The 46,292-nt window shown below is 70.0% G+C and carries 43 protein-coding genes and 1 tRNA gene (1 of these 44 cut by a window edge); 27 read left to right on the top strand and 17 right to left on the bottom strand.

The features are described from left to right. Window positions 1-534: 534 nt before the first annotated feature. The 12 genes from SGCZBJ_RS01360 to SGCZBJ_RS01305 all read right to left on the bottom strand — a co-directional run bounded on the left by SGCZBJ_RS01360 (window position 535) and on the right by SGCZBJ_RS01305 (window position 12,886). A complete protein-coding gene (locus SGCZBJ_RS01360; protein ID WP_101716239.1) occupies window positions 535-1,038 on the bottom strand; it encodes a flavin reductase family protein in 504 nt (167 codons plus the stop codon). A 4-nt stretch (window positions 1,039-1,042) separates the two neighbouring features. Beyond that, window positions 1,043-2,137, bottom strand: a complete 1,095-nt coding sequence (locus tag SGCZBJ_RS01355) for an LLM class flavin-dependent oxidoreductase (protein WP_101716238.1) — start codon at window positions 2,135-2,137, stop codon at window positions 1,043-1,045. Between the two features lie 31 nt (window positions 2,138-2,168). Beyond that, window positions 2,169-2,816 (bottom strand): glutathione S-transferase family protein, encoded by a 648-nt coding sequence (locus SGCZBJ_RS01350; protein WP_101716237.1) that lies wholly within the window; start codon window positions 2,814-2,816, stop codon window positions 2,169-2,171. Window positions 2,817-2,825: 9 nt separating this feature from the next. Next, window positions 2,826-4,406: a rhodanese-like domain-containing protein gene (locus SGCZBJ_RS01345; RefSeq protein WP_101716236.1), complete on the bottom strand. Its 1,581-nt coding sequence runs from the start codon at window positions 4,404-4,406 to the stop codon at window positions 2,826-2,828. Next, window positions 4,403-5,017, bottom strand: coding sequence for a cysteine dioxygenase family protein (locus SGCZBJ_RS01340; RefSeq protein ID WP_101716235.1), 615 nt, complete (start codon window positions 5,015-5,017; stop codon window positions 4,403-4,405). Before SGCZBJ_RS01340 ends, SGCZBJ_RS01345 begins: the two co-directional genes overlap by 4 nt. Window positions 5,018-5,021: 4 nt before the next feature. Continuing rightward, the gene (locus SGCZBJ_RS01335) at window positions 5,022-7,205 is read right to left on the bottom strand and encodes a TonB-dependent receptor (RefSeq protein ID WP_101716234.1); all 2,184 of its coding nucleotides are present in this window, start codon (window positions 7,203-7,205) and stop codon (window positions 5,022-5,024) included. Window positions 7,206-7,337: 132 nt separating this feature from the next. Next, the gene (locus SGCZBJ_RS01330; protein ID WP_101716233.1) at window positions 7,338-8,351 is read right to left on the bottom strand and encodes an ABC transporter substrate-binding protein; all 1,014 of its coding nucleotides are present in this window, start codon (window positions 8,349-8,351) and stop codon (window positions 7,338-7,340) included. Then, complete coding sequence (locus tag SGCZBJ_RS01325) at window positions 8,351-9,193, bottom strand: class II aldolase/adducin family protein (RefSeq protein WP_101716232.1); 843 nt, start codon at window positions 9,191-9,193, stop codon at window positions 8,351-8,353. Before SGCZBJ_RS01325 ends, SGCZBJ_RS01330 begins: the two co-directional genes overlap by 1 nt. 18 nt (window positions 9,194-9,211) lie before the next feature. After that, window positions 9,212-10,162, bottom strand: coding sequence for a D-isomer specific 2-hydroxyacid dehydrogenase family protein (locus SGCZBJ_RS01320; RefSeq protein ID WP_101716231.1), 951 nt, complete (start codon window positions 10,160-10,162; stop codon window positions 9,212-9,214). Continuing rightward, complete coding sequence (locus SGCZBJ_RS01315) at window positions 10,159-11,334, bottom strand: acyl-CoA dehydrogenase family protein (RefSeq protein ID WP_101716230.1); 1,176 nt, start codon at window positions 11,332-11,334, stop codon at window positions 10,159-10,161. The genes SGCZBJ_RS01320 and SGCZBJ_RS01315 overlap by 4 nt, the downstream gene beginning before the upstream one ends. Beyond that, window positions 11,331-12,164: an ABC transporter ATP-binding protein gene (locus SGCZBJ_RS01310; RefSeq protein WP_420808139.1), complete on the bottom strand. Its 834-nt coding sequence runs from the start codon at window positions 12,162-12,164 to the stop codon at window positions 11,331-11,333. The genes SGCZBJ_RS01315 and SGCZBJ_RS01310 overlap by 4 nt, the downstream gene beginning before the upstream one ends. Then, window positions 12,161-12,886: an ABC transporter permease gene (locus SGCZBJ_RS01305; protein ID WP_240621376.1), complete on the bottom strand. Its 726-nt coding sequence runs from the start codon at window positions 12,884-12,886 to the stop codon at window positions 12,161-12,163. The genes SGCZBJ_RS01310 and SGCZBJ_RS01305 overlap by 4 nt, the downstream gene beginning before the upstream one ends. Before the next feature lie 223 nt (window positions 12,887-13,109). Between SGCZBJ_RS01305 and SGCZBJ_RS01300 the strand changes: the two genes are divergently transcribed. Beyond that, window positions 13,110-13,946: a LysR substrate-binding domain-containing protein gene (locus tag SGCZBJ_RS01300; RefSeq protein ID WP_101716227.1), complete on the top strand. Its 837-nt coding sequence runs from the start codon at window positions 13,110-13,112 to the stop codon at window positions 13,944-13,946. Here SGCZBJ_RS01300 and SGCZBJ_RS01295 read toward each other — a convergent pair. Next, window positions 13,943-15,304 (bottom strand): FAD/NAD(P)-binding protein, encoded by a 1,362-nt coding sequence (locus SGCZBJ_RS01295; protein ID WP_101716226.1) that lies wholly within the window; start codon window positions 15,302-15,304, stop codon window positions 13,943-13,945. The genes SGCZBJ_RS01300 and SGCZBJ_RS01295 overlap by 4 nt on opposite strands. A gap of 251 nt (window positions 15,305-15,555) precedes the next feature. On the opposite strand from SGCZBJ_RS01295, the gene SGCZBJ_RS01290 reads away from it, so the two are divergent. The 8 genes from SGCZBJ_RS01290 to SGCZBJ_RS01255 all read left to right on the top strand — a co-directional run bounded on the left by SGCZBJ_RS01290 (window position 15,556) and on the right by SGCZBJ_RS01255 (window position 25,304). Then, the gene (locus SGCZBJ_RS01290; protein WP_101716225.1) at window positions 15,556-16,425 is read left to right on the top strand and encodes a TauD/TfdA dioxygenase family protein; all 870 of its coding nucleotides are present in this window, start codon (window positions 15,556-15,558) and stop codon (window positions 16,423-16,425) included. 102 nt (window positions 16,426-16,527) lie between these two features. Next, the gene (locus SGCZBJ_RS01285; RefSeq protein WP_101716224.1) at window positions 16,528-19,143 is read left to right on the top strand and encodes a TonB-dependent receptor plug domain-containing protein; all 2,616 of its coding nucleotides are present in this window, start codon (window positions 16,528-16,530) and stop codon (window positions 19,141-19,143) included. A gap of 12 nt (window positions 19,144-19,155) precedes the next feature. Then, window positions 19,156-20,094, top strand: coding sequence for an ABC transporter substrate-binding protein (locus SGCZBJ_RS01280; protein WP_101716223.1), 939 nt, complete (start codon window positions 19,156-19,158; stop codon window positions 20,092-20,094). Then, a complete protein-coding gene (locus SGCZBJ_RS01275; protein WP_101716222.1) occupies window positions 20,094-21,686 on the top strand; it encodes an FAD-dependent oxidoreductase in 1,593 nt (530 codons plus the stop codon). The genes SGCZBJ_RS01280 and SGCZBJ_RS01275 overlap by 1 nt, the downstream gene beginning before the upstream one ends. Next, window positions 21,683-22,069, top strand: coding sequence for a 4Fe-4S dicluster domain-containing protein (locus SGCZBJ_RS01270; RefSeq protein ID WP_101716221.1), 387 nt, complete (start codon window positions 21,683-21,685; stop codon window positions 22,067-22,069). Before SGCZBJ_RS01275 ends, SGCZBJ_RS01270 begins: the two co-directional genes overlap by 4 nt. After that, complete coding sequence (locus SGCZBJ_RS01265) at window positions 22,066-22,743, top strand: peroxiredoxin-like family protein (protein ID WP_101716220.1); 678 nt, start codon at window positions 22,066-22,068, stop codon at window positions 22,741-22,743. Before SGCZBJ_RS01270 ends, SGCZBJ_RS01265 begins: the two co-directional genes overlap by 4 nt. 243 nt (window positions 22,744-22,986) lie before the next feature. Continuing rightward, entirely contained in the window at window positions 22,987-23,883 is an 897-nt protein-coding gene (locus SGCZBJ_RS01260; protein ID WP_101716219.1) for a TauD/TfdA dioxygenase family protein, read from the top strand. 86 nt (window positions 23,884-23,969) lie between these two features. Beyond that, on the top strand, window positions 23,970-25,304 hold the full coding sequence (locus SGCZBJ_RS01255; RefSeq protein ID WP_101716218.1) for an LLM class flavin-dependent oxidoreductase: 1,335 nt from the start codon (window positions 23,970-23,972) through the stop codon (window positions 25,302-25,304). Window positions 25,305-25,307: 3 nt separating this feature from the next. Here SGCZBJ_RS01255 and SGCZBJ_RS01250 read toward each other — a convergent pair whose 3' ends face one another. After that, window positions 25,308-25,904, bottom strand: a complete 597-nt coding sequence (locus SGCZBJ_RS01250) for a hypothetical protein (RefSeq protein WP_101716217.1) — start codon at window positions 25,902-25,904, stop codon at window positions 25,308-25,310. A 312-nt stretch (window positions 25,905-26,216) separates the two neighbouring features. Between SGCZBJ_RS01250 and SGCZBJ_RS01245 the strand changes: the two genes are divergently transcribed. From SGCZBJ_RS01245 to gspN, 14 genes are all read left to right on the top strand, one after another. Then, window positions 26,217-27,653, top strand: coding sequence for a hypothetical protein (locus SGCZBJ_RS01245; RefSeq protein WP_240621375.1), 1,437 nt, complete (start codon window positions 26,217-26,219; stop codon window positions 27,651-27,653). After that, a complete protein-coding gene (locus SGCZBJ_RS01240) occupies window positions 27,608-30,382 on the top strand; it encodes a TonB-dependent receptor domain-containing protein (RefSeq protein WP_240621374.1) in 2,775 nt (924 codons plus the stop codon). Before SGCZBJ_RS01245 ends, SGCZBJ_RS01240 begins: the two co-directional genes overlap by 46 nt. A 159-nt stretch (window positions 30,383-30,541) precedes the next feature. After that, window positions 30,542-30,925 carry a type II secretion system protein N gene (locus tag SGCZBJ_RS01235; RefSeq protein WP_240621373.1) on the top strand — a complete coding sequence of 128 codons (384 nt, stop codon included), beginning with the start codon at window positions 30,542-30,544 and terminating at the stop codon, window positions 30,923-30,925. Continuing rightward, complete coding sequence (gene gspD, locus SGCZBJ_RS01230; protein WP_101716214.1) at window positions 30,922-32,946, top strand: type II secretion system secretin GspD; 2,025 nt, start codon at window positions 30,922-30,924, stop codon at window positions 32,944-32,946. Before SGCZBJ_RS01235 ends, gspD begins: the two co-directional genes overlap by 4 nt. Further along, a complete protein-coding gene (gene gspE, locus SGCZBJ_RS01225) occupies window positions 32,943-34,403 on the top strand; it encodes a type II secretion system ATPase GspE (RefSeq protein WP_101716213.1) in 1,461 nt (486 codons plus the stop codon). Before gspD ends, gspE begins: the two co-directional genes overlap by 4 nt. Then, window positions 34,390-35,601, top strand: coding sequence for a type II secretion system inner membrane protein GspF (gspF, locus tag SGCZBJ_RS01220; RefSeq protein ID WP_101716212.1), 1,212 nt, complete (start codon window positions 34,390-34,392; stop codon window positions 35,599-35,601). The genes gspE and gspF overlap by 14 nt, the downstream gene beginning before the upstream one ends. A 12-nt stretch (window positions 35,602-35,613) precedes the next feature. Beyond that, entirely contained in the window at window positions 35,614-36,063 is a 450-nt protein-coding gene (gene gspG, locus SGCZBJ_RS01215; RefSeq protein WP_101716211.1) for a type II secretion system major pseudopilin GspG, read from the top strand. Next, entirely contained in the window at window positions 36,047-36,523 is a 477-nt protein-coding gene (locus tag SGCZBJ_RS01210) for a GspH/FimT family pseudopilin (protein WP_240621372.1), read from the top strand. The genes gspG and SGCZBJ_RS01210 overlap by 17 nt, the downstream gene beginning before the upstream one ends. After that, window positions 36,504-36,875, top strand: a complete 372-nt coding sequence (gspI, locus tag SGCZBJ_RS01205; RefSeq protein WP_101716209.1) for a type II secretion system minor pseudopilin GspI — start codon at window positions 36,504-36,506, stop codon at window positions 36,873-36,875. Before SGCZBJ_RS01210 ends, gspI begins: the two co-directional genes overlap by 20 nt. Next, the gene (gspJ, locus tag SGCZBJ_RS01200) at window positions 36,872-37,462 is read left to right on the top strand and encodes a type II secretion system minor pseudopilin GspJ (RefSeq protein ID WP_101716208.1); all 591 of its coding nucleotides are present in this window, start codon (window positions 36,872-36,874) and stop codon (window positions 37,460-37,462) included. Before gspI ends, gspJ begins: the two co-directional genes overlap by 4 nt. Then, window positions 37,459-38,433 (top strand): type II secretion system minor pseudopilin GspK, encoded by a 975-nt coding sequence (gene gspK / locus SGCZBJ_RS01195; protein ID WP_101716207.1) that lies wholly within the window; start codon window positions 37,459-37,461, stop codon window positions 38,431-38,433. Before gspJ ends, gspK begins: the two co-directional genes overlap by 4 nt. Then, the gene (gene gspL / locus SGCZBJ_RS01190; protein WP_240621371.1) at window positions 38,430-39,506 is read left to right on the top strand and encodes a type II secretion system protein GspL; all 1,077 of its coding nucleotides are present in this window, start codon (window positions 38,430-38,432) and stop codon (window positions 39,504-39,506) included. Before gspK ends, gspL begins: the two co-directional genes overlap by 4 nt. Continuing rightward, entirely contained in the window at window positions 39,503-39,979 is a 477-nt protein-coding gene (locus tag SGCZBJ_RS01185; RefSeq protein WP_101716206.1) for a type II secretion system protein M, read from the top strand. The genes gspL and SGCZBJ_RS01185 overlap by 4 nt, the downstream gene beginning before the upstream one ends. After that, the gene (gspN, locus tag SGCZBJ_RS01180) at window positions 39,976-40,686 is read left to right on the top strand and encodes a type II secretion system protein N (protein WP_101716205.1); all 711 of its coding nucleotides are present in this window, start codon (window positions 39,976-39,978) and stop codon (window positions 40,684-40,686) included. The genes SGCZBJ_RS01185 and gspN overlap by 4 nt, the downstream gene beginning before the upstream one ends. Here gspN and SGCZBJ_RS01175 read toward each other — a convergent pair. The 3 genes from SGCZBJ_RS01175 to gph all read right to left on the bottom strand — a co-directional run bounded on the left by SGCZBJ_RS01175 (window position 40,657) and on the right by gph (window position 42,315). Further along, window positions 40,657-41,421, bottom strand: coding sequence for a prepilin peptidase (locus SGCZBJ_RS01175; protein ID WP_101716204.1), 765 nt, complete (start codon window positions 41,419-41,421; stop codon window positions 40,657-40,659). The two genes, gspN and SGCZBJ_RS01175, sit on opposite strands and share 30 nt — an antisense overlap. Window positions 41,422-41,464: 43 nt before the next feature. Beyond that, window positions 41,465-41,539, bottom strand: a tRNA-Val gene (locus tag SGCZBJ_RS01170). 50 nt (window positions 41,540-41,589) lie between these two features. Then, window positions 41,590-42,315, bottom strand: coding sequence for a phosphoglycolate phosphatase (gph, locus tag SGCZBJ_RS01165; protein WP_101716203.1), 726 nt, complete (start codon window positions 42,313-42,315; stop codon window positions 41,590-41,592). A 65-nt stretch (window positions 42,316-42,380) separates the two neighbouring features. On the opposite strand from gph, the gene glmU reads away from it, so the two are divergent. The 4 genes in view from glmU to SGCZBJ_RS01145 are tightly spaced (at most 51 nt apart) and all read left to right on the top strand, a layout consistent with a single transcriptional unit that may run on beyond the window. Next, window positions 42,381-43,763, top strand: a complete 1,383-nt coding sequence (gene glmU, locus SGCZBJ_RS01160; protein WP_101716246.1) for a bifunctional UDP-N-acetylglucosamine diphosphorylase/glucosamine-1-phosphate N-acetyltransferase GlmU — start codon at window positions 42,381-42,383, stop codon at window positions 43,761-43,763. Continuing rightward, window positions 43,760-44,440: a ribose-5-phosphate isomerase RpiA gene (gene rpiA / locus SGCZBJ_RS01155; protein WP_101716202.1), complete on the top strand. Its 681-nt coding sequence runs from the start codon at window positions 43,760-43,762 to the stop codon at window positions 44,438-44,440. The genes glmU and rpiA overlap by 4 nt, the downstream gene beginning before the upstream one ends. A gap of 51 nt (window positions 44,441-44,491) precedes the next feature. Further along, window positions 44,492-45,889, top strand: a complete 1,398-nt coding sequence (gene gor, locus SGCZBJ_RS01150; protein ID WP_101716201.1) for a glutathione-disulfide reductase — start codon at window positions 44,492-44,494, stop codon at window positions 45,887-45,889. Continuing rightward, window positions 45,886-46,292, top strand: partial view of an O-antigen ligase family protein gene (locus SGCZBJ_RS01145; protein ID WP_101716200.1) — the 5' end (the start) only. 841 nt of this gene lie beyond the right edge of the window; only the first 407 of its 1,248 coding nucleotides appear in the window; its start codon is at window positions 45,886-45,888; its stop codon lies off the right edge, out of view. The genes gor and SGCZBJ_RS01145 overlap by 4 nt, the downstream gene beginning before the upstream one ends.

The raw sequence follows: 46,292 nt of genomic DNA, 5'->3' as shown, positions 1-46,292 counted from the left end.
ACCATGCGGCGGCGGGATGCAGTCGAGCGGGAAAGAGTCCGGTCGGGAAAACCGGACGCTCGGGGACCTGGCGCTGGCCAGGCCCGCCCGCCGTCGGCTTCGTCGGGGACAGACGGGAGAGACGCTCCTACCCAGGACATCCCCGCCCCGCGGCGCGCCTTTCGGGAAACCGGCGGGCGCGCTCCGGCAAGGCGTCAACAGCGCCGCCGGCCGGAGGCTGACGGAAAACGGCGGCGCGGAGCGCTCGGCTTCGTCGAAACGGTAACTTGCTGAAAACAGCTTCCGGGCGTCGCCCGGGCGCCCCGCACCCCTTCGATCAACTCGCAGCGAAAGCGCGAGGCCGCAAAGCCGCGCCCCAAGATCCTCCCCCTCTGGGGGAGGTGTCCGCGAAGCGGACGGAGGGGGGGCGTTCTCAGCTCTCAAGGCGTCGGAAACTCATCACCAGCTCCCCCCACCGATCGCTACGCGATCGCCTCCCCCACAGGGGGAGGTTCGCAGACCCAGCCCCCCCTTCAGGGGGAGCATCTCGAAGCCTCACCCCACCGCCGTCAGCCCCCGGTTCCATGCCACCAGCGCCGGCCCCGGCGAGAACCCGACTCGTTCGGCCTCGACGATGAAGATCGAGTGGCTGCCGGCGTCGACCACGGCGTCCACGCGGCACACGGCTCGCGCCACGCCGCCGGCGAACACCGGCGGGGCCTGGCGATGCAGCCGCCAGCGGCTGGGATCGAACCGCTCGTGGGCCCGCGACCCCGAGGCGAAGCGAAGGGCTTCCTCCTCGTCGGCAGCGCCCAGCAGCGCCACCGACAGGTCGGGGCGCGCGAGCAGCGCGTCGTGGCACCCCGCCTCCTTGCGCACGCAGAACAGGAAGCGGGGCGGGGCGACCGAAAGGCCGGTGATCGAGCTGACCAGCAGGCCCCGCGGGGCGTCGCCGTCCCAGCAGGCGACGATGGCGACGCCGCTCGCCAGGTGGGCCAGCACGTCGCGAAAGTCCGTCTCCGGCTGCGCGACCGGAGCGCCGGCGTCGTACGGCGCCATGGCGTCAGCTCGCCGCCGCTACGGCTTGCGCCTCGCGCTCGGCCACCAGTTTTCGCACCAGCGGGATCAGGTCGCGGCCATAGGCGACGGCGTCCTCGACGGGGTCAAAGCCCCGGATCAGGAAGGTCGTCACGCCCAGGTCGTAATAGTCGAGCAGGGCCTCGGCCACCTGCTGCGGCGTGCCCACCAGACCCGTCGAGTTGCCCGCCGCGCCCGTGACGGCGGCGACGCCGGTCCAGAGGCGCTTGTCCAGGCGCGAGCCTTGAGCCGCCGCGTCCAGCAGGCGTTGCGAGCCGGCGTTGGGCGGACGGTGGCCGCTGGTCGGCAGGCCGGCGGCCTCGCGCAGGGCCTTGGCCTTGGCGACGATCTCGTCGGCGCGGGCCCAGGCGGCCTCTTCGGTGTCGGCGATGATCGGGCGCAGCGACAGCGAGAACTTCACCTGGCGTCCGTGCTTGGCGGCGGCTTGGCGCACCCGGGCGATGGTCTCGGCGACCTGGGCCTGGGTCTCGCCCCACAGGGCGAAGATGTCGGCGTGTTTGCCGGCCACGGGGATCGCCGCATCGGACGAGCCGCCGAAATAGACCGGGATCTGAGGCGTGCGCAGCGGCTTGACCGCCCCGAAGCCCTGATCGACCTGATAGTATTGCCCCTTGTAGTCGAACGGCTTTTCGCTGGTCCATTCGGCGCGGACGATGTCGAGATACTCGCTGGTGCGGGCGTAGCGCTCGTCCTTGGTCAGGTGGTCGCCGTCCTTGGCCAGTTCCTCGTCCGAGCCGCCGGTGATGATGTGCACCGCCACCCGGCCGCCGGTGAAGTGGTCCAGCGTCGCCAGTTGCCGCGCGGCCAGGGTCGGCTGGGTGAAGCCCGGCCGGTGGGCGATCATGAACTTCAGGTTTTTGGTCACCGAAGCCGCGTGCGCCACCACCAGCTGGCTTTCCGGACCGGTCGAGTGGAAGGCCACCAGGGCGCGGTCGAACCCGCCCTCGTCATGGGCGCGGGCGATCGTCTCGACATAGTCGACGTCGATCACCGGGCCGGCCGGCGGATGGATCTCGGAGACGTTCTGGGTGTGGATGATACCGATGAATTCGACGCTCATGGGATGTTCCTCGATGTGCGGATGAAAGGGATCAGTGGGCGTGGGTCGGCGCCTGGGCCGTCTCCTTGCGCAGGGCGCGCACGACGGAGGGGCGGGCGAAGGCGCGGGTGGCCTTGGCGCTCCAGGCGGGATAGGCGGCAAGGTCGATCTGGCGGCGCTCGGCCCAGCGCCAGATCACCAGGGCGTAGGCGTCGACGGCGCTGAAATGCTCGCCCAGCAGCCAGGGACCCGGCGCCTGGGCCAAGCGCTCGATGTCGGCCAGGGTGCGGGCGAAGCGGGCCTCGCCGGGCGTGGCCAGGGCGGCCTTCACCGCCTCGTCGTCGGCATAGCGCTCGGGTCTGGCGATCTGGGCGAAGGCCACGTGCACGGTGCTGGCGAACCAGCTCATCACCTCGTAGGCGTGCGCCAGCTTAAGCGGCTCCAGCAGCGGCAGGAGCTCGCTGTGCGGGTAGCGGTGGGCGAGGTAGGTCAGGATCGCCAGCACCTCGGTGACCGGCTCTGCGCCGACCAGCAGGGTCGGGATCCGGCCCTTGGGATTGACCCGCAGGTATTCGGGCTTGCGCTGGTCGCCGGCCGCCAGGTCGAGCCGGCGTACGTCATAAGCGACGCCGATCTCTTCCAGGGCCACCAGCGGGGCCAGCGACGAACTGCCGGGCGCGATGTAGAGGGTCAGGGTCATGGCGAGGCCTCAGATCACGTAGAAGCCGTGCGACCCGTCACGGGCCAGCTGGTCGACCAGGCCGAATTCCCAGTCGAGATAGGCCTGCATGGCCTCGGCGGCGTTGTCGGTCCCCTCGTAGGGGCGCTTGTAGATGTCGGTCGGATCGCTGGCGGCGCGGGCAAGGCCCGTCTCCAGCGCCCGGCCGGCGGCGACCCAGGCGGCCGTGCCGCCGTCGAGCACCCGCACGGGCTGGTCGGCGATCTCCTCCAGCTCCGGCGCGGCCAGCCGAGCCAGAACCCCGTCGGGCGAGGTCAGGACGATCGGCTTGCCCTCGGGGATGCGCTCCAGCGCCTCGGCCAGCTGGGCCCGGATCGCGAACCAAGCGCCGGGGATGTGGCCCTTGCGGTGGGCGGGGCTGGGCGCGAGGTCCAGCACCACCACGGCCTCGTCGGCCAGGGCCTCGGAGAGGGCGCGCGGCAGGATGGCCTCGACCACCGGCAGGTGTGGCGGCTCGGACGGCTTCCAGGCGCCCGTCGCCAGCTCGCTCTCGAAGCCGCCTTCCAGCACGTAGACCTCCCAGCCCAGCTGGGCCAGCCATGAGGCGGTCATGTCGGCGCGGGGGCCCAGGTCGTCGGCCAGCACGATGCGGCCGCCGCGCACGGGGGCGAAGACGTCGGTCTCCTGCACCAGCTGGCCGCCCGGCGCGCTGCGGAAGCCGGGCAGGTGGCCTCCCGCGTATTCGTCGGGCGTGCGCACGTCGAAGCGGTAGAGGGTCCGCTTGCGGTCGGTCGCCAGATCGGCCAGCCCCTCGGCGTCGATGCGGCGGACGCCAGCGCGGTAGGCCACGTCGCGGGCCTTGGCGCGGGCCTCATTCAGGGTCTGGATCGAGACGTCGGGGAACTTGCGGCTCTGGCCGTGCTCCAGGCTCTGCTGGGCCAGGGTCCAGCCGATGGTGCCGTTGCGCAGGGCGAAGACGGGGTTGGGCACGCCGGCGTTCACCAGCGACTGGGCGCCGATCAGGCTGCGGGTGCGGCCCGCGCAGTTGACGATGATGGTGGTCGAGGGATCGGGCGCCAGCTCCCGCGCCCGCAGCACCAGCTCGGCGCCCGGGGTGCTCACCCCGCCGGGGATGCTCATGGTCGCGTATTCCTCGAACCGGCGGGCGTCGAGGATCACCTGGTTGGCCTTGGCGTCGATGCGGGCCTGCACCTCCTGGGCTGGCAGGGACGGGGTGTGCCGCCGCGCCTCGACCAGTTCGCCGAACGCCTTGCTGTAGGAGTTCACGTCCTGGAACAGCTCGTAACCGGCGTCCGTCCAGCCCTGAAGGCCGCCGGCCAGCGCCCGGACATTGGTGTAGCCCAGGGCCGCCAGCCGTTTGCCGGCCGGCGAGACCAGGCCCTCGCCGTTGTCGTACAGCACGATCCGCGTCTCCTTGCGGGGCACGCGATCGAGGATCTCGACCTCCAGCCGGGAGAGCGGCAGCTGCGAGGCGAACAAGGGGTGGGCCTTGGCGAAGGGATCCTCCTCGCGCAGGTCCAGAAGGGCGATCTCGCGGCGGGCGATCAGGTCCTGGCGGACCTCGCGGGGCGTGACGACGGGCAGGGTCATGGCGCGGCCTCGGCGGGGACCGGCTTGGAGCGGTCCCACAGGTTGGGAAGGGTGTCGTTGGAGTAGCCGGAGACGAAGGGCTTGCTACGTCCCTCGGCGTCGTAGGTGGCGCGGCGCACCGCGCCGATATTGGCCCCGTAGACGTGGATGCTGATCGACGGGCGATCGTCGAAGGCGTTGGTCACCCGGTGCACGTCGCCGACGGTGGGCGAGACGGCCTCGACCTCACCGCGTTCCAGCCGGTGGACCGGACCATCGGGAACCAGCGCCTCGCCATCGCGGCGATAGGCTTGCGACAGCTCGGCCCCGCGCAGCACGCCCACCAGGCCCCAGACCGTGTGGTCGTGAACGGGCGTCGCCTGGCCCGGCCCCCAGACGAAGCTGACCACGCTGAACCGCTCGCGGCTGTCGCAGTGCAGCAGGTACTGCTGGTAGCGGGCCGGGCTGGGCTGGGCGTAGGCCTGCGGCAGCCAGTCGTCCGTTGCGATCAGGCCGGCCAGCAGGGCCTCGCCCTCGCGCAGGATCTCTGCCTCCTCGCCCGTGCGGTCGAGCAGGGCGCCGAGGTCTCCGACGAACTGGGCCAGGCGGGGAAGGTTGGGCGTGCTGCTCATGACGTCACAGCGCGTACTTCAGCGTGACCAGCCAGGTCCGCGGATCAGGGAAGTTCAGGTAATAGACCCCGGTCGACGGCGTGTAGGTCGAGGTCACCGGCTTGTCGCTGTCGAGGATGTTGCGCGCAGACAGCTGCACGGCCCAGTGCGGATCCGGCGCGGTCCAGGTGATCGTGCCGTTCAGGAAGCCTTGCGAGGGGATGTCGTTCTGGCCGCCCGCGGCCGGGGTGGCGCTGCTGACCACGCCGCTCTGCCATTGGGCGTCGAGGCCGGCGCGCACCGATCCGGGAACAGAGACCGGCACGTCCCAGGTGACGCCGCCCGACAGGTTCCAGCGCGGCGAGTTCAAGAGGCGGTTGCCGTCGGCGTTGACGCCCGCGCCGCCGGCGCCCTTGTAGTCGTCATAGACCGCGTACAGCCAGCCGACGTTGAAGTTCAGGCCCACCCGCTCGGTCGGCCGCGCCTCGGTCTCCAGCTCGACGCCGTAGGTGTGCGCCTGGCCGGCGTTGCCGCGGCGGCTGCCCACATAGGCCGGGTCGTAGAACGACACCTGCAGGTCCTGGTAGTCGTTGTAGAACGCCGCCAGGTTGGCCCGCAGCCGGCGGTCGAAACCTTGAGTCTTCAGCCCGGCCTCGAAGGTGGTCACGTCCTCGGGCGCGAAGGGCAGGGTGGCCAGGTCCAGGCGCGTGGCCCGGTTGTCGAAGCCGCCCGACTTGAAGCCCTTGGAATAGCTGACGTACTGCGAGACGTCCGGCGTCCACTGGTACTGGACGGTGAACTTGGGCGTGATCGCCGACCAGGTCTTGTCGGCCGTGCCCGCGATCGACTGGCCGACGACCTGGCCGGCCAGGTTCAGCACCTTGTTGTCGAAGGTGAATTCCTTCTCCTCGTTGGTCCAGCGCAGCCCGCCGGTGAGGCTGAAGCGATCGGTCACCGCGTAGGTCGCCTCGCCGAACAGGGCGTAGGCGTCGGTGTTGGTGACGTTGTGGGCGCGGGCGAAGTTGTAGTTGCCGGGCGTCACCGTCGGGTCGGTGGCTTGCGCGTTGCGGCGGCTGTAGCCGTCGCGTTCCACGAAGAAGCGTTCGTGCAGGTAGAACAGTCCGCTGGTGAAGGTCAGGCGGCCGTAGTCGCCGTTCAGCTGGACTTCCTGGGTGACGTACTGATCGTTGTAGTGGATCAGGTTCTTCTGGATCAGCGCCGCCTCGCCGTCGTTGTCGTAGTTGACGGGATTGAGGTTGAAGCCGCCGTAGGCGGTGATCGACTTGATCTTCAGGTTGTCGTTCAGCGCGTACTGCACGCGGATCGAGCCGCTGATCTGGTCCAGGTCCTGGGTCGGTTCGACTTCGGAATACGATCGGCGCTTGTCGAACTCGCCGCCCGGCTGCCTGACCGGGATGTAGCTGCGGGTGTCGCTGCGGTCGCGCAGGGCGTTCAGCGTGAAGAGGACGTCCAGCTTTTCGGTCGGGGTCCAGCGCAGCTTGGCGCGGTAGGCGTCCAGGTCGATGCGGTTGACGTCGTGGTTCAGCGTCGGGTCGAAGGTCACCCCGTCACGCTTGTGGTGGATGTAGGACAGGCTGCCGGCCAGCTTGTCGTCGACGATCGGCCCTTCGATCAGGGCGCGCACGTCGACGGCGCCGTAGCTGCCCAGGCCCACCTCGGCCTTGGCGCGGAAGTCCTGGCCCGGATCGCGGGTGATGATGCGCAGGGCGCCGGCGCTGGAGTTGCGGCCGTAGAGCGTGCCCTGCGGCCCGCGCAGCACCTCGATGCGCTCCAGGTCGTTGAACTCGATCATCGAGCCGATCTGGCGGGGCACGTAGACGTCGTCGACATAGACGGCCAGCACCGGCTCCTGGATTGGATCGGCCTCGCCGACGCCGCGCAGGGCGTAGGTCTGGGTAGTGTGGCTGATGGTGACGCGGCTGATCGACAGGTTCGGGATCTGGCCGGCCAGGTCGCGGATGTTGTCGACCTTGCGATCGGCCAGCACCTGCGGGCCGAAGGCCGAGATGGCGATGGCGGTCTTCTGCAGGTCGGTGGCGCGGCGCTCGGCGGTGACGATCACCTGCTCGACGGCGGCCGATCCGCTGTCGTCGGTATTGGCGGCCGGCGCCGGTTCGGCCGCCAAGGCCCCGCCGGCGACGGCGAGGCCCGAAGTGAAGGCGAGAAGTTGAAGCTTGAAGGTCTGCACGTCTTTATCCCCGACTTGTTCGATGGGGATTTGTCGTCGTGAGGGCGCTTATCTCAACGAATATAAAATGATCGAGCGGATAGCTCTGCTCATATCGTCCGAAGTCATCGGATATATTTGCAGCGCTCGACATTATTTCAGGAATGATGAGAGGCGATCATCCCACAGCGGCCGTACATCGACGCGCGTCGGGATGATCTTGGCGGCGGCGAAGGTGTCGGCCACGGCCTGTTCCGAGGCGATCGCCGCCTCGCTGATCGGGCCCAGGATGCTGGGCGACGACTTCTCGCGGAATTCCTGGGCGTAGTATTCGGCCTTCACGCCCGTGGCTTTCTCGCGGGCTCGCGCCCAGCGGTCGCCGTCGGCGTTGATCCAGTCGAACACCCGCTTGTAGCGGCTGACATAGTCGCCCAGGGCCTGGAAGCGGACGGGATCGTCCAGCGCCTCCTTGGCCGCGGTGATCAGATAGTTTCCCGACAGTATGCCCAGCGCCGTGCGCAGCACCCGCGCCCCGGCCTCGCGCGCCTGGTAGACGATGACGCCGTAGATCACCCAGGCGTCCAGCGCACCGCTCTGGAAGGCCGCCAGTCCGTCCTGCGGGCTCAGCGCCACGGGCTGGATGTCGCTCCAGGCCAGGCCCGCCTCCTGCAACAGGCGCAGCAGGATGTAGTGCGAGGTCGTGGCCTTCACATAGCCGACGCGCTTGCCTTTCAGGTCCTTGAAGGCCTTAGCCGGCGAGCCCTTGGGCACGAGCACGACCTGGTTGTTCACGTCGCCTTGCAGCACCCCGACGATGCGCACCTGGTTGCCGGGCTGGGCGGCGACGAAGATCGGCGGGATCTCGCTCATGCCGCCGAAGTCCAGGGCGCGAGCATTGATCGCCTCGGCGATCAGGTTGCCGCCGGCGAACTGGGTGCGGGCCAGCTTGTAGGGCGGGGCCTGGATCCCGGCCTCGCCGAAGAAGCTCTCGGGATTGCCGCGATAGGTGGCGACCCGCAGCGTCAGGTCGTCCAGCGAGCCGGCCTTGTCGTCGCCATTTGGGGAGCAGGCGGCCAGGTTGACGGTAGTCAGGCCGGCCAGCGACAGGCCCGCGATCGAAAGGCCGCCCGACATCAGGTCGCGGCGGGAAAGGGAAAGGCCGGTCATCAGTCGAACAGGTCCGGCTCTTCTTCGGTGACGATGTCCCAGTAGGGCTGGAACGCGTAGATCCCGCCCAGCTCCGTGCCGACTTGGCCGGCGGTGTGCCTGGCCACTTCGGGCGGCATTGGCTTGGTCGGACCGGCGGCCTCGGCCAGCAGTTGGGCCTGGCAGGCGTTCTCGAGCGCCAGATAGCGCCAGACGGCCGCCTCCACCGACTGGCCGACGGTCAGGATGCCGTGGTTCTGCAGGATCACCGCCTTCTTCGGGCCCAGCGCCTTGGCGATCTTCTGGCCCTCGCTGGTGTCGAGCACGACGCCGGAGAATTCCTCGAACAGGGCGTGATCGTCGTAGAAGGCCGCCGAGTCCTGGGTCAGCGGATCCAGCAGCCGGCCCAGCGCCGACCAGGCCTTGCCGTACAGCGAGTGCGAGTGGGCCGAGGCCACCACGTCGGGCCGCGCCTCGTGCAGCTGCGAGTGGATGGCGAAGGCGGCGCGGTTCAGGCGGGCCGGCGCTCTCTCGGGCGGCTGCACGATCTCGCCCGCGTGGCTGACCAGCATCAGGTCCGAAACCTTGATGCGCGAGAAGTGCACGCCCAGCGGATTGACCCAGAAGTGGTCGGTCAGTTCGGGATCGCGCGCGGTGATGTGACCCGCGCCGCCCATGTCGAAGCCATGGCGGCCGAACAGCCGATAGCCGGCGGCCAGGCGCTGCTTGCGATAGAGCCGTTCCAGCTCGAGCGTCGGCTGTTGCGGGATCTCGCGCGCGCCGAACGGCGGCAGCACCGTCTCGATCTTGGCGGGGTGAGGGCCGGAAGCCGCGAAACTGCGGGCGGCGGGGATCGCGGTCATCGCGAAGGGTCCTTGTTGTCAGTAGCCGCGCGACAGGTCGACGACGTCGGCCAGGGGCGCGCCGGCGCGGAAGCGGGCGAGGTTCTCGGCGAACTGGGTCGCCAGGTTGATGCGGGTGTCGGGCGTGTGCACCGAGGTGTGGGGCGACAGGCGCACCTTCGGATGGCCGTAGAACGGGTGCCCATCGGTCAGCGGCTCGGGGAAGGTTACGTCCAGGCTGGCGCGGCCGACCCGGCCGTCGTCCAGCGCCGCCAAGAGGGCGTCGTCGTCGATCAGGGCGCCGCGGGCGATGTTGATCAGGTGCAGGCCGGGCTTGGCGTGGGCCAGCACCTCGCGGCCGATCAGGCGCTCGGTCTGCGGCGTGGCCGGCGCGGCCAGCACCACGTGGTCGCTGCGGGCAAACAGGGTCTTCAGGTCGGCCACCCGCTCGACGCCGGCCACTGGGATCGGCTTGTCTGAGCGGCGGGTGGCGATGACGTTCAGCCCCAGGGCCTGGGCGCGCGGGGCCAGGGCCTCGCCGATGGCGCCGAAGCCCACCAGGCCCAGCGTCGTGCCGGCGATCAGCTTCAGCGGTTGCGGCGCCCAGCGTTCGGACTTGTCGATCCAGATCTCCGGCAGGCGCTTGGCCTCGGCCAGGATCGCGGCCAGGGCGAACTCGGCCAGGGCGACCGCCGAAGAGCCGCGCGCCGAGGTCACCACCGGGCCGTCGAACAGCCAGTCCGGATAGAAGTCGATGCCGACCGAGACCAACTGCACCCAGCGCACGTCGAACGGCCAGCCGGGCGGCGGGGTCTTGGGCAGCACGCCGCCGGCCTTGCGGAACGGCGCAGCCACCAGGACCTTGGCCGAGGGCGGCAGGGGCGTGGTCAGGCCCGGCGGCACGGCGATGATCTCGGCGCCTTCCGCATGCTGGGCGAAGACGCTGTTGAACACCTCGGGCAACTGGCTGGCGACGACGAGGCGGCTCATGCCTGGGTCTCCCGCGAAGCGAAGGCGAGCTTGCCGGCGCCGGTCAGCACCACATCGGCCTGGGGCGTGTGCACCCGGCCGCAAAGCACGTCGCGGTGATGCCGCTCCAGTGGATTGGCGCGGGTCAGGCCCGGATTGCCGGTCAGCTTCAGGGCCTTCTCGACCACGGTGATGGCGTTCTCGGTGACCAGGTGCTTGACCAGGCCGCTCTCGCCGGCGCCCGTATCGCCCTTCGCCGCGCTGTCCAGCAGCACGCGGTTGGACAGCAGCAGGCCGTCGATCTCGCCCAGCGCCTCCTGGAAGCGGGGCAGGGTCGAGAGGCTGGCGCCCAGGTTGGCCGGCCTGCGGCTGATCAGGAAGTCGGCCAGCCAGTCGCGGGCCGAACGGGCGACCGCGTCATAGATCGCCGCCGTCAACACCGACGACCAGGTTCCGAACACCGCCGAGTAGGGCGGCGGAGCGCCCGGGGGCTGCGGGTCCAGGGCGTGGTCCAGCGGAACCAGCACGTCCTCGAACACCACGTCGTGGCTGGCGCTGGCGCGCAGGCCCAGGTGATCCCAGGTCTCCTCGATGACCACGCCGGGACTGTCGGCGCGGACCAGCCAGCCGCCGACCAGGGGGGCCGCATCGTCGCTGCGGGCCCAGACCACGAACCAGGTCAGGGCGCTGGAGCCGGTGGAGTAGATCTTGCGGCCGCTGATCCGCCAGCCTTCGGGCGTGCGCCGGGCGATAGTGGCGGGCAGGCCGCCGCGGGCCGGCGTGCCGAGGTCGGGCTCCACCCGCAGGGCGTTGATCAAGGCCCCGTGGTCAATGGCGTCGCCGATGACCCGCTGCTTGAGGTGCTCGGGCCAGCCTGAACGCCCCTCGACCGAGGCGTGGAACAGGTACTGCATGACCAGCACCAGGGCCGTGGCCGGCTCGCCCCGGGCGACGGCCGAAACCACCTTCAGGGCGGTGGGCAGGTCGCTTTCCAGGCCGCCGAGGCGCTTGGGCGCGGTCAGGGCCAGCAGGCCCGCCTCGTGCAGGGCCTGGAAGTTGGCGAAGGGAAAACTGGCCTCGCGGTCGTGACGGCCGGCGGTGGCGGCGAAGGCCTGCGTCAGGCCCGGCAGCACCGCGTCGAGGTCGGGCAGGCGAGGGGAAGGCTCCAGGCGGCGGGCGGCGGCGGTGCTCACTGCACGGCCTCGCCGGTCGGGAAGGCGATCAGGGCGCCTTCGTGAGAGGCGGGCGCCTCGACGCCCAGGTGGCCGAGCAGGCGACGGCGGATGGCCTGGAAGCGCGCGTCCGGCGCACGCGGGCGCTCCAGCGTGATCTTCTCCTCGGCGGCGATCCTGCCCTTGTTCAGCACCAGCACGCGGTCGGCCAGCGCGATGGCCTCGTCGACGTCATGGGTGACCAGCAGGACGGCCGGCCTGTGCTCGTGCCAGAGGTTCAGGACCAGATCGTGCATCTTCAGCCGGGTCAGGGCGTCGAGGGCCGCGAACGGCTCGTCGAGCAGCAGCAGGCCCGGCTCGCGGACGAGGGCGCGGGCCAGTGCCGTGCGCTGGGCCTCGCCGCCGGAGAGGGTGGAGGGCCAGGCGTCGAGGCGGTGGCCGAGACCGACCTCCTTCAGCGCCGCCTCGGCCCTGGCCCGGACAGCCCCTTTCCTGAAGCCTGGATCCTTCAGGCCCAGCGCGACGTTGCGCCAGACCTTCTTCCACGGCAGCAGACGGGCGTCCTGGAACACCACGGCGCGCGTGCTCGGCGTCGTCACGTCCTGGTCGCCGACCGGATCGAGCCCGGCCAGGGTACGCAGCAGGGTGGTCTTGCCCGAGCCGCTGGCCCCCAGCAGGGCGACGAACTCGCCCGGCGCAATCGACAGGTCCAGGCCGTCGATGACCCGGTTCTGACCGAACTGGCGGACGAAGCCGGTCAGCTTCACGGCCGGGGTGACCGGCGCGGCGGCCGGAGCGGGCGATACGGTGTCGAAGGCGCGGCGGCGGATGCGCGGCTGGACCATGGTCATTGCTCCACGAGGCTGGGGCGCCAGGCCAGAGCGCGGCGCTCCAGCGTGCGGACGAGGGCGTCGGCGCCGAGGCCGAGCAGGGCGTAGACGAGCAGGCAGACGACGATGATGTCGGTCCGCATGAAATCGCGGGCGTTGTTGATCAGGTGGCCGAGACCCGCCTGGGCGTTGATCTGTTCGGCCACCACCAGGACCAACACCGACACGCCCAGGGCGTAGCGCAGGCCGACGAAGAACGAGGGCAGGGCGCCGGGCAGGATCACCTCGCGCACCAGGCTCCAGCCCGACAGGCCGAAGCTTCGAGCGGCCTCGACCAGACGCACGTCGATCCCGCGCACTCCGGCGAAGAGGTTCAGGTAGATCGGAAAGGTGGTCGCCACCGCGATCAGCACGATCTTCGGCGTCTCGCCGATGCCGAACCAGACGATGAACAGCGGGGTCAGGGCCAGCGATGGGATGGTCCGCTTGATCTGCATCAGCGGGTCGATCGCGGTTTCGCCCAGGCGCGACAGGCCGGCGACCAGTCCGAGGGTCACCGCCACGACCAGCGCGATCGACAGGCCGGCGGCGGCCCGCGCCAGCGACACCAGCAGGTTGGCGGGCAGCTCGCCCGAGATGGTCAGCGCCCAGAAGGTTTCGGCCACCGTCGACGGCGCGGCCAGCACCCGCTCGGGGATCACGCCAAGCCGCGATCCCAACTCCCACAAGGCCAGAAGCAGCACCGGAGACAGCCAGCGGGCCCGCGAGAGGCGAGGCCATCGAAATGGCCTGGCTGAAGAAATTCTATCGGCGATCGCCAAAGACATCGGGTCGCTTCCATCGCTGTGACCGTTGCGGCGGGGGCGCCGTTGCTTCACAGAGATGGACGCTGAATTCCTACTCGATCAATAGACTTATCCTCAGGGGTCTTATTAGAGTTCCTCAATGGGGTAGACGGGGCGCCAGATGCCGACCAACCTTCCGACCGAACTTCTCCGCAGCTTCGTGGCCATCGTCGACAGCGGTTCGATGCTGCGCGCCACCGAGCGCGTCTTCGTCACCCAGTCGGCGCTGAGCTTGCAGATGAAGCGGCTGGAGGAGACCGTTCTGACGCCGCTGTTTCACCGGGAGGGGCGGCGTCTTTCGCTGACCCCCGCCGGCCAGACCCTTCTGGGTCACGCCCGGGACATCCTGGCGCTGAACGACCGGGCGGTAGTGGCGCTGACCGGCGACGCCCTGGCCGGGCCGGCGAGAGTGGGGCTGGTGCAGGACTTCGCCGAGACCCTGCTGTCGGGCGTGCTGGCCCGTTTCGCCCAGCTCAATCCCGACACCCAGTTGCAGGTGAGGGTGGCCGGCTCGCCCGAACTGCTGGAACTGCTGCGCAGCGACCGCCTGGACGTGATCCTGTGCATGGGGGCCTATGACGACCCGGCGGCCGCCCGCACCGTGCCGATGGTCTGGCACGGCGATGCGGACCTGGCCAAGCTGGACGTCCTGCCGCTGGCGATCCTGGAGGCGCCGTGCCGCTTTCGCGACGCGGCGTTGGCGGCGCTGGAGCGGGAGGGACGACCCTACCGCGTGGCGCTGGAGACCCCCAGCCTGTCGGCCCTGCGCGCGGCGGTGCAGTCGGGCCTGGCGGTCACCTGCCGCACCAGCCTGTTCCGGCCGGACGCCCAGCCGATCCCCGACGCGGCCCTGCCCAGCCTGCCCAAGGTGGCCTATGTGCGCCGCACGGGTCCGGCCCCGCACCCGTCGATCGGCAAGCTGTCGGAACTGATCCACACGGCGGCGCTGGAACTCTAGCCGCGTCGCGCCGCCGCCAGGGCCAAGGCGGCCACCTGCGCGGCCTGGCCGCGAATGTCGGGCACGGCGTTGATCTCCCACCAGGCGCCGCGCGTGACGGGGCCGACCGCGAACAGCGTGGGGCTCGCGTAGCCCGACGTGTCGAGCAGGCGGTTGTCGGCGTCGACGTCGAGACCCAGGCGCAGGGGATCGGGACGCGCCAGCCCCCGGCGGATCAGGTCCAGCAGCAGCGGATCGGTCGACCTCGTCACGTCGCCGGTCGGGCCTGTGGCGTTGATCACCGCCGATACTGAGAACGGCTGCGAGGCGGTTTCGCCGCGCGGCCGCCACGCCCCCTCGACCCGGCCGTCCTCGGCTTCGGCCAGGCGCACGATCTTGCCGGCGGCGATCTGCAACCGGCCAGAGCGACGCAGGCCGGCGACCCGCGAGGCGACCTCGGACGACAGGCGGTGGCGATGCACGTCCCAGAAGGGGCGAGCGTGGCGCAGGAAGGCCTGCTTGTGAGCCACGCTCCAGCCCCGCCAGAGATCCTGGGTGGCAGGCCGTAGGGCGTCGACGGCCGTGCGCCAGCCATGCTCGGCGGCCGTGCGGCGCAGCCAGGCGAGGGCGGCCAGGGGCGGAATGTCGGACGCCGGCGGCGAGGGTGGCCTGGCCGGCGGCTCGCCCTCGTGCTCCCGGGGGATGAGGCCACGCCGCGACAGGGCGATGATCGAGCGACCGGGCGCGGCGTCTTCCAGGCTCAGGGCCAGGTCCACCATCGTCAGGCCCGTTCCCAGCAGCAGGACAGGGCCGGGCGGCAGGCGGGCCGGGTCCCAGCGCCAGGGATCGGCGACATAGGCCGGCGAGGCGGCCAGGGCGTCGGTTACGCCGTGCGGACGACAGGGCGGGGGATTGCCGAGCGCCAGCACCACGGCGTCGGCCAGGATCGGGCGGCCCATGGCGGTGGTCAGCCGCCAGCCGTCGCCGCCGGGCTCCAGCCCGACCACGGCGTCGGGTGCGATCACCAGTCGGCCGGCGCCTTCCGGGCCTTCGACGATGTCGGTGAGCAGGCCTTGCAGGTAGCGGCCGTAGTCGCCGCGCGTGGCGAAATCGCCGGGTCCGACATCCAGCCCCAGGCCTCGCAGCCAGTCCACGAAGTCGCCCGGCCGGTCGGGCCAGGCGCTCATGTTGCCGGCGCGGACGTTCAGCCGGTGGCTGGGATTGTGGGTGGCGTAGGCCGCGCCCAGCCCGACCGGCGTGTTGCGCTCCAAGAGGATGACCCGCGCCGCCGCGCCGTCCCGCAGCAGGTGCAGGGCGGTCATCACGCCGCTGAAGCCGGCGCCGATCACGGCGATCACGGGCGTTGATGGCGAGGCCATGTTCAGAAAACTCTACAAAATCGATAGGAGTTTCTTCGGCGATCGTCGCGCGGCGTGCAAGCCGTCTGTCGAGGATGGCTGATCCTGGCTATTCGCGCCTCTGAAATATGTGCGCGGCCAATGCCGTTTATTGCGGTTCGCGATATATAAATCTCTGAATTCTTTCTGAGAAATACTCGTTCGCACCGTTTGGGCGTGCTCGCCATCTTCGCCTCCGCCGACCGTATCGCGTCGGCTGCAAGGAGGTTCCCATGAGCGCCGTCCTCGACGAGGTCCGCCAGACCCTTGGCCAGACCCTTGGCCAGTCCCTTGGCCTGACCGTCACGCCCGTCAGCTCGACCATCGGCGCCGAAGTCGCCGGGATCGACCTGCGCCAGACGCTTTCCCGCGAGCAGCGCGACGCCCTGAAGGCGCTGCTGCTCGACCGCAAGGTGCTGTTCTTCCGCGACCAGGACATCACCCGCGACCAGCAGCTGGCCTTCGCCGCCAACTTCGGCGAGGTCTACGCCCATCCGACCGGCGGCGTGGAGACCCACCGCGCCGTGCAGCCGATCTCGGCCGAGGCCTTCAAGAAATACGACATCCGCGAGAACCACTGGCACACCGACACCAGCTGGCGTGTGAACCCGTCGTTCGGCGCGGTGCTGAAGGCTGTGCACATCCCCGAGGTCGGCGGCGACACCATCTGGGCCGACGGCCACGCCATCTGGAAGGGCCTGCCCGACGACCTGAAGGCCGCCGTCGACGAGCTCTATGTCATCCACGACTACCAGGACGCCCTGAACCGCTCGGGCGAGCGCTATCCGCTGACCGCCCATCCGGCGATCCGCACCCATCCGGAGACCGGCCAGGAGATCTTCTGGATCAACTTCGGCCTCAAGCCCCGCTTCGTCGACCTGGCCCCGGACGAGAGCAAGGCGCTGCTGGCCCGCCTCTATGAGGAGGTCAAGAAGCCCGAACACCACGCCCGCTTCCGCTGGCGGCCCAATTCCGTGGCTCTGTGGGACAACCGCGCGGGCCTGCACTACGCGGTGCGTGACTATGGCGACTTTCCGCGGGTGATGGAGCGGGTGCTGATCGGCTCCGACGACGTGCCTTACCGAGAGCGCAAGCAAGCCTGACGCCCGCCGGCGCGAGCCCGCCGAAGCCGCGCCGCCGACCTTCCGATTTCTGAAGACCAAGAACGACGCGGGGCCGATGCGCCCCGCGCGGGGGATAGACTTTTGACCTTTGTTTCCTCGTCCAAGACCCTGAAACGCTCGGCCTTCGCGGGCCTGCTGCTGGCCTGCGCCTCGAGCGCGGCCCTGGCCGCCGAGCCGATCCCCGGCGTGGAAGCGCCAGACGCGGCCGCCGACGCCCTGGACGGCGTGGTCGTCACAGGGGTGCGCGGCGTGCGCCGCACCGTGGCCGACAGCCCCGCGCCGATTGACGTCATCTCGTCCGAGCAACTGACCGCCACGGGCAAGGTCGGGCTGAAAGAGGTGCTCAACACCCTGATCCCGTCCTTCAACCTGCCGGGCGTCAACGGCGGCGGCACCTCGTGGACGGTGCGGGCGATCACGCTGCGCGGCCTCAACGGCGACCAGGCCCTGTTCCTGGTCAACGGCAAGCGCCGTCACACCACCTCGCTGATCAACAACCTGGCCCGGGTGGGGCGCGGCGGCGTGCCGGTCGACCTCGACCTGATCCCGGCCTCGGCCATCGAGCGCATCGAGGTGCTGCGCGACGGCGCCTCGGCCCAGTACGGCTCGGACGCCATCGCCGGCGTCGTCAACATCATCCTGAAGAAGGACACGCAAGGCGGAGCCTTCTCCTATACCGGCGGCCAGAACTACCTCGGTGACGGCGACACCCGCGCCGCCAGCCTGAACTTCGGTCGCGCCCTGGGCGACGACGGCGGCTTCCTGCAACTGGCCATCAACTGGAAGAACAACGAGGCCGCCTCGCGCGCCGTGCCTTCCCGCGCCCAGTACCTCTATCAGCCGACCGTCACGACCGTCGGCGGCGTGACCACGGTGACGCCCGACCCGCGCGACGCCACGGCCGACCGCTACTTCTGGGGCGCCAGCTACGGTCCGGGCGAAGAGGACATCATCGCCACGGCCTACAACGCCGAACTGCCCTGGCGCGACCTGACCCTCTATTCCAGCGGCACGGTCAGCCACCGCTCGTCCAAGAAGGTCACCGGCAGCTTCCTGCCCAACCTGGCGCCGGTCACCGGCGTGATGGCCGGCCGGCCGCTGAACCGCAACTCACTGCCCGAGGTCTATCCAAACGGCTTCAACGCCCTGCGCCGGATCTTCGAGCTGGACTGGCAGACCAGCCTGGGCGCGCGAGGCGAGAAGGCCGGCTGGGCCTGGGACGCCTCGACCACCTTCGCCCAGGACCACGCCCAACTCGACGGCCAGAACACCCTGAACGCCACGCTGGGTCCCGACAGCCCGACCTATTTCCACCTGTCGACCCACCAGTTCCAGCAGTGGACCAACAACCTTGATCTCACCCGCTCGTTCGAGGGCGTGCTGCCCCGGCCGCTGCAGGTGTCGTGGGGGCTGGAGCACCGCTACGAGCGCTTCCTGATCGAGGCCGGCGACGAGGCGTCCTACATCGTCGGCGACTATGTGATCCCGGCCGGCCAGCCCTTCGCCGGCCTGCGTCCCAACCCCGGCCTGTCGTCCTATGCCGGGACTGCGCCGGAGGACGCCGGCTCGGCCACGCGCCATTCCTATGCCGCCTATCTCGACGTCGGGGCCGACCTGACCGAAAACTGGTACGTCGGTGCGGCCGTCCGCCACGAGCGCTACACCGGCGACGTGGGCGAGACGACCAGCGGCAAGCTGACCACCCGCTGGGAGTTCCTGCCCGGCTACGCCCTGCGCGCCACGGTCAGCAACGGCTTCCGCGCCCCGTCGCTGGGCCAGACGGTGTTCGCCACCTCGACCATCTCCGGCAGCCTGTGCCCGGCCGCGCCCAACAACACCTTCCGCGGCGCGCCCTGCACGCCGGGCGAATACCTGACCTTCCCGACCAAGGTGCTGCGCACCGACACCGCCGAGGCCAAGGCCCTGGGCGCGAGCCCGCTCAAGCCCGAGACCTCGACCAACTACAGTTTCGGGATCACCGCCGAGCCCCTGCCGCGCCTGCGCCTGACGCTCGACGCCTACCAGATCGACATCGACGACCGCATCGTCGACACCAGCAACCTCGACCTGTCGGTGACCCAGCTGCAATCGCAGCCGGCGCTTGTCGGCCTGCTGGCGCGCTTCCCCCAGGGGCTGACGGCGACCTACTACACCAACGCCGTCTCGACCCGGACGACGGGGATCGACTTCGTGGCCGAGTACGGCTTCGACCTCGGTTCTGCCGGCCGCCTCAACCTCAACGCCGCGTACGCGTTCAACAAGACCAAGGTCCGCGACGTCGCCGAGACTCCGGCCATCCTCAAGGCGGTCAATCCGAACCTCGTCTTGTTCGACCGCCAGAAGATCTCCGACCTGACCGTCGGCACCCCGCGCGAGAAGGTGGTGCTGGGCGCGGTCTGGAGCCGCCAGGCGCTTTCGGCCAGCCTGCGCACCACGCGCTACGGCGAATACACCGAGGCCGGCACGTCGGTGAGCCTGGATCGGACCTATAGCCCCAAGTGGGTGGTCGATCTCGATATCGCCTGGGACGTGCGCCCAAACACCAACATCGCGATCGGGGCCAACAACCTCTTCGACCAGTATCCCGACAAGATCGGCATCGTGAACGCCGACCAGGGGACACTGCAATACGGCCTGTTCTCGCCCTTCGGCATCACCGGCGGCTATTACTACGCCCGCCTGACCCAACGCTTCTAAGGGGAGGGCGGCATGGATCGACGCCAGCTCATCATCGGTTTTGGCGCGCTCGCCGGGCTCTCTGCCTGCGGCAAGGGCGACGCCCAGGCCCCGCTCAAGGTCGGCAGCCAGCGCGGCGGCACCAAGGCGGTGCTGATCGCCTCGGGCGTGCTGGAGGGCGTTCCCTACAGGATCGAATGGAGCGAGTTTCCCGCCGCCCAGCCGCTGCTCGAGGCGCTGGGCGCAGGCGCGGTCGACCTGGGCGAGGCCGGGGACGCGCCGTTCCTGTTCGCCTATGCCGGCGGGGCGAAGATCAAGGCCGTGCAGGCCGGTCGCAGCGGCGGCCGTTCGACCGCCATCCTGGTTCCTAAGGACTCGCCGATCCGCGACGCCCGCGGCCTGAAGGGCAAGAAGGTCGCCACGGGGCGCGGCTCGATCGGCCATTACCTGCTGCTGCGGGTGATCGAGCAGGCGGGGCTGTCGCCCGGCGATGTCGAGGTGGTTTTCCTCAGCCCCGGCGACGCCAAGGCGGCCTTCACGGCCGGCTCCATCGACGCGTGGGTGACCTGGGGCTCGTACGTGGCGCTGGCCCGGCTGCACGACAGCGCACGCGTGCTGGCCGACGGCGACGGCTATCTCAGCGGCAACGGCTACGAGGCCGCCAGCGTCAAGGCGATCCTCACCAAGCGGCCCCAGATCGAGGACTTCCTGCGCCGCCTGGCCAAGGCCCGCCGCTGGGCCGCCCAGAACCCCGACGCCTTCGCCGCCGTGCTGTCCAAGGAGACGGGCCTGTCGCTCGACATCGCCCGCTGGACGGTCAGCAACTACAAGGCCGTGCCCGTGCCGATCGACGAGACCTCGGTGGCCGAGGCGCGCTCGGTGCTCGACCATTTCCGCGCGGCAGGGGCGATCAAGTCGGAGCTGGATCCGGCCGGCGCCTTCGACGCCTCGTTCAACGCGGCGATCGCCTGATGGCCGACGACTTCGAGGCGCCTCACTGGGAGACCGATGTGCTGGTCATCGGCGGCGGCCTGGCCGGGACCTGGGCCACCATCGCCGCCGCTCGCGAGGGCGCGCGGGTGATCCTGGCCGACAAGGGATACTGCGGAACCAGCGGCGTCACAGCCACGGCCGGTCCCGGCCACTGGTGGGTTCCGCCCGAGCATCGCGAGGCGGCGGTCGCCGATCGCCTGAAGCGTTCGCTTGGCCTGGGCGATCCCGACTGGATGGCGCGGATCCTCGATCTCACCTGGACCAGCCTGCCGCAGCTCTCCCGCCACTACGCCTTCTCGACCGACGAGCAGGGACGCGTGCAGTATCGCGGCCTGCGCGGTCCCGAATACATGCGGGCCATGCGCGCCTTCGCGCTCGAGGCCGGGGCGACCATCCTCGACCATCATCCGGTCCTGGAACTGCTGACGAACGCCGACGGCGTCGTCACCGGCGCTGCGGGCGTCGCTCTGCGGGGCGAGCGGCCGTGGACGATCCGGGCAGGGGCGGTGGTGCTGGCCACCGGCGGCTGCGCTTTCGCCTCGCGCCTGCTGGGGTCTGCGACCAACACGGGCGACGGCCTGCTGATGGGCGTCGAGGCAGGGGCGGATCTCTCGGGCATGGAGTTCAGCAACTACTACACGCCCATGCAGGCGGGCACGAACATGGCCCGCTCGATGAGCTTCGCCTTCGCCCGCTGGTTCGACGAGGCCGACCACGAGCTCGACATTCCGGCCGGGCCCGACGTCAGTCCGCACCTGGCCCGCGCCCTGCTGAAGGGGCGCCTCTATTGCCGGCTCGACCGCATCCCGCAGGACATCCGCGAGGTGATGCCGCAGGTGCAGCCCAACTTCGTGCGGCCGTTCGCCCGCATGGGGATCGACGCCTATGCCGAGCGGTTCGAGGTCTCGCTCGTCTCGGAAGGCACGGTGCGCGGCGTCGGCGGGCTGCGCATCGACGGCCAGCTTTGCCAGACCGCCGCCCCGGGCCTGTTCGCGGCCGGCGACGCGGCCAGCCGCGAGCTGGTCACCGGCGCGATCTCGGGCGGCGGGGCGGTGAACTCGTCCTGGGCGCTGTCTTCCGGTCAGTGGGCGGGGCAGGGCGCGGCCGCTTTCGCCCGCGGCCGTCGCCGCGCAGGCGAGCGCCTGCATCATCTCGGCCAGGCCGGTCTGCGACCCACCGGCCGCCTGGCCGGGGTCGATCTGCCCGCGGCCGTCCAGCTCGTCCGCGAGGAGATGGGCGCCTATGACCGCAACATCTTCCGCACCGGCGAGGCCCTGGCCGCCTCGGGTGAGAAGCTCGACGAGGCCTGGCGCGAGATAGCCGCCCATGCCGGCGGCTGGGGCAGGGGGCTGCTTCGAGCCAGGGAGACCGCCGCCATGGTCGCCGCCGCCCGCTGGAGCAAGGCCAGCGCCGTGCAGCGTCGCGAGAGCCGCGGCATGCACCGCCGCGAGGACGCGCCGGGGCTCGACCCGCGCCTGGCCTCGCGCCAGCGCGCGCAGGGCCTGGACCGGGTGGTCACCCGCTTCGAGGCGGCCAGCCCTGAAAACACCAGCCTGGAGGCCGTGGCATGATCGAGGTCGTGATCGACGACCGCTGCGGCGGTTGCGGCGACTGCGTCGACGTCTGCCCCAGCGACGTGCTGGCGCGCGGACCGGGCGGCAAGGCGGTGATCGCCCGCCAGGCCGACTGCCAGACCTGCTATCTGTGCGAACTCTACTGCCCTGAGGACGCGCTGTTCGTCTGGCCGCAGACTGACAGTGTCGCCGACGTCACCGCGCAGCAGGCCCTGGCCACCGGCGACGTCGGCGGCTTCCGGCGCGACAGCGGCTGGGACGAGCATGCCGCGACCCACACCAACCAGCATTGGCGCATGGGGGCGATATTCGAGCGCGCCCGCCTGATGGCGATCGACGCCGCCAAGACTGCTCGAACCGAGGACGGGAGGACCAAATGAGCCAAGACACCCTGCGCGAGCGCCTGGCCGCTCTGCATGCCGAACGCGTCCGCACCTGGGACCCCGCGGCGCTGAAGATCAACATCGACCAGCGCGCTCGCCTGGTCGAGGCGGCGGACCCGGACGCCTGGGTCAAGGTCGGCGACAAGGTCGCGCCCTTCGTGCTCAAGGACGTCGAGGGCGGCGACCTGACCCTGGCAAGCCTGACCGCCAAGGGGCCGGCGGTGCTTGTGTTCTTCCGCTTCGCCGGCTGCCCGGCCTGCAACATCGCCTTGCCCTATTACGAAGAGCGGCTGGCGCCGGCCCTGGCGGCGATCGGCGCCACACTGGTGGCCGTCAGCCCGCAGGTTCCCGAGCGCCTGGGCGAGATCCGTGTCCGCCACGGCCTCGGCTACAAGGTCGCCGCCGATCTCGGCAATGAGCTGGGACGTCGGTTCGGCGTCACCTACGTCGCCGACCAGGCCAGCCAGGACGCCCAGCGGGCCAAGGGAAGCTTCATCGGCGACGTCACCGGCACGGGAACCTGGGAGCTGCCGCAGCCGGCTGTGGTGGTCATCGACCGCAAGGGCGTCGTCCGCTTCGCCGATGTCAGCCCCGACTGGCTGGTCCGCACCGAAGCCGACCCCATCATCGCCGCCGTCCGCGCCCTGACCCCGGCGCCCGCAGCCGTTTGAGGGCTAAAGATCCTCCCCCTGAAGGGGGAGGCGGCCCGAAGGGCCGGAGGGGGAAGTTCCTGATGACTTCGACGCAGCCGTCGCCTGCGCGATCACGTCCCCCTCCGTCGGCTTCGCCGACACCTCGCCCTTCAGGGAGGGGGTCTGGAGGCTCCGTCCGTCTCGGGGTTGAGCCCATCCAATTCCCATGTCTACAGTAGGATAACGCCGTTCTCGAGACGGCGATGTCCCTGGGAGGACGCCATGAACGCCTTGACCCCGATCTCAGCGGGCGACGCGCCTGACTATGCCGGCCTGACGGTCACGCCCGCCGGCCCTGTGTTGGGCGCCGAGATCTCCGGGCTCGACCTGACGCAGCCGCTCGAACCCGAGATCGTCGCGGCCGTCCGCGCGGCCCTGCTGCGCCACAAGGTCGTGTTCTTCCGCGACCAGGACATCAGCCACGAGGACCATGTTCGCTTCGGCCGCTATTTCGGCGACCTGGAAGGTCATCCGGTCACAGCCCACGTGCCGGGCTATCCCGAGATCCTGCACATCGAGGCCGCCGACGGCATGAAGCTGCGCGAGGCCATCGTCCCGATCGTGCGGGCCGCCAACAAGTGGCACACCGACGTCACCTTCCGGCCCGCGCCGTCGATGGGCGGGGTCCTGCGCGCCCGCACCCTGCCGCCGTCGGGCGGCGACACCCTGTTCGCCGACACCGCCGCCATCTACGCCGACCTGCCGCAACCGCTGAAGGACAAACTGGCGGGCCTTTCGGCCGAGCACGATATCCTGCAAAGCTATGGCAACCGCATCGACGAGGCCAAGCGGCAGGAACTGCGCGCGGCCTATCCGCCCCAGGCCCACCCCGTGGTGCGCACCCATCCCGAGACCGGCCAGCCGCATCTCTTCGTCAACAAGGTCTTCACGACGCGGATCCTCGGCTTGCCCGAGGACGAGGCCGCCGCCTTGCTTGCCGAGCTGCTCGACCGGGTGAAGTCGCCCGAATACCAGGTCCGCTTCCGCTGGACCCCGAACGCCATCGTCTTCTGGGACAACCGCGCCACCCAGCACTACGCCGTGCTCGACTACTGGCCGGTGGAGCGCGTGGTCGAGCGCGTGACGATCAAGGGCGACGCGCCTTATTTCCGTGCCTGATCAGGGGCTTGAGAGCATCTCGTTGGATCGCGGGGAAGGGGCTGCGTAAGCAGGATTCCGTCATTTTCAGCCAACGGAACGGCCCGATGTCCCAGCCCCGTCAACTCAAGCTCGGCTTCATCCTGCACGGGGTCGGCCCCGGCTGGGGCGACTGGCGCCATCGCGACGCCCAGCCGAGCGCCAGCACGGACTTCTCGTTCTACAAGCGCCAGGCCCAGGTCGCCGAGGCCGGCAAGTTCGACTTCCTGTTCGTCGCCGACAGCGTCTACATCACCGAGAAGTCGAGCCCCCACTACCTCAACCGCTTCGAGCCGCTGACCATCCTGTCGGCCCTGGCCGGGGCCACCAGCAACATCGGCCTCGTGGGCACCCTGACGGTCAGCTACAGCGAGCCGTTCAACGTCGCCCGCCAGTTCTCGTCGCTCGACCACATCAGCGGCGGCCGGGCTGGCTGGAACGTCGTCACCTCGTGGCTGGAAGGCAGCGCGGCCAACTACAGTCGTGAAAAGCACTACGCCCACGACGTCCGCTACCGCCTGGCCGGCGAATATCTCGACGTCGTCCAGGGGCTTTGGGACAGCTGGGAGGACGACGCCCTGACCTTCGACAAGAAGGGCGGCCAGTTCTTCGATCCGGCCAAGCTGCACGCCCTGAACCACAAGGGCGAGTTCTTCTCGGTGAAGGGCCCGCTGAACATCAGCCGCTCGCCGCAGGGCCAGCCGGTGATCTTCCAGGCCGGCGCTTCCGAGGACGGGAAGGCCTTCGCCGCCAGCCGCGCCGACGCCATCTTCGTCTCGCACGAGGATCTCGACGCCGCCCAGGCCTACTACAAGGACATCAAGGCCCGCGCCGCCGCCTTCGGTCGCGATCCCGACCAACTCCAGGTGCTGCCCGCCGCCCGTCCGGTCGTGGGCAAGACGGCGCAGGAGGCCGAGGCGCTCTACAAGGAACTGACCGAGCTCGTGTCGCTCGACAACGCGCTGTCGATGCTGGCCCGGCCGTTCAACGAGTACGACTTCTCCCAGCACGACCCCGATGGTCCTTTCCCGTTTGAGGCCGCCGCGTTCGGGGCCAATTCCAACCAGAGCTCGGTCAACCGCATCGTCGCCGCCGTGAAGGCCGAGAACCTGACCCTGCGCGAGACGGCCCTGCGCTTCGCCACCCCGCGCGGCCATTTCGTCGGCGCGCCGGAAGCCGTCGCCGACAGCTTGCAGGCCTGGTTCGAGGCGCGCGGCGCCGACGGCTTCGTGCTGTTCGAAAGCCTGCCGGGCCAGCTGGAGGCCTTCGTCGATCTGGTCGTGCCGATCCTGCAAGGCAGGGGGCTGTTCCGCACCGACTACGAGGGCTCGACCTTCCGCGAGAACCTGGGGCTGGACTTCCCGGTCAATCGCTACGCCGGCGCCCTGGCGGCCGCGGAGTAGACTTCAGAGCGACGCCTCCGCCGCTGACGCGGCGGGGGCGATGCGGCGTTCTTCCGACCGGGCCTCGGCGGGCTTGCCGCTCCAGTAGTGGTCATTGCCCCTGAAGGCGCCTTCGATGGCGCGCAGGCCCCGTTCGACCTGGGCTGACAGGTGGCCGATCAGGCTCTGGTGCTTCTCCACGATCGCCAGATCGCGCGGGGCGCGCTGGATGGCGCTGGCGTAGCGGTGCAGGCTGGACTTCATCTCGCGCATCTCGCGGGCGATCCGCGCGATCCGGTCCCTGTCGACCTGGCCGAAGTGGCGGGTGCCGTGCAGCCTGTTGCGGGCGCAGGCCGCCAGCCACTGGCCGCGCGTCATGCCGGTGATCCGGCATTCCTCGTCCAGGCGCAGCCGGTCGTCCCTGGTCAGCAGCACCGCCACCGAGCTCGCCTGGGCCTGGCTGACCGGTTGGGGTGCGGGCCGTTGCGGCGCGCCGCCCCCGTCCGACAGGCATTGCGAGACGAGGGCGCGCAGGGCCGCCGAACGCCCGCCGCACGTTGCCGCATAGGCGTCGAATTGTTCGGCGAGTTCATCTGGCAACTGGAAGCCGAAATGCGTCATCGGTCTGTCGCTTCAAGGTCAGGCGTCGCGATAATTTTCGCTTCGCTCAGATGTCTGAAGAAGAGCGCATGATTCGCTCTATTTTAGACATACGACCACTTTTCGGATTCTGACCATTACGGCTTTGTATCAAATTATTGCTCAGAAAATGTGTCACAAAACTTTGGGCTAACTGTCTTCGCGGCTCTGTAGCCCGCCGATCCAGGGCGGGAAGGGCGAGGCTTTTTCCATTGGTGGGGACCGGGGGTCTTCGCCGCCCTTTTGCGGCTGCGCCAATGGAGAACCGTCATGAACCGCGTTGGAAACGTTAGCTTGATCGCGCTCGCGCTGAGCGCCTCCCTGGCGCTTGCGGGCTGCGGCGGCGCCGACGGCGTCGCGTCTCCGGGCGAAGGCGGCTTCGGTAACGGCGGCGGCACGAACCCGACCAATCCGACCACGCCGCCTCCGGGCACACCTGCCGCCGACTGCCCGACCGGTTTCGCCAATGTCGGCACCGTCGCCAACGGCACGCTGCGCAACTGCCAGCTGCCGCAGCTGATCACCGGCAATCTGGTCGTGCCGCTGCGCGCGGGCACCGTCTATTCGGTCAGCGGCCGCGTCGATGTCGGCCAGGACCAGGGCGGCGACCCGAACGCGCCCATCGCCGGCCGCTCCAAGGGCGTGATCACCGTCGAAGCCGGCGTGAAGGTCTTCGGCTCGGCCGGTCTCGACTACATCGTCGTCAACCGCGGCTCGCAGATCTTCGCCGAGGGCACCGCGACCAACCCGATCGTCTTCACCAGCAAGCAGAGCATCGAAGGCCAGACGGGCGTCGACTCGATCGGCCAGTGGGGAGGTCTCGTCATCTTGGGCCGCGCGCCGATCAGCAACTGCTCGGGCGCCGGGGCCACGCCGGGCACGGCCGGCTGCGAGGCCCAGGTCGAGGGCACCAACGCCTTCTACGGCGGCAGCGGCCTGCAGGATAACAGCGGCGTCATGCGCTACCTGCGCGTCCAGCACTCGGGCTTCGTCATCGTCGCCAACAACGAACTGAACGGCATCACCTTGGCCGGCGTCGGCTCGGGCACCACCTTCGACCACATCCAGGTGCACAACAGCAGCGACGACGGCATCGAGTTCTTCGGCGGCAACGTCAACGGCAAGTACCTGGTCCTGACCGGCAACGACGACGACAGCATCGACACCGACACCGGCTACAACGGCGCCTTGCAGTTTGGCATCATCGTCCAGCGCGCCAACGGCGGTAACCGCGCCTTCGAGACCAGCAGCGCCGGCACCGCGCCGCGCTCGAACCCCAAGTTCGCCAACTGGACCGTCATCGGTCGCGGCGGCTCGGGCAACGACCTGCTGGTGGCCAACACCTCGACCAACAACGTCTGGGTCAACTCGGTCGTGCAGATGACCGCCAGCACCGCCGGCTGCGTCGACATCGACGACGCCACCACCCAGGTCGCCTTCCACTCGGTGGCCCTGGCCTGCGCCACGCCGTTCACCAACGACACCAATGTCGACGCCACGGCCGTTGCGGCGCTGTTCAACGCCGGGACCAACAACACGTCGAGCCATACCTCGACGCTGACGGGCACGTTCATCAACGGCGCCAACGAGGCGGCCCGCACGCCCTACGCCAACATCACCAGCCTCAGCAGCTTCCTTGTGAACCCCGGCTACATCGGGGCGGTCAAGGACGGCAACGACACCTGGTGGCAGGGCTGGACCTGCGGCCTGACCAGCGGCTCGACCTGCTGATCCGGTTGGGGGCGGCCGTGCGCCGCCCCCGCTTCCCGACGCCCGACAATTCCAAGGTTCCTCCGATGAACATGCTGTTCCGGCCCCTGAGCGGCCTCCTGCTCGCGACGTCGGCGCTGGTCGCGCCGCAGATCGCCATGGCGCAGACGACCCCCGCCGCCCAGCCGCAGCCGGGCGCAGCCGAAACCCCCGCGCCGCGCCAGTTCGCGGCGCTCGACCCCGAAGACGCGCCCGTCGCCGTCGAGGAAGTGCTCGTCCTGGGGCGCAACATTCCCGAACCGATGCGCACGACCTCCGAGGTCGCCAGCTTCCTGACGCAGGAAGACCTCAAGCGCGCGGGCGACGGCACCGCCGCCGAAGCCCTGACGCGGGTCAGCGGTCTGAGCCTGGTGTCGGGCCGCTTCGTCTACGTGCGCGGCCTTGGCGAGCGCTACTCGTCGGCCCTGCTGAACGGCTCGCCGCTGCCCAGCCCAGAGCCGCTGCAACGGGTCGTGCCGCTCGACCTCTTCCCCTCGGCCATCCTGGCCGGGGCCACGGTGCAGAAGAGCTTCTCGCCGAACTATCCGGGCGAGTTCGGCGGGGGCGTCATCGACCTGCAGACCGTGGCCATTCCCGACGAGGCCTTCTTCGAGGTCGAGATCGGCGGCGGCGGCAACACCGAGACCACGCTGAACAAGGGCCTGACCTACTACGGCTCGGACACCGACTTCCTCGGCTACGACGACGGCACGCGCAAGAAGCCGCCGGAGCTGCGCGAGGCGCTGGCCACGGGCAAGCGCATCAACTCCAGCAACTTCACGACCGCCCAGTTGGTCCGCATCGGCTCCAGCCTGGTCAACGCGCCGCTGAACCTGATCCAGACCAAGAACAAGATCCCCGGCAACTTCTCTGCCGACGTCAGCGCCGGCCGCTCGTTCGAGCTTCCTTCGGGCGCGCGCCTCGGCGTCGTGGCCATCGGCGGTTTCGAGAACAGCTGGCGCTCGCGCGAAGGCGTCCAGCAGCAGGGTCTTGAGCAGAACGGCGTGCTGGAGCCGCGCACCAGCTACAACTTCAAAAACACCAGCAACAACGTCACCGTGAACGGCCTGGTGGGCCTGGGCCTTGAGTGGGGCGACCACCAGGTGCGCTGGACCAATCTCTACGTCCACAATACTACCAAGTCGGCCCGCCAGCGCGCCGGCGAGGACTACGCCGCCGGCCAGGAAGTGCTGGACTCCTACACCGAGTGGTTCGAGCGGAACCTCTACGACACCCAGCTGTCGGGCAAGCACGAGTTCGGCGCCTGGAACTTCGACTGGCGCGGCTCCTACGCCAAGTCCGAGCGCGACGCGCCGTACGAGAAGTTCATCCGCTATCGCCTGGAGAACGGCGTCTACTACCACTCCGCCTCGCAGGAGCAGAACTCGACGAGCTTCAGCACGCTGGACGACACCATGGCCAGCGCCGGCTTCGACGTCGGCTACACCCTGCCGCTGAGCAGCGGCCGCGACGCCAAGTTCAGCGGCGGCTACGCCTATCTGGACAACGAGCGCGACGCCGAACGCCGCGACTTCCGCTACCAGGGCGGCGCCATTCCGCTGGCCATCCAGCGCGAGCGGGTCGACTTCCTGCTGTCTGACTACAACCTGGCCCAGGGCTACCTGACCTTCACCGAGATCACCGGCGGCGACGGCGCGGCGGCCTATGAGGCGGGCCTCAAGGTTCATGCCGGCTACGTGCAGGTTGATGCGGAGTTCCTGCCGCGCCTGCGCACCTCGTTCGGCCTGCGGGTCGAGGACGCCGAGCAGACCGTCCAGGTCGTCGACCTGTTCGGCGGCGCCCCGGCCACGCCGACGGCGCTGGAAGAGACCTATGTCCTGCCGGCCGCGACCCTGACCTACAACTTCGCCGAGGACATGCAGCTGCGCCTGGGCACCTCGAAGACCATCGCTCGTCCGCAGTTTCGCGAACTGGCGCCGCAGCAGTACTTCGATCCGGACACCGACCGCCTGTTCATCGGCAACCCGTACCTGACGGACACCGAACTGCTGAACCTCGACGCCCGCGTCGAGTGGTACTTCGCCGCCAACCAGTACCTGTCGGGCGGCCTGTTCTACAAAGACCTGGATCGTCCGGTGGAGTCGGTGGTCAGCGAGCAGGGCTCGACGATCGTCCAGACCTATGTCAACGCGCCGAAGGCCTCGCTCTACGGCTTCGAGCTGGACTTCAAGAAGCTGTTCGACAGCCCGTTCGAGGGCGCGTTCTTCGGCAGCAAGCGCTGGCTGGTCGGCGCCAACTACACCTTCTCGGACTCGCAGGTGAAGGTGGGCGAGGACGACCTCGTCTACCCGCTGGCCGGGGCCGGCGCGCCGCGCCGCGCGCTCGACTACGTCAAGGACGGCAGCCAGCTTCAGGGCCTCTCCAAGCACCTGGCCAACATCCAGTTCGGCTGGGAGGACGAGGAGAACCGTTCGCAGGCGACGATCCTGGCCACCTATGTCAGCAAGCGGATCTCGGCCCGCGGCCGGCCCGACCAGCCCGACCTCGTGCAGGAACCGGGTGTGACGGTCGACTTCACCTACCGCAAGGCCTTCGACGTCCGGGACCGCGAGCTGGAGTTCACCTTCAAGGCCCGCAACCTGCTCGGCGAAGACTTCGAGGAGTACCAGGTGCTGGGCGGCGGCCGGGTGGACGCCAACACCTACGACCTGGGCCAGACCTTCTCGGTTTCGCTCTCCACGCGGTTCTAGGTCTCGCCAGGACCGACCGCGGCCGATCGACGGCGCTCTTCGCCCTGGCGGGCGGGGAGCGCTCGTCGCCGTTGAACCACCAAGCCGATCCCGATGCTCGCAAAGCTGACCGAAACATTCCGGAACCATCGGGGGAGGGCGTTCATCGCCCTCGAACTCATGGTGCTGCTCGTCCTGGCGGTCCAGATCGCGCGGCTGGTCTGGGTCGCCGCCGCGCCCGCGCCGCCGGTCGCCGTCAAGGCCGCACCGGTCCAGAGACCGGTCGATCCCCGGATCCTCGCCACCTTCGACGCCTTCGGTTCGGCCGGGGCGTCTTCGCGCGTCGGGGGCGCGGCCAGCGTCGAGGGCTTCCGGCTGTTCGGCGTGCGCCAGACCGACGGCGGCGGCTCGGCGATCATCGCCGGCCCCGACGGTGTCCAGAAGTCCTACGCGATCGGGGAAAGCATCGCCGACGGCGTCACCCTCGCGTCCGTCGCCGCCGACCATGTCGAACTCTCGCGGGCCGGCGCCCGCATGACCCTCTCGTTTCCGGAACGTCCATGACCAAGGCCCCCACGCTGCGCATCCTCGTCGCGGCCGCCTCGATCGCGCTGGCCCTGCCGTCGGCCGGTCCCGCGCTCGCCCAGACCCAGGTGTTGAACGTCCAGGACGCCGACATCCGCGCCTTCATCCAGGACGTGGGCAAGACCACCAACACCACCTTCGTCGTCGACCCGCGGGTCAAGGGCACGGTGTCGGTGACCAGCAACGGATCGCTGAACCGTCGCGAGCTGTTCGAGCTGTTCCTGGCCACGCTGCGGGCCAACAACCTGGTGGCCACCCCGGCCGGCGGCGGCGTCTATCGCATCGAGCCGTCAGAAAACGCCGCCCGCCAGCCCGGCACGGCCGGGGGGCAGTTCGCCACCGAGGTCTTCCGCCTGCGCACGCTGGATGCGGCGACGGCGGCCGACATGCTAAAGCCCCTGGTCGGGCCGCAGGGCCAGGTCGTGGCCAACGCCCGGGGCGGGGCGGTGGTCGTGGCCGACTACGCCGACAACGTCCGCCGCATCCGGGCCCTGCTGGCTCAGGTCGACCAGGACCGCGCCGCCGTCCACACCGTCACCCTGACCAACAGCTCGGCGCGCGAGATCGCCCAGGTCATCAATGACCTGATCGCCGGACCCGGCGCCGACGGCAAGGCGGGCAGGGGCGCGGTCACCGTCGTCGCGGTCGAGAGCAGCAACTCGGTCCTGCTGCGCGGTGATCCCGACGCCGTCCAGAAGCTGCTGCCGCTGATCGCCGACCTCGATCGCCGCGCCGAGTCCAGCGACGACGTGCGGGTCGTCTTCCTGCGCCACGCCAATGCCGAGCAGATGCTGCCGGTGCTGCAACAGCTCGTGGGCCAGTCGCCTTCGGCCGTCACGCCGAGCGCCGGCCGCCCGGCCGGCGCTACGACAGGATCGGTCAACGCGACTCCCGCCGCGGCCTCGGCCGTCTCGTCCGCTCCGGGCAGCGCTCGCGCCAATGTCGCCCGCTATCCCGGCGCCAACGCCCTGATCATCAACGCCCCGCCGGAACTGCAACGCACGCTCTCCGAGGTGATCCGCCAGCTGGACGTGCGCCGCGAGCAGGTGCTGGTCGAGGCCATCGTCGTGGAGGTCTCCGACGACGCCGCCAAGCAGCTGGGCGTGCAGCTGCTGCTGGGCGGCACGAACGGAACCATCCCGTTCATGGCCACCAACTACACCAACGCCTCGCCCAGCCTCCTGCCGCTGGCCGGCGCGATCGCGGCGGGCGATCCCAAGGACGTCGAGTCCGAGGCCGTGACCTCGATGCGGCAGGCGGGGATCAACTCGCTGCTCAACGCCTCGGGCATAACCGGCGGCGTGGCGGGCCGCAGCGGCGACGTGCTGTTCGGCGCGATCATCAATGCGGTGAAGAAGGACAGCGGCTCCAACCTCCTGTCGACGCCGTCGATCATGACGCTCGACAACGAGGAAGCCCGCATCCTGGTCGGCCAGGAAGTGCCGATCACCACCGGCGAGGTGCTGGGCGACGCCAACTCCAACCCGTTCCGCACCATTCAGCGCCAGAACGTCGGCGTGCAGCTGGAGGTGAAGCCGCAGATCAACGCCGGCGGCGGCATCACCCTGTTCCTGCGCCAGGAGGTCTCGGCCGTGGCCGGTCCGGTCAGCGTCGGCTCCAGCGAGCTCGTGATCAACAAGCGCGAGATCGAGACCACGGCCCTCGTGGATGATGGCGACATCGTCGTGCTGGGCGGCCTGCTGGACCAGACCGAGACCTCGTCGGTTCAGAAGGTGCCGGGCCTGGGCGACCTGCCGGGGATCGGCGGCCTGTTCCGCAGCACCGCCCGCGAGCGCGGCAAGACCAACCTGATGGTCTTCATCCGCCCTCGGATCATCAAGACGGTCGACGACGCCCGCGCCGTCACCGGGCCGCGCCTGGACCGCATGCGTCGCGAGAGCGCCCTGACCACGCCCGAGGGCGACAGCTCGCTTGACGCGGTGATCCGCGACTTCCAGCGCACGTTGCCCGCGGCCCCGCCACAGGCCCAGCCGCAATGACCGCGCTCGACTACGCCTTCGCCAAGCGCCACGGCCTCGTCCTGCTGTCGCTGGACGGCGAGGCGACTATCGGCCTGCGCGAGGGTTTCGATCCCCTGGCCCTGATCGAGGCGCGGCGGGCGCTTGGCGTCCCCCTGAAGTTGCAGCCGCTGGCCACAGCCGCCTTCGACCGCAAGTTCTCCGAGGTCTATGCGGGGGCGGGCCTGGCTTCGGCCTCGGACGACGACTTCGACGGCGCGCTCGGCCACCTGCTGGAGGACATGCCCACCGCCGCCGACCTGCTGGACCCGCAGGACGACGCCCCGGTGATCCGCCTGATCAACGGCCTGATCGCCGAGGCCGTGCGCTCGGGCGCCTCCGACATCCACGTCGAGCCCTACGAGCAGGCGCTGGTCGTGCGCCTGCGGGTCGACGGCGTGCTGCGCGAGATCCTCAGCCTATCGCCGCGCATCGCCGCCATGCTGGTCTCGCGGGTCAAGGTGATGGCCAAGCTGGACATCGCCGAAAAGCGCGTCCCGCAGGACGGGCGTATTTCACTGGCCCTGGGCGGCAAGAGCCTGGACGTCCGGGTCTCGACCCTGCCGGCCCGCATGGGCGAGCGGGTGGTGATGCGCATCCTCGACAAGGAGCAGGCGGGCCTGGGCCTCGCCGATCTGGGCATGTCGCCGCGCATGCTGGCGGCGCTGGAGACGGCGCTGCGCGAGCCCAACGGCATCGTGCTGGTCACCGGCCCCACCGGTTCGGGCAAGACGACGACGCTCTATGCCGGCCTCGGCCTGCTGAACGACAAGAGCCGCAACATCCTGACCATCGAAGACCCGGTCGAGTACGCTGTCCATGGCGTCGGCCAGACCCAGGTCAACACCAAGGTCGGCATGACCTTCGCGGCCGGCCTGCGGGCCATCCTGCGCCAGGACCCGGACGTGGTGATGGTCGGCGAGATCCGCGACGCCGAGACCGCCCAGATCGCCGTCCAGGCCAGCCTGACCGGTCACCTGGTGCTATCGACCGTGCACACCAACGACGCCGCCGGCGCCGTGGTCCGCCTGCGCGACATGGGTGTCGAGCCCTTCCTGCTGGCCTCCACCATGCGCCTGATCATCGCCCAGCGCCTGGTCCGTCGCCTGTGCCGTGTCTGCTCGGTGGAAGAGCCCGCCGATGCAGCGGCCGCCGCGCTGGTCGACGTCCCAGCTGGGACGCCGCTACGCCGTCCCGTCGGTTGCGCCGACTGCGCCCACACCGGCTTCCAGGGACGGATCGGCGTCTACGAGGCCTTGCGCGTGGACGACGCCGTGCGGCGCCTGATCGGTCAGAACGCCGCCGAGGACGAGATCGCCGCCGCCGGTGTCGAGGTCGCCCTGAAGGACGAGGCCCGCCGTTACGTGCAGGAGGGCCTGACCACGGTCGAGGAGGTGCTGCGCATCACCGGGGCGGGGGCGCGCGATGGCGAACTTTGACTATGTCGCCCTCGACCTGGCCGGGGCGACCCGTTCGGGGCGCATCAAGGCCGTCGACGAGGGCGACGCCCGCACCCAGCTGGAGCGCCGTCGGCTCGCGCCGGTAAGGGTTTCGCCCCACGCGCCAATCGCGGCTAAGAGCGGGCAGGGGCTGTTCGGCGACCGCCTGGGCGGACGCGACCGCTCGCTGTTCACGCGCCAACTGGCCACCCTGGTCGCGGTGTCGACGCTGGAAGAAGCGTTGCGCACCATCGCGCTCCAGGCCGACCGTCCCAAGCTCAAGCGCGTGGTCGAGCAAGTCCATGCCGCCGTATTGGAAGGCTATCGGCTGTCGGACGCCCTGGCCCGCCCGGCCGGGGCCTTTCCGCCGCTCTACCGCGCCATGGTCGCCGCCGGCGAGGCCTCCGGCGCGCTGCCTTCCATCCTCGACCGCCTGGCCGACCTGCTGGACCAGCAGCAGAAGGTTGCCGCCAAGATCACCACGGCCCTGGTCTATCCGGCGGTGCTGGCTTTGGTCGCGTGCCTGGTCGTCACCGTGCTGATGGTCTTCGTCATTCCCAAGGTGGTCGAGCAGTTCGACAGCATGGGCCAGACCCTGCCGCTGCTGACCCGCATCGTCATCGGCCTGTCGGGCTTCCTCCAGCATTTCGGCTGGCTGCTGGTGCTCGTGCTCGCGGGTCTGGCCTTCGCCTACTGGCAAGCCCTGCGAAATCGCGCCTTCAAGCTGCGCGCCGACAGCTTCTTCCTGCGCCTGCCGTTCGTCGGCCAACTGATCCGCAACGTCCACGCCGCGCGGCTGGCCCGCACCCTGTCGACGATGATCGCCAGCGGCCTGCCGATGCTGGAGGGACTGATCCTCACGGCTGGCACGGTCCGCAACGCCGCCCTGCGCGGCGGCATGGACGCCATGATCGCCGGCATCCGCGAGGGCGGCGCGCTGTCGACGGCCATGCGGCGCACGGGCGTCTTTCCGCCGGTGCTCGTCTACATGACCGCCAGCGGCGAAAGCAGCGGCCGTGTCGACGCCATGCTGACCCGCGCCGCCGAGTATCTCGAGCGCGAGTTCGACACCTTCACCGCCACCCTGCTGAGCCTATTGGAGCCGGCGATCATCGTCGTGCTCGGCGGCGTGGTGGCGACGATCGTCCTCTCGATCCTGCTGCCCATCCTGCAGATCAACACCCTGGCCATGAACTAGGAGGCCAAGACCATGCGCGCCCCTGACAAGACCCGCCGCCGCCGCGCCCGCGAAGCCGGCTTCACCCTCGTGGAGATGATGGTCGTCATCGTCATCCTGGGTCTTCTGGCTACCGTCGTGGCCATCAATGTCCTGCCCAGCCAGGACAAGGCCATGAAGGAAAAGGCCCGCGCCGACGTGGCGGTGCTGGAGCAGGCCCTGGAGGGCTACCGCCTCGACACCTTCGCCTTCCCGCGCACCGAGGACGGCCTTGCGGCCCTGGTGACGCCGCCGGCCAGCCTGGCCCAGCCCGACCGCTATCGCGAGGGCGGCTATGTGCGTCGCCTGCCCAAGGACCCGTGGGGCAATGACTATCAGTACCGCTCGCCGGGCCAGCACGGGGCGATCGACGTCTTCTCGTTCGGCGCCGACGGCCGCGAAGGCGGCGAGGGCAAGGACGCCGACATTGGCAACTGGGGCTGACATCCCGCGCAAGGCCGGAAGGCGAGGAGGCTTCACCCTCGTCGAGCTCATGATCGTGCTGGTGATCATGGGCCTGCTGGCCAGCGCCGTCGTCCTGGCCCTGCCGGACGGCCGGCCCGCCCTGTCGCAGGAGGCCGAGCGCTTCGCCGCCAGCCTGCTGCGGGCGCGGGACGAGGCCGTGTTCCGGGGCGGTCAGGTGCGGGTCGTGGCGTCCGATGGCGAGTATCGGTTCGAGCGCCGCGACGGGCGCGACTGGCGCCCGCTGGACGAGGCCCCGTTCCGCGCCCGCGCCTTCGAGGAGGGCACGCAGGTCACCGTCGGGCCGCAGGCCGTGGTGGTCTTCGACCCCACGGGCCTGGCCAATCCCACCGAGTTCACCTTCGCGCGCGGCAAGGCGCGTCGAACCATCGTCGTCGACCTGGCAGGGAACGTCTCGCTCGATGCCCCGCGCCCGTTCTGAAGCCGGCTTCACCCTGATCGAGCTGCTGGTCGCCCTGGCGATCTTCAGCCTGGCCGTGCTGGCGTTGCTGAACCTGGCGGGTGAGAACACCCGCGCCGGAGGACGGCTTTCCGACCGGGTGCTGGCCGAGGTGGTGCTCGACAACCGTGCGGTCGAGGCCATGGCAAGTTCGACGCCGCTCGCTATCGGCCGTAGCGCTGGCGTCGAGACGGCCGGCGGACGCCCATGGGCCTGGACCCGCCAGGTCAGCCGCACCGCCGATCCCGCCATCGTCCGCGTCGACATCGCCGTGGCCGCGCCCCGCTCTCGCGCGCCGCTGGTCCAGGCCTCGCTGTTTCGGGGCGCGCGATGAAGGGTTTCACCCTGGTCGAGATGCTGGTGGCGGTGCTGATCTTCGCCCTGATCAGCGCGGCCGGCGTGGCCGTGATGGGCTCGACCCTGGCCAATCAGAGCGCGGTGCGGGTGACGGTCGATCGCCATGCCGAGCTTCAGCGCGCCCGCGCCATCCTCAAGGCCGACCTCTCCCAGGCCGCCGCCCGCCGTACGCGCGGCGAGGATGGGCGGCCGGCGATCACCGCCTTCGCCGGCGGCGATCCCTGGGGCGGCGGCGGACCGCTGCTGGCCTTCGTCCGGCGCGGCTGGGAGAACCCTGACGTCGATCCCCGCGCCTCGCTGCAATATGTGGAGTACGCCCTGGTCGAGGGACGCCTGGAGCGGCGCTCGCGCCCGGCGCTGGATGGCGCGCGCCTTGGCCCGCCGCAGGTGCTCCTGCATGACGTCACCGGCATTCGGCCCGCCTTTCTCTTCAACGGCGCCTGGACGCCGACCTGGAAGGGCAATCCGCAGACCGACATCCCGACCGCCGTGCGCCTGGACATGACGCTGGCCGACCTGGGCCGCGTCGACCAGCTGTTCCTCACCTCGGGGGAGGGGCGATGAAGCGCAGGCACGAGGAAGGCGCGGCCCTGCTGACGGTGCTGCTGATGGTGGCCGTCATCGGCATCATCGCCGTGGGCGTGCTGGAGGACATCCGCTTTGGCCTGCGCCGGTCGTTCAACGTCCAGGTGGCGGGCCAGGCGCGCTGGTACGCCCTCGGCGGCGAGCAGATGGCCAGTTCGCGGATCGACCAGCTTCTCGCGCGAGATCCGGGCAAGACCTCGCTGGAAGGCGGGTGGAACGGTCGGGTCGTGGAGTTCCCGATCGAGGGCGGCCAGATCCAGGCGCTCGTCGCCGACGCCACCGGCTGTTTCAACCTAAACAGCGTGGTCGAGGCCGACCAGGGCGAGCCCTTTCGCCGCCGCGAGCTGGGCGTGCGCCAGTTGTCCAGCCTGATGACCCTGCTGGGCATGCCCAACGGTCCTGACCTGGCCGAAAGCCTGGCGCAGTGGATCGACAGCAACGACGTCGGGCCGGCCGGGCTGGAGGACGAAGGCTATGCGGATCGCAAGACGCCGTACCGCACGGCGGGCGCGCCCCTGGCCGAGGTCAGCGAACTGCGCGCCGTGCGCGGCTTCGACGCCAAGGTCTACGCCATGCTGCGGCCCTATGTCTGCGCGCTGCCGACCACCGACCTGTCGCCGATCAACGTCAACACGTTGCCCCAGGAGCGGGCTGTCCTGCTCTCGGCGGTCACCTTGGGCGGCGTCTCGCCAGAGAGCGCCCGCCAGGCGCTCGCCGCGCGTCCGGCGGGCGGCTGGTCGGACCTGGAGGCCTTCTGGGGGCAGCAGGCCCTGGCCGGGGCGGCGCCGGCCGACGGCGTCCGCGACCAGATCCGTTTCCGCACCCGCTACTTCTCGCTCGAAAGCCGCGTCGGCCTGGCCGGCGGCGAAACCTTCATGACCTCGCTTTTCGAAGCCGGCCCGACGAACCGCGTCCGTCTCGTCGCCCGGCGCTGGACCCTGGAAGAATGACCCGTCTGCTGCTCCTTCCCGAAACGCCCGATGAGGCCCCCGAGATCGTCGAGGCCGGCGCCCACGGTCCTGTGCGCCGCAAGCTTCTGCCCAGCGAGCAGGGCGGCGGCGAAGCCGTGCTCGTGCTGCCCGGCGCCGAGGCTGTCACCCGCTGGCTCGATCTGCCGACTGGCAGTTCCGCCCAGGCGCGGGCGGCGGCCGCGTTCCAAGTCGGCGAGGCCGTGGCGACCGGCGCCGAAGGGCTGCACTTGGCGGTCGGCGAGCGCGACGCGGAGGGGCGCGCCCTCGTCGTCTGGCTCGACCGCGAGCGGCTTCGCTCGGGCCTTGAGGCGGCCAAGGCGCGAGGCGTGACCGTCACTGGCGCGACCCCCGACTACCTGCTGTTACCGCAGGACGCCGAGGGGCGAACAGTCCTGGCCTCGTTCGGCGAGCGGTTGGGTGTTCGGGCCGAGGGGCTGGCGTTCGGCGTCGAACCCGAACTGGCCTCTGCCGTCGTCGGCGACAGGCCGCATCGCTACATCCCGGCCTCCGAGCTGGACGCCTGGCTGCTGGCGGGCGCCGAGCGGCCGCCGGTGGACCTGTTGCAAGGCCAGTTCGCGCCGCGTCGGCACGGACCGGTCCTGCGCTGGCGGCGGCTGGCGGGGCTCCTGGCCATCGTCGCGATCTCGCCGCTCGTCCTGCTGTTGGCGCAGATCGCCAGGGACGGCCTGGAGGCGCGCGCGATCGAGCGGCGCAACGCCGCCTTGGCGGTTCAACTCGTTCCGCAATCGGCGCGCTACGGCGATCCGGCCCGGTATGCCGTCAGCCGGCTGCAGGCGGCCCGCAAGCTGGGCTTCGGCGAGCTTTCGGCCGGCTATCTTGCCGCGGTGCGCGCAGTGCCGGGCATGCGGCTGGATACCCTGGTCCATGGCCAGGACGGCGCGATCCGCTCGTCGGTCTCCTACGCCAACTATTCCGACATGGACCAACTGCGTGAAGCGCTGAAGGCCGGGGGCTTCGATGTCACCGAGCAGGGCACGGTCACCGAGGGCCAGCGCGTCACCAGCGACCTGATCGTGCGGAGCAAGCCATGAGCCGGATCCTCGAAACCGCGCGCCCGGCGTGGGACGGCCGCACGCCGCGCGAGCGGGTGATGCTGGGCGTCATGGCCGCCGCCATCATCGGCGTCGCCGGCTTCTACGGCGTGGTCGCGCCCTTGAGGCATGCGAGTGACGACGTACGCGAAAGGCTGCATGAGGCGCGCGAGCAGTCCGCCGCGTTGAGGTTGGCCTCGGGCGCCCCCGCGCCGTCCAAGCCCGACTCCCGTCCGGTCGCGGTGATCGTCGAAGCCAGCGCCGCAAGCCTTGCCGTGCCGATCGCACGCAAGCGCCAGGAGAGTGACGGCGCCTTCACCGTCTGGATCACCGCCATCGACGCCCGCGCCCTGCTGCCCTGGGCCGCGTCGCTGGAACGCGAGGCCGGCCTGGATGTCGCCGGCTTCACGGCCTCGCGCCTCGACAACGGCTTCGTCGAGGCCGAGGTCACCTTCGCCAGGGCCGCCCGATGAAGACCCGGATCATGATGGTCGTGCTGGCCGGGATGACCGCTGCGGCGGTCGTCGTCCTGGCCCCTGTCACGCTGCTGACTGGTCGGCTGGCCGACTGCGAGGCGTTGCGGGTGATCCGGGCGTCGGGAACGGTCTGGCGCGGCCGCGTGGACCTGGCGGCCGCCCAGGGCCGCCGGCTGGGCGCATACGATGTCGGCCTCTCTCTCTTGGCGCTGCTGGCCGGCGACGTGCGGTTGCGGGCCAAGGACGAGGCGGGCGATCGGTCCTTCATTCTGCGCGCCGGGCGGGACAAGGGCGTCGAGGCCCTGAGCGGTTCGATCTCGCTGGATGCGGACCAACTGCCTGGCCGGATCGAGGCCCGCGACCTGGCCGCGATCTTTCGTGACGGACGCTGTCTCAAGGCCGTCGGCCAGATCCGCTTCCGCGCCGTCCAGGATCCCTTGCTCGGAGGAGCGACCTTCGCCGGAACGCCGGCCTGCGTGGGCGGCGACTGGGTTGCGCGCCTGACGCCGAGGGGAGGAGGCGGGGCGGCGATCACCTTGCGCGCCGATGGCGCAGGCCGGCTTCAGGCCGAGGTCGCGGTGGCGACGGCCGATCCGTTGCTGGTGCAGGCCGCGCTCGACCAGGGCTTCGTCAAGGATGCGGCCGGCGTCCGGCGCGTGGTGTCGACTCGGCTGTCAGCCGAGAAAGCCGTGAAGCGGCCCTAGCAGCCAGGTCAGCCAGGCGCCGATGGCCAGGAACACCCCGAACGGCAGCCGTTGGTCCATCGTCACCCGGCGGCGAAGGATCAGCTGCGCCAGGGCGACGCTGATACCGGCCAGGCCAGCCCAGAGGAGCACCGAGGGCAGGGCGCTCCAGCCTGTCCAGGCCCCGATCGCGCCCAGCAGGCGCGGGTCGCCGCCGCCCAGGCCATCGCGGCCGCGTACTCGCTCGTAGATCCAGGCCAGCAGCCACAACGATCCGAAGCCGATCGTCGCGCCCAGCACCGGCGTCCACGCCGGCTCTCGCAGCACCAGGATCGAGACGGCGAAGCCCGCCGCGCCCAGCGGCAGGGTCAACATGTCGGGCAGCCAGAAATGCTCGCCGTCGATCACCGCCAGCAGCAGCAACCACCAGCCGAAGATCGCCGTCGCCGGCGCTAGGGGGCCGGCGAAAGCCAGGGCGCTCCAGGCACCGATCAGCAGGCACGCCAGTTCCAGCAGCAGGTAGCGCTTTGGAATCGCCGCGCCGCAGCTTCGGCAGCGCCCGCGCAGGCCAACGAAGCTCAGGATGGGAATGAGGTCCAGCGGTCCAAGCTTGCGGCCACAGCCGTCGCAGGCCGAACGCGACGCCGCCCACGGTCGCTCCGCGGGCAGGCGCAGGGTCAGCAGCCCGATGAAGCTGCCGACGAACGGACCCAGGAGGACCGTCGCGAATGTCCAGAAGTGTTCGGTAACCCACATGGCCGCCGACCTACTGTACGAGAACTGCAAAGAAGGGAAGGAGTGGTGGATGCTGCAGGGATTGAACCTGCGACCCCCTCGGTGTGAACGAGGTGCTCTCCCGCTGAGCTAAGCATCCGCCGTGTCGGCTAGGCCTTCCGAAGAAGTCCCCGCCGCGAGAGGAGGGGGCTATAGACCGCTCTTTTCCGCGCCGCAAGAGGCCAAAAGCGAGATTGCAGCCTCCGGGACCTCGGAAAAGCGATCTATCAACAGATCTCCGCCAAGCGTCTCCACAGGGGCCTCGGTGTAGCCGAACGAGACCAGCAGAGCAGGAACGCCGGCGGCCTTGGCGCTGAGGACGTCGTTGATGCTGTCGCCGACCATCACCGCGCGGGCCGGGTCGCCGCCGACCGCCGCGATGGCCGCCAGCACGTGGCGCGGATCCGGCTTGGGGGCGGGGGCGTCGTCGGCGCCGACCACGGCGTCGAAGAATCGGGTCAGGTCGACGGCGTCCAGCAGCGCCACCGACAGGTGGGTCAGCTTGTTGGTGCAGACCACCAGGCGCACGCCGGCGGCCTTCAGATCCGCGAGCACCTCGACCACGCCCTCGAACGGCGCGCTCTCGTGGGCTATGCGGCCCAGATAGATGGCGATGAAGCGCTCGACCAGCTTGGGCGCCTGCTCGGCGTCCAGCGGCGCGCCGGCGGCGGCGAAGCCGCGCTCCAGCAGCGCCTTGGCGCCGCGGCCGACCATCTTGCGCACGTCGTCGAAGGGCAGGGCGGGCAGGTCTTCCTCGGCGAGGATGGTGTTCAGCGCCCCCACCAGGTCCGGCGCGGTGTCGACCAGCGTGCCGTCGAGGTCGAAGGCGATCGTCGTATCCCGAAGGACGGTTTCGTGGGCGTGCGGAAGAGACATGTCCTGGCCTTTCGGCTAAAGGCGCGGCTAATGCAACTTTGGTTCGCTTCGGAGTCGCGCCGATCATGACGCAGATCGCCCCCAACCATCACACGGGACGTCCCCGCGCCGCCGTGATCCTGGCCGCCGGCCAGGGCACGCGCATGAAGTCGCCGACGCCCAAGGTGCTGCACAGGGTGGGCGGCCGCGCCATGCTCGACCACGCCATCGACGCCGCGCAAGCGCTGGGCTGCACGCGCATCGTCGTGGTGGTCGGCGCCCACAGCCCGCAGGTCGGCGAGCATGCCCGCAAGCGCCTGGGGCCGGACGCCACCGTCGTGCAGGACCCGCCGCGGGGCACCGGCCACGCCGTGCTGGCCGCCAAGGACGCCCTGGCCGACTTCGACGGCGACGTGGTCGTCACCTATGCCGACTGCCCGCTGCTGACCGCGCCGGTGATCGCGCCTCTGTTCGACCTGCGCAGCGCCGGCGCCGATGTCGCCGTACTGGGCTTCGAGGCCGCCGATCCGGGCGCCTATGGCCGCCTCGTGCTGGCCCCGGGGCATGTGCTGCTGCGCATCGTCGAGGCCAAGGACGCCGAGCCGGCCGTCCTGGCGCTCAAGCACTGCAATTCGGGCGTCCTGGCCGCCGATCGCGCCCAGCTGTTCGACCTGCTGGCCGCCGTCGGCAACGATAACGCCAAGGGCGAGTATTACCTGACCGACATCGTCGGCATCGCCCACGACCGCAAGCTGGCCACCCGCGCCACCTTTGCGCCGGAAGCCGCGGTGCAGGGCGTCAATTCGCAGGCCGAGCTGGCCGCCGCCGAGGCTGTCTGGCAGGCCGGCCGCCGCGCCGCCCTGATGACCGAGGGCGTGACCATGCCCGCGCCCGATACCGTTCACCTGTCGTGGGACACTCAGGTCGCCGCCGGCGTCACCGTCGAGCCGTTCGTGGTGTTCGGCGCGGGCGTCAGCATCGCCGCCGGCGCGGTGATCAGGGCCTTCAGCCATCTGGAAGGCGCATCGATCGGCGAGGGCGCCCTGATCGGCCCCTATGCCCGCCTGCGTCCGGGCGCCGAGATCGGCCCGCAGGCCCACATCGGCAACTTCGTCGAGGTCAAGAAGGTCAAGGTCGGCGCGGGCGCTAAGGCCAACCATCTGAGCTATCTGGGCGACGGCAGCGTAGGCCCCAAGGCCAACATCGGCGCCGGCACGATCTTCTGCAATTACGACGGCTTCGAGAAGTTCGAGACCCATGTCGGCGCGGGCGCCTTCATCGGTTCGAACTCGTCCCTGGTCGCGCCCGTGCGCATCGGCGACGGAGCGATGACCGGTTCGGGCACGGTGGTCACCGCCGACGTGCCCCCTGGCGATCTGGCGCTCAGCCGCACGCCGCAGACCCTCAAGACCGGGTGGGCGGCCAAGTTCCGCGCCCTCAAGCAGGCCAAGAAGGACAAGAAGGCATGAGCGCCGACGCACAGAAGAAGGCTTCGGGTGAAGCCGCCGCCCTGCTGGTGGAGCCGGGCATGGTCGTGGGCCTGGGCACCGGCTCGACCGCCGCCTGGTTCGTCAAGGCCCTGGCCGCCCGCAAGCTCGACGTCCGCGGCGTGCCGACCTCGGAAGCGACCGCCAGCCTGGCCCGCGAGCTGGGCATTCCGCTGGCGACGCTGGACGACGTCATGTCGATCGACCTCACCGTCGACGGCGCCGACGAGATCGGCCCGGGCCTGTCCCTGATCAAGGGCGGCGGCGCGGCCCTGCTGCGCGAGAAGCTGGTCTGGGAAGCTTCCAAGCGCTGCGTGGTCATCGCCGACGCCGCCAAGCACGTGAAGGTGCTGGGCAAGTTCCCGCTGCCGATCGAAGTGGTGCGCTTTGGCCACCCTCACACCGGGCGTCGTCTGGCCGACATCGCCGCTGAGTTCGACCTTCCGCCGCCGCGCCTGCGCATGGCCGATCGGGGCATCGTCGTCACCGACGGCGGCAATGTGATCTACGACATGGCCTCGGGCGCGATCGCCGAGCCGGCCGCCCTGGCCGCGGCGCTCAAGGCCGTCACCGGCGTGGTCGACCACGGCCTGTTCCTCGATCTGGCCGACGAAGCCCTGATCGGGACCGACGAAGGGGTGGTCAAGCTTCTGCCTTGATCCCATATCCCGATCCCGCTGTTTCCAGTCCGCCTTGATCCGGAGCCGATGATGGCTGAGTACGACTTCGACCTCTTCGTCATCGGCGCCGGTTCGGGCGGCGTGCGCGCCGCGCGGCTGGCGGCCCTGTCGGGCGCCAAGGTCGCCGTGGCCGAGGAGTACCGGGTCGGTGGCACCTGCGTGGTGCGCGGCTGCGTGCCCAAGAAGTTCATGGTCTACGCCAGCGAGGTCTCCAGCCAGCTGAAGACCGCCAAGGGCTATGGCTGGACGATCGGCGAGGCCAGCTTCGACTGGAAGACCTTCCTGCACGACAAGGACGTCGAGATCGCGCGCCTGTCGGGCATCTACGTCACCAACCTGCGCAAGGCCGGGGCCCATCTGCTGCATGGCAAGGCCCGCATCATCGACGCCCATACCGTCGAGGTGCTGCCCAAGGAGGGCTCGGAGGGCGATGCCGGCCGCTACACCGCCAAGCGCATCCTGGTGGCCACCGGCGGCCGTCCGGTTCGTCCGGAGTTCGAGGGGGCCGAGCACGGCATCACTTCGGATGAGGCCTTCCACCTGCCGACCCTGCCCAAGCGCGTGCTGGTGGTCGGCGGCGGCTACATCGCCGTGGAGTTCGCGGGCATCTATGCCGGCCTCGGCGTCGAGACCACGCTCTGCTACCGCGGCTCCAACATCCTGCGCGGCTTCGACGACGACGTCCGCGCCCATCTCGCCGACGAGATGGAAAAGCGCGGGATCAAGGTGGTGCTGGGCTGCTCGCACAAGTCGATCGAGAAGACCGATGGCGGCCTTGTCAGCACCTTCAACAACAACCTGACCTTCGAAAGCGACGTGGTGCTGTTCGCCACCGGCCGCGACCCTTACGTCGAAGGCCTGGGGCTCGAGAACGCCGGGGTGAAGCTGGACGACAAGGGCGCGATCGCCGTCGATACGCACTCGAAGACCAATGTCGACAGCATCTGGGCCGTGGGCGACGTCACCGATCGCATCAACCTGACGCCGGTGGCCATCCGGGAAGGCGCGGCCTTCGCCCAGACCGAGTTCTACGGCAACCCGACCACCTTCGATCATGACCTGGTCGCCTCGGCCGTGTTCTCTCAGCCGCCGATCGGCGCGGTGGGCATGAGCGAGGCCGAGGCCCGCCACGCGTTCGGCAAGGTCGACGTCTATCGCGCTGTCTTCCGTCCGATGAAGCTGACCTTCTACGGCGGCCAGGAGCGCTGCCTGATGAAGCTGGTCGTGCGCCAGGACAACGAGCAGGTCGTCGGCGTCCACGTCGTCGGCCCCGATGCGCCCGAGATCATCCAGATGGCCGCCATCGCCGTGAAGATGGGGGTGACCAAGCCGCAGTGGGATTCCACCTGCGCGGTGCACCCGACCCTGGCCGAAGAGCTGGTGACCATGCGTGAAAAGTACGTCCCGGCCGAGGTGGGCGGGGTATGATCGCCAAGGCCGCAGGTCCCGAGAAGGGGACGCCCTGGCTCACGGGGGTCATGATCTTCGTCTTCGTGATGACCCCGTTGCTGGGCTACCTCGCTCAACTGGGTTTCGCGCCGTTGATGGCTTTGGCGGGCCTTCTGGTCCTGCCGGTCATGGCTCGTCCCCGGGCTCCGGCGGCTCCGACCCTGATCCTGCTGCTGCTCGCGATCTGGGCGGCGGCCAGCATGACCTGGAGCCCCGCGGCGCCGCCCGCCGGCAGCCTCAAGGACTACGGCGACGTCGAGAAGGTGACGGCTGTGAAGCTGTTCCTGCAACTGGCGCTCTACGGCGCGGCGGCTGCGGCCGCCCTGCGCCTTTCGGTGCGCGGGGCCGATCGTGTCGCCACCGTGATGGGGTTCGGCGTGCT

The sequence above is a fragment of the Caulobacter zeae genome (genome assembly GCF_002858925.1).
In the GTDB taxonomy this organism is placed as follows: domain Bacteria; phylum Pseudomonadota; class Alphaproteobacteria; order Caulobacterales; family Caulobacteraceae; genus Caulobacter; species Caulobacter zeae.
Note: the sequence above shows the minus strand (reverse complement) of the source record. Positions and strands in the feature narration are given on the sequence as shown.

Bases quoted from the DNA above. Each gene is read 5' to 3' on its own strand.
- SGCZBJ_RS01325 (WP_101716232.1), bottom strand. From the start codon at position 9,193: ATGACCGCGATCCCCGCCGCCCGCAGTTTCGCGGCTTCCGGCCCTCAC.
- gspE (WP_101716213.1), top strand. From the start codon at position 32,943: ATGACCGCGCTCGACTACGCCTTCGCCAAGCGCCACGGCCTCGTCCTG.
- SGCZBJ_RS01330 (WP_101716233.1), bottom strand. From the start codon at position 8,351: ATGACCGGCCTTTCCCTTTCCCGCCGCGACCTGATGTCGGGCGGCCTT.
- SGCZBJ_RS01290 (WP_101716225.1), top strand. From the start codon at position 15,556: ATGAGCGCCGTCCTCGACGAGGTCCGCCAGACCCTTGGCCAGACCCTT.
- SGCZBJ_RS01235 (WP_240621373.1), top strand. From the start codon at position 30,542: ATGGTGCTGCTCGTCCTGGCGGTCCAGATCGCGCGGCTGGTCTGGGTC.
- SGCZBJ_RS01355 (WP_101716238.1), bottom strand. From the start codon at position 2,137: ATGAGCGTCGAATTCATCGGTATCATCCACACCCAGAACGTCTCCGAG.
- SGCZBJ_RS01250 (WP_101716217.1), bottom strand. From the start codon at position 25,904: ATGACGCATTTCGGCTTCCAGTTGCCAGATGAACTCGCCGAACAATTC.
- gspN (WP_101716205.1), top strand. From the start codon at position 39,976: ATGAAGACCCGGATCATGATGGTCGTGCTGGCCGGGATGACCGCTGCG.
- gph (WP_101716203.1), bottom strand. From the start codon at position 42,315: ATGTCTCTTCCGCACGCCCACGAAACCGTCCTTCGGGATACGACGATC.
- SGCZBJ_RS01265 (WP_101716220.1), top strand. From the start codon at position 22,066: ATGAGCCAAGACACCCTGCGCGAGCGCCTGGCCGCTCTGCATGCCGAA.
- gspL (WP_240621371.1), top strand. From the start codon at position 38,430: ATGACCCGTCTGCTGCTCCTTCCCGAAACGCCCGATGAGGCCCCCGAG.
- SGCZBJ_RS01255 (WP_101716218.1), top strand. From the start codon at position 23,970: ATGTCCCAGCCCCGTCAACTCAAGCTCGGCTTCATCCTGCACGGGGTC.
- SGCZBJ_RS01280 (WP_101716223.1), top strand. From the start codon at position 19,156: ATGGATCGACGCCAGCTCATCATCGGTTTTGGCGCGCTCGCCGGGCTC.
- SGCZBJ_RS01185 (WP_101716206.1), top strand. From the start codon at position 39,503: ATGAGCCGGATCCTCGAAACCGCGCGCCCGGCGTGGGACGGCCGCACG.
- SGCZBJ_RS01345 (WP_101716236.1), bottom strand. From the start codon at position 4,406: ATGACCCTGCCCGTCGTCACGCCCCGCGAGGTCCGCCAGGACCTGATC.
- SGCZBJ_RS01270 (WP_101716221.1), top strand. From the start codon at position 21,683: ATGATCGAGGTCGTGATCGACGACCGCTGCGGCGGTTGCGGCGACTGC.
- gspD (WP_101716214.1), top strand. From the start codon at position 30,922: ATGACCAAGGCCCCCACGCTGCGCATCCTCGTCGCGGCCGCCTCGATC.
- gspF (WP_101716212.1), top strand. From the start codon at position 34,390: ATGGCGAACTTTGACTATGTCGCCCTCGACCTGGCCGGGGCGACCCGT.
- SGCZBJ_RS01260 (WP_101716219.1), top strand. From the start codon at position 22,987: ATGAACGCCTTGACCCCGATCTCAGCGGGCGACGCGCCTGACTATGCC.
- gspI (WP_101716209.1), top strand. From the start codon at position 36,504: ATGCCCCGCGCCCGTTCTGAAGCCGGCTTCACCCTGATCGAGCTGCTG.
- SGCZBJ_RS01275 (WP_101716222.1), top strand. From the start codon at position 20,094: ATGGCCGACGACTTCGAGGCGCCTCACTGGGAGACCGATGTGCTGGTC.
- SGCZBJ_RS01310 (WP_420808139.1), bottom strand. From the start codon at position 12,164: ATGACCATGGTCCAGCCGCGCATCCGCCGCCGCGCCTTCGACACCGTA.
- SGCZBJ_RS01350 (WP_101716237.1), bottom strand. From the start codon at position 2,816: ATGACCCTGACCCTCTACATCGCGCCCGGCAGTTCGTCGCTGGCCCCG.
- gspG (WP_101716211.1), top strand. From the start codon at position 35,614: ATGCGCGCCCCTGACAAGACCCGCCGCCGCCGCGCCCGCGAAGCCGGC.
- SGCZBJ_RS01300 (WP_101716227.1), top strand. From the start codon at position 13,110: ATGCCGACCAACCTTCCGACCGAACTTCTCCGCAGCTTCGTGGCCATC.
- glmU (WP_101716246.1), top strand. From the start codon at position 42,381: ATGACGCAGATCGCCCCCAACCATCACACGGGACGTCCCCGCGCCGCC.
- SGCZBJ_RS01175 (WP_101716204.1), bottom strand. From the start codon at position 41,421: ATGTGGGTTACCGAACACTTCTGGACATTCGCGACGGTCCTCCTGGGT.
- SGCZBJ_RS01320 (WP_101716231.1), bottom strand. From the start codon at position 10,162: ATGAGCCGCCTCGTCGTCGCCAGCCAGTTGCCCGAGGTGTTCAACAGC.
- gspK (WP_101716207.1), top strand. From the start codon at position 37,459: ATGAAGCGCAGGCACGAGGAAGGCGCGGCCCTGCTGACGGTGCTGCTG.
- gspJ (WP_101716208.1), top strand. From the start codon at position 36,872: ATGAAGGGTTTCACCCTGGTCGAGATGCTGGTGGCGGTGCTGATCTTC.
- SGCZBJ_RS01340 (WP_101716235.1), bottom strand. From the start codon at position 5,017: ATGAGCAGCACGCCCAACCTTCCCCGCCTGGCCCAGTTCGTCGGAGAC.
- rpiA (WP_101716202.1), top strand. From the start codon at position 43,760: ATGAGCGCCGACGCACAGAAGAAGGCTTCGGGTGAAGCCGCCGCCCTG.
- SGCZBJ_RS01295 (WP_101716226.1), bottom strand. From the start codon at position 15,304: ATGGCCTCGCCATCAACGCCCGTGATCGCCGTGATCGGCGCCGGCTTC.
- gor (WP_101716201.1), top strand. From the start codon at position 44,492: ATGGCTGAGTACGACTTCGACCTCTTCGTCATCGGCGCCGGTTCGGGC.
- SGCZBJ_RS01360 (WP_101716239.1), bottom strand. From the start codon at position 1,038: ATGGCGCCGTACGACGCCGGCGCTCCGGTCGCGCAGCCGGAGACGGAC.